General features: G+C 45.3%; 34 protein-coding genes. 15 read left to right on the top strand and 19 right to left on the bottom strand.

The window, feature by feature from the left end; translation table 11 throughout:
• Nucleotides 1-449 precede the first annotated feature (449 nt).
• Complete coding sequence (locus JGK36_RS30330) at nt 450-1,259, bottom strand: calcium-binding protein (RefSeq protein WP_293186582.1); 810 nt, start codon at nt 1,257-1,259, stop codon at nt 450-452.
• A 108-nt stretch (nt 1,260-1,367) separates the two neighbouring features.
• On the opposite strand from JGK36_RS30330, the gene JGK36_RS30325 reads away from it, so the two are divergent.
• The 6 genes from JGK36_RS30325 to JGK36_RS30300 all read left to right on the top strand — a co-directional run bounded on the left by JGK36_RS30325 (nt 1,368) and on the right by JGK36_RS30300 (nt 9,705).
• A complete protein-coding gene (locus tag JGK36_RS30325; RefSeq protein ID WP_293186584.1) occupies nt 1,368-2,348 on the top strand; it encodes an ATP-binding cassette domain-containing protein in 981 nt (326 codons plus the stop codon).
• Between the two features lie 151 nt (nt 2,349-2,499).
• Nucleotides 2,500-3,234: an ABC-2 family transporter protein gene (locus tag JGK36_RS30320; RefSeq protein WP_293201277.1), complete on the top strand. Its 735-nt coding sequence runs from the start codon at nt 2,500-2,502 to the stop codon at nt 3,232-3,234.
• 184 nt (nt 3,235-3,418) lie between these two features.
• On the top strand, nt 3,419-3,784 hold the full coding sequence (locus JGK36_RS30315; protein WP_293186586.1) for a four helix bundle protein: 366 nt from the start codon (nt 3,419-3,421) through the stop codon (nt 3,782-3,784).
• 264 nt (nt 3,785-4,048) lie between these two features.
• On the top strand, nt 4,049-6,613 hold the full coding sequence (gene nirB, locus JGK36_RS30310) for a nitrite reductase large subunit NirB (RefSeq protein WP_293186588.1): 2,565 nt from the start codon (nt 4,049-4,051) through the stop codon (nt 6,611-6,613).
• A 301-nt stretch (nt 6,614-6,914) separates the two neighbouring features.
• Nucleotides 6,915-7,274, top strand: a complete 360-nt coding sequence (gene nirD / locus JGK36_RS30305; protein WP_293143783.1) for a nitrite reductase small subunit NirD — start codon at nt 6,915-6,917, stop codon at nt 7,272-7,274.
• Nucleotides 7,275-7,611: 337 nt separating this feature from the next.
• Nucleotides 7,612-9,705 (top strand): HEAT repeat domain-containing protein, encoded by a 2,094-nt coding sequence (locus tag JGK36_RS30300; RefSeq protein WP_293198962.1) that lies wholly within the window; start codon nt 7,612-7,614, stop codon nt 9,703-9,705.
• Nucleotides 9,706-9,820: 115 nt separating this feature from the next.
• Here JGK36_RS30300 and JGK36_RS30295 read toward each other — a convergent pair whose 3' ends face one another.
• On the bottom strand, nt 9,821-10,420 hold the full coding sequence (locus JGK36_RS30295; protein ID WP_293201275.1) for a hypothetical protein: 600 nt from the start codon (nt 10,418-10,420) through the stop codon (nt 9,821-9,823).
• A gap of 135 nt (nt 10,421-10,555) precedes the next feature.
• Between JGK36_RS30295 and JGK36_RS30290 the strand changes: the two genes are divergently transcribed.
• Entirely contained in the window at nt 10,556-11,005 is a 450-nt protein-coding gene (locus JGK36_RS30290) for a transposase (RefSeq protein ID WP_293186592.1), read from the top strand.
• 205 nt (nt 11,006-11,210) lie between these two features.
• Here JGK36_RS30290 and JGK36_RS30285 read toward each other — a convergent pair whose 3' ends face one another.
• Nucleotides 11,211-12,938, bottom strand: a complete 1,728-nt coding sequence (locus JGK36_RS30285) for a pentapeptide repeat-containing protein (protein WP_293198958.1) — start codon at nt 12,936-12,938, stop codon at nt 11,211-11,213.
• Between the two features lie 308 nt (nt 12,939-13,246).
• Complete coding sequence (locus tag JGK36_RS30280; RefSeq protein ID WP_293186595.1) at nt 13,247-13,663, bottom strand: hypothetical protein; 417 nt, start codon at nt 13,661-13,663, stop codon at nt 13,247-13,249.
• A gap of 186 nt (nt 13,664-13,849) precedes the next feature.
• Between JGK36_RS30280 and JGK36_RS30275 the strand changes: the two genes are divergently transcribed.
• From JGK36_RS30275 to JGK36_RS30265, 3 genes are read left to right on the top strand one after another with little or no spacing between them, the layout of a single operon-like run.
• Complete coding sequence (locus JGK36_RS30275; protein ID WP_293186597.1) at nt 13,850-14,026, top strand: hypothetical protein; 177 nt, start codon at nt 13,850-13,852, stop codon at nt 14,024-14,026.
• A gap of 29 nt (nt 14,027-14,055) precedes the next feature.
• Nucleotides 14,056-15,825 (top strand): S8 family peptidase, encoded by a 1,770-nt coding sequence (locus JGK36_RS30270; protein ID WP_293186599.1) that lies wholly within the window; start codon nt 14,056-14,058, stop codon nt 15,823-15,825.
• Complete coding sequence (locus JGK36_RS30265) at nt 15,822-16,043, top strand: hypothetical protein (RefSeq protein ID WP_293186601.1); 222 nt, start codon at nt 15,822-15,824, stop codon at nt 16,041-16,043. Before JGK36_RS30270 ends, JGK36_RS30265 begins: the two co-directional genes overlap by 4 nt.
• 939 nt (nt 16,044-16,982) lie before the next feature.
• Here JGK36_RS30265 and JGK36_RS30260 read toward each other — a convergent pair.
• A complete protein-coding gene (locus JGK36_RS30260; protein WP_293201273.1) occupies nt 16,983-17,129 on the bottom strand; it encodes a hypothetical protein in 147 nt (48 codons plus the stop codon).
• A 76-nt stretch (nt 17,130-17,205) separates the two neighbouring features.
• Between JGK36_RS30260 and JGK36_RS30255 the strand changes: the two genes are divergently transcribed.
• Complete coding sequence (locus JGK36_RS30255) at nt 17,206-17,454, top strand: hypothetical protein (protein WP_293186603.1); 249 nt, start codon at nt 17,206-17,208, stop codon at nt 17,452-17,454.
• 16 nt (nt 17,455-17,470) lie between these two features.
• Here JGK36_RS30255 and JGK36_RS30250 read toward each other — a convergent pair whose 3' ends face one another.
• Nucleotides 17,471-17,788, bottom strand: a complete 318-nt coding sequence (locus JGK36_RS30250) for a hypothetical protein (RefSeq protein WP_293186604.1) — start codon at nt 17,786-17,788, stop codon at nt 17,471-17,473.
• A gap of 384 nt (nt 17,789-18,172) precedes the next feature.
• Between JGK36_RS30250 and JGK36_RS30245 the strand changes: the two genes are divergently transcribed.
• Complete coding sequence (locus JGK36_RS30245) at nt 18,173-18,871, top strand: methyltransferase domain-containing protein (RefSeq protein WP_293186605.1); 699 nt, start codon at nt 18,173-18,175, stop codon at nt 18,869-18,871.
• A gap of 154 nt (nt 18,872-19,025) precedes the next feature.
• Here the strand turns inward: JGK36_RS30245 and JGK36_RS30240 are convergent, their stop codons facing one another.
• The 7 genes from JGK36_RS30240 to JGK36_RS30210 form a co-directional block, all read right to left on the bottom strand.
• Nucleotides 19,026-19,724, bottom strand: a complete 699-nt coding sequence (locus tag JGK36_RS30240; protein ID WP_293193221.1) for a class I SAM-dependent methyltransferase — start codon at nt 19,722-19,724, stop codon at nt 19,026-19,028.
• A gap of 86 nt (nt 19,725-19,810) precedes the next feature.
• Nucleotides 19,811-22,051 (bottom strand): tetratricopeptide repeat protein, encoded by a 2,241-nt coding sequence (locus JGK36_RS30235; RefSeq protein WP_293198956.1) that lies wholly within the window; start codon nt 22,049-22,051, stop codon nt 19,811-19,813.
• Nucleotides 22,052-22,643: 592 nt separating this feature from the next.
• Nucleotides 22,644-24,644 (bottom strand): tetratricopeptide repeat protein, encoded by a 2,001-nt coding sequence (locus tag JGK36_RS30230; RefSeq protein ID WP_293186610.1) that lies wholly within the window; start codon nt 24,642-24,644, stop codon nt 22,644-22,646.
• A gap of 85 nt (nt 24,645-24,729) precedes the next feature.
• A complete protein-coding gene (locus JGK36_RS30225; RefSeq protein WP_293198954.1) occupies nt 24,730-30,327 on the bottom strand; it encodes a tetratricopeptide repeat protein in 5,598 nt (1,865 codons plus the stop codon).
• Nucleotides 30,328-31,337: 1,010 nt separating this feature from the next.
• Complete coding sequence (locus JGK36_RS30220; RefSeq protein ID WP_293186613.1) at nt 31,338-32,360, bottom strand: calcium-binding protein; 1,023 nt, start codon at nt 32,358-32,360, stop codon at nt 31,338-31,340.
• A 202-nt stretch (nt 32,361-32,562) separates the two neighbouring features.
• Nucleotides 32,563-33,351 carry an SDR family oxidoreductase gene (locus JGK36_RS30215; RefSeq protein ID WP_293186615.1) on the bottom strand — a complete coding sequence of 263 codons (789 nt, stop codon included), beginning with the start codon at nt 33,349-33,351 and terminating at the stop codon, nt 32,563-32,565.
• A gap of 240 nt (nt 33,352-33,591) precedes the next feature.
• Nucleotides 33,592-34,530, bottom strand: coding sequence for a nuclear transport factor 2 family protein (locus tag JGK36_RS30210; RefSeq protein ID WP_293186617.1), 939 nt, complete (start codon nt 34,528-34,530; stop codon nt 33,592-33,594).
• A gap of 213 nt (nt 34,531-34,743) precedes the next feature.
• On the opposite strand from JGK36_RS30210, the gene murG reads away from it, so the two are divergent.
• Nucleotides 34,744-35,808: an undecaprenyldiphospho-muramoylpentapeptide beta-N-acetylglucosaminyltransferase gene (gene murG, locus JGK36_RS30205; RefSeq protein ID WP_293198952.1), complete on the top strand. Its 1,065-nt coding sequence runs from the start codon at nt 34,744-34,746 to the stop codon at nt 35,806-35,808.
• Between the two features lie 38 nt (nt 35,809-35,846).
• Here the strand turns inward: murG and JGK36_RS30200 are convergent, their stop codons facing one another.
• The 6 genes from JGK36_RS30200 to JGK36_RS30175 form a co-directional block, all read right to left on the bottom strand.
• Nucleotides 35,847-36,146 (bottom strand): hypothetical protein, encoded by a 300-nt coding sequence (locus JGK36_RS30200; protein WP_293198950.1) that lies wholly within the window; start codon nt 36,144-36,146, stop codon nt 35,847-35,849.
• A gap of 97 nt (nt 36,147-36,243) precedes the next feature.
• Nucleotides 36,244-36,693: a Panacea domain-containing protein gene (locus JGK36_RS30195; protein ID WP_293186623.1), complete on the bottom strand. Its 450-nt coding sequence runs from the start codon at nt 36,691-36,693 to the stop codon at nt 36,244-36,246.
• A gap of 149 nt (nt 36,694-36,842) precedes the next feature.
• Nucleotides 36,843-37,439, bottom strand: a complete 597-nt coding sequence (ureG, locus tag JGK36_RS30190) for an urease accessory protein UreG (RefSeq protein ID WP_293186625.1) — start codon at nt 37,437-37,439, stop codon at nt 36,843-36,845.
• Between the two features lie 252 nt (nt 37,440-37,691).
• Nucleotides 37,692-38,381, bottom strand: a complete 690-nt coding sequence (locus JGK36_RS30185; RefSeq protein ID WP_293198948.1) for an urease accessory protein UreF — start codon at nt 38,379-38,381, stop codon at nt 37,692-37,694.
• A 185-nt stretch (nt 38,382-38,566) separates the two neighbouring features.
• Nucleotides 38,567-39,004, bottom strand: coding sequence for an urease accessory protein UreE (gene ureE / locus JGK36_RS30180; RefSeq protein ID WP_293193224.1), 438 nt, complete (start codon nt 39,002-39,004; stop codon nt 38,567-38,569).
• Between the two features lie 256 nt (nt 39,005-39,260).
• Entirely contained in the window at nt 39,261-39,752 is a 492-nt protein-coding gene (locus JGK36_RS30175) for a DUF4168 domain-containing protein (protein WP_293186630.1), read from the bottom strand.
• 98 nt (nt 39,753-39,850) lie between these two features.
• Here JGK36_RS30175 and JGK36_RS30170 point away from each other — a divergent pair, with 98 nt between their 5' ends.
• Entirely contained in the window at nt 39,851-40,045 is a 195-nt protein-coding gene (locus JGK36_RS30170; RefSeq protein WP_293186631.1) for a hypothetical protein, read from the top strand.
• A gap of 410 nt (nt 40,046-40,455) precedes the next feature.
• Nucleotides 40,456-40,743 (top strand): hypothetical protein, encoded by a 288-nt coding sequence (locus JGK36_RS30165; RefSeq protein ID WP_293198946.1) that lies wholly within the window; start codon nt 40,456-40,458, stop codon nt 40,741-40,743.
• Nucleotides 40,744-41,186: the final 443 nt, after the last annotated feature.

Below are 41,186 nucleotides of genomic sequence, written 5' to 3'. Positions count from 1 at the left end.
GGTACGTAGTTGCGCTTCAGCGCTCTTTCCGAATATATATAAAAAACGAAAAATTAGGTACGTAGTTGCGCTTCAGCGCTCTTTCCGAATATATATAAAGAGCGCTGAAGCGCAACAACGTACCTTGATCCAATCTTTGTCGAGCAAACAAACTCAACCTCAAATATTGTACCAAGAATTCTTCTATAATTGGTATTATTAGTAGACGAGCAATTGCATTCATTTCCAGCGAGCAGAAAATCATCTGCGGTTTATGTATCAAAGTCAGATTTATTTAATTCAAGTCTAATAAGGTGCATATAGCATTTATCAGAAAGATGAGGTATGACTGTAAATGGAGTTTTTGATGCGACCTCGCTTACTATATCATAAATACTAAGAGGGCCCAAGCCCAACAACGTACCTCATCTTTCTAATAAGGTGCGTATTTCGCACCCTACACCTACAGATTAAAGCAGAGAACTAGCATTAATCAAACGACCGGTTAAATCTGCCGGAGTCACATTCAACACAGTCCCCAACAAAGCATTAGTAAAACCGAATCTAATATTAGTAGCTTCCACACGCCCATTGCGATCGGGATCGAGACTTTGCTGCGAGATGCCGCCCTTGGCTAACAAACTCGTTCCCCCCGAGATACTTCCTGGATCGAGTAACAGTAGTCTCGGATCGTTTAAACTATAACTCACTTGTTCAAAAGTGATATTGCTGCTGGTGAATGCCGTACTAATTCCGATTGAATCGCTAGACTTATCAAAATCGATAATTACGGCGTCAGGAACTTCATTTCCAACTAATCTAAGTCCAGCTTGATCGACTCTCAAAACAAAGACATCGTTGCCCGCACCTCCTTTGTAAACATCCACATCTCTGTCGCCAATTAAAGTATCGTTGCCGTCACCACCGACTAACAAATCAACACCTTGCCCCCCGCGCAGCAAATCATTTCCCACGCCGCCATCAACGAAATCACTATTTTTATCTCCCGTCAAGAAATCGTTTCCAGCTTCTCCCAAAACATCGTCATCAGCTTTGCCGCCGTAAATAGAATCATCGCCGGCACCGCCAAACAGACTGTCTTTACCATCGTTGCCGAAAATCCTTTCTGCATCTGACGCGCCCCTGACAGTATCATTGCCGCCCAGCATCCAAACTCCCCCAGGAAAACTGGCAAGTTGTCCCGGTGCAAGTGTAATATTTTCAGCAGTATTGTCTCCTACCAAGCGAGGGATGCCAGAATTATCGGGGGTGAGTACCATAGTTGTAAATTTTGTGCGATGTGATAATGGATATCTTGTAATATTCTACAGCTTGGCACAACCCGATCGCGCGATCGCACATTAAAATAAAAGTTAAAACTAGAGCCCATGCCAATTATCTTAGTTAAAGACTTAAGCAAAGTTTATCCCGTAGCGATTAAGGAACCGGGACTGAAAGGAACCATGCAGCACTTTTTTAAGCGCACTTACCGCAATATCAAAGCAGTTGAGGGCGTTTCTTTCAGTATCGAACCTGGTGAAGTGGTGGGGTTTCTCGGCGCTAACGGTGCGGGCAAAACTACGACGCTGAAAATGTTGACTGGTTTGATTTACCCGTCTGATGGTACTGTCACTGTGTGCGATCGTACTCCTTTCCGCCGCGAAGCAGCTTTTCTGCAAAGAATCACCTTAGTCATGGGGCAGAAACAGCAGTTAATTTGGGATTTACCCGTACTCGACTCTCTGCGAATCAATGCCGCAGTCTACGGCATTCCCGATCGAGATTACCGGCAGCGAATTGGAGAATTGACAGAAATGCTGTCACTAGAAGGCAAATTAAATCAGGCGGTACGCAAGCTGTCTTTAGGCGAACGAATGAAAGCTGAATTGATGGCCGCGCTGCTACACCAACCGGAGGTATTATTTTTAGATGAACCGACTTTAGGTTTGGATATCAACGCACAGTTTAGTGTCAGGCAATTTCTGCGAGAATATAACGAGCGCTATCAAGCAACTGTGCTTTTGACAAGTCACTATATGGCTGACATTACGGCTTTATGCAAGCGTGTTTTGTTAATCCATGAAGGGCAATTAGTTTATGATGGCAGTTTGGACGGATTGCTCGACAGGTTTGCACCTTACCGAGAAGTCCAGGTAAAATTAGCCGAACCGCTAGCAAAAGATAGCGCTTTTGCTTACGGCGAGGTAGAATCTATTGAAGGTAATTCAGTCCGGTTTTTGGTCAAAAGAGAGGAGCTGACGGCGAGCGTGTCGAAGATTTTAGCCCAGTTGGAAGTGATAGATTTGACTGTCACAGATCCGCCAATTGAAGAGGTAATCGGTCGAGTTTTTCGCACGGGAAAAGTGTAGAGTTCCCCCAGATTACCTAAAAAGCAAGGTGTTTTATTCTCAAGATAAAGATAGGTACGTTGTTGGGCTTCAGCCCTCTTTCTATATACGCCGAAAGAGGGCTAAAGCCCAACAACGTACCTTTACCTATAATTTTTTTAGTGAGATTGATATGAAAAGAATCATCAGAATTGCTAAAACTTTGCTACTGACTTACTACGCTTATATGCTCGAATACCGGGCAGAATTGTTTTTGTGGGCCCTGTCGGGAGCTTTGCCGTTTATCTTGATGGGCGTGTGGATGCAAGCATCAGAAAGTGGTCAGTTTGGGCTAAAGGCGATCGACTTTGCCCGTTACTTTTTGGCAGCTTTCATTGTCCGACAAACTAATGTTGTTTGGGTGATTTGGGAGTTTGAAAAAGAAGTAGTCCAAGGCAAGTTATCTAATAGATTGTTGCAGCCTCTAGATCCAGTATGGCATCACTTCGCATCTCATGTTTCCGAAAGGTTTGCGAGGCTACCTTTTGTATTCGGATTAGTGCTGCTGTTTTTTGCCTTGGTTGTCGTCTTGGCTTTTTGCTTGCGGTTCCTGATCCAGTATACCTTTGCGCTGTTTGCTTTTTGGATAGAGCGCGCAAGTGCGATCGAGCAATTTTGGTTCTTGATTTACCTGTTTTTATCGGGAATTATCGCACCGTTAGAAGTGTTTCCCCCAGCAGTGCGCGCAGTGGTTTTGTGGACTCCGTTTCCTTATTTGATTCATTTTCCTGCTTCAATTTTGATCGGATTGCCCGTTGATGTTGGCCGTGGTTTGTTGGTGATGCTGGGTTGGGGTGTGGTGTTTTTTGTGTGGAATCGCTGGCTGTGGCGGCAGGGTTTAAAACAGTATTCCGGTATGGGAGCTTAAACAGTTGACAGTTGACAGTTGACAGTTGACAGTGAAGAATTGACAGTTGACAGTTGGCAATTGACAGTTGAGAGGGGACTATTGACAGTTGACACTTGACAGTTCATAGTGGATATTTAGCGAACAATCTCGGGCACTATCAACTATCAACTATCAACTGTCAACTATCAACTATCAACTGTCAATGACTGATAACTCACCACTCAAAAATAAATCTTTTGCGTTTGCCGTCCGAACGGTAAACCTATATAAATACTTGTTTTTCAATAAAAAAGAATATGTATTGTCAAAACAACTACTACGATCTGGAACAGCTATCGGTGCATTAGTTAGAGAAGCAGAACAAGCAGAAAGCAAAGCCGATTTTATTCATAAACTAGCGATAGCCCTCAAAGAAGCCCACGAAACTGAATACTGGATATTGCTACTTCGAGAAACCGATTATCTCACCCCAAAAGAAAGCGAATCAATCTTAAACGACCTAAAAGAACTCCTAAAACTACTAACCAGCATCATCAAAACAACCAAACAAAAACTCAATGACAGTTGACAGTGAGCAGAGGGACTGTTGACAGTGAACAGATGGACAGTGGATATTTACCGAACAATCTCCTGCCCTGTGAATTATCAATTATCAACTGTCAATTATCAACTGTCAATTATCAACTGTCACCACACCTCATGCAAAAATGCAATCGCCACCATACGACAATTGCATAAAAGTTAACTTTTTGTATCCATACATACAAAAGTTTACAAAAAATTCTTATATTAATAAAACCAACGACGGATAAACGAGATAAAAGAGATTCTAATGACAGCCAAAAAAAATCTGATTGTAATTGGCAATGGTATGGTAGGTCACAAGTTCCTAGAGTTAATGGTGAGCTCGGATGCTGCCAAATGCTGGAATTTAATTACTTTCTGTGAAGAGCAGCGCGTTGCTTACGATCGCGTAAACCTCAGCGGATTTTTCTCTGGGAAAACGGCGGGAGATTTATCTCTAGTTGCACCGGGATTTTATCAAGAAAATGGTATTCAAATTCACATCGGCGACAAAGCAGTCGCCATCAATCGCGAACAAAAAACTGTCTCTTCAGCCAACGGTTTAGAAGTTCCCTACGACAAAATTGTTCTCGCCACCGGTTCCTATCCATTTGTACCGCCTATCAAAGGCAAAGACGCGGCTGGTACTTTTGTTTACCGGACAATTGACGACTTGGAGGCGATGTCAGATTATGCTAAAAATTGCAAAATAGGTGTAGTAATTGGCGGCGGTTTGTTAGGCTTGGAGTGCGCTAATGCTCTCCAAAATATGGGTTTGAAAACTCATGTGGTTGAGTTTGCATCGCGGCTGATGCCAGTGCAAGTTGATGAGGTTGGTGGTGCGATTCTCCGTAACAAAATTGAGGAGTTGGGGGTTTCGGTTCACACTAGCAAATCTACCACCGAAATTGTCAGCGAAGATGGCAAAGTTACTAAAATGCTGTTTGCTGATGGTTCGGAATTGGCAACGGATATGATTGTGTTTTCTGCTGGTATTCGCCCCCGAGATGAAATTGCCCGAGGTTGCGAGATTGCAGTGGGAGAACGCGGCGGTATTATAATTAATGATAGCTGCCAAACTTCGGATTCTGATATTTATGCGATCGGCGAATGTGCACTTTATCAAAATCGCATCTACGGTTTAGTTGCCCCTGGTTATACAATGGCTGGCGTAGCAGCAGATATTTTGAGCAGCGCTGCGGATGACGGGCAAGATGCCCGTCCCACTAGCACTTTCACTGGTGCGGATATGTCCACAAAACTGAAACTTTTGGGTGTGGATGTGGCGAGTTTTGGTGATGCTTTTGCGAATTCTGCCGGTGCTAAAGAGATTGTTGTTGCTGACAATTTCCAAGGCACTTACAAGAAATTAGTTTTAAATCAAGATGGTAGCCGAATTTTAGGCGGTATTCTCGTCGGAGATGCTTCTGCTTACGGCACTTTGCTGCAATTCATGCAAAATGATATTGCTTTGCCGCCACATCCAGAAGATTTGTTGATGCCACCGCGCGAAGGCGGAGCACCTGCTGGTTTTGGTGTGGAGAGTCTGCCGGATTCTGCTCAAATTTGTTCTTGCAATAATGTCAGTAAAGGGCAGATTTGTGAGGCGATTCGCGATCGCAATTTAACTGATGTCGGCAGTGTCAAGAAATGCACTCAAGCTGGTACGGGCTGCGGCGGTTGCGTGCCTTTGGTGACGGACATCTTTAAGTCGGAGATGAAGAAAGCCGGGTTTGCGGTCAAAAATCATCTCTGCGAACATTTTGAGTATTCCCGTCAAGAATTGTACCATTTGGTGCGCTCTCAAGAGCTGAAAAGCTTTGATGAGACGATCGCCAAACACGGCAAAGGGCACGGCTGCGAAATTTGCAAGCCTGCTGTGGCTTCGATGCTGGCTTCTACTTGGAACGACCATATTCTAGAGAAGTCTCACGTCGGTTTGCAAGATACCAACGATTACTATTTGGCAAACATTCAGCGCGACGGTACTTATTCGGTGATACCGCGCATCCCGGGTGGAGAAATTACGCCGGAGAGGTTGATTGCTTTGGGAGAAGTTGCCAGGGATTTTGGGCTTTATACTAAGATTACTGGCGGACAGCGGATCGATTTGCTTGGTGCTCGGGTGGATCAGTTGCCGCATATTTGGCACCGCTTGATTGATGCGGGATTTGAGTCTGGACACGCTTACGGTAAGGCTTTGCGGACTGTCAAATCTTGTGTTGGTAGCACTTGGTGCCGCTTTGGGGTGCAGGATTCGACGAGTTTGGCGATCGAGGTTGAGTTGCGCTATCGCGGTTTGCGATCGCCCCACAAGCTCAAGTCTGCTGTCTCTGGCTGCACTCGCGAATGCGCGGAAGCTCAAAGCAAGGATTTTGGGATTATTGCTACTGAGAATGGTTGGAATTTGTACGTGTGCGGTAACGGCGGGATTAAGCCGCAGCACGCGGTTTTGCTGGCGGCGGATATCGATAAGGAAACTTTGATTAAGTATATCGATCGCTTTTTGGTCTTGTACATTCGCACGGCGGATCGTTTGGAACGTACCGCTACTTGGTTGAACAAGCTTGAGGGCGGTATTGAATACTTGAAGCAGGTGGTAATTGAGGATTCTCTGGGCATTTGTGCTGAGTTAGAGGCGCAGATGGAGCATTTGGTGAATACTTATCAATGCGAGTGGAAAACGACGATTGAAGACCCGCAAAAGGTGCAGCGATTCCAGCATTTTGTGAATTCCGATTTGCCAGATCCGAGTATTGTTCGTGTCGAGGAACGGGGACAAAATCGCCCTGCTTACGAGGATGAAAAGGCTCTAGCTGGAGTTTCGGAATAATTCCAAGCGTGTCAACTTGAACTTAAACCTATTGTCAGCTTGATTGTTTTAGGCAAAGCCCCGGATCCCCCCTAACCCCCCTTAAAAAGGGGGGGACAGGAGTATTATCAAAATTCTCCTAACCCCATTAAAAAAAGGGAGGAACAGGAGTATTATCTTGCGTCCCCCTTAAAAAGGGGGATGCGAGGGGGATCGATGCTCCCAGACAAACGAGAGCGCTCGTAGGTTTTAGCCAATTGTTGATAGGATGAAAGCCGTAGACTGGGAATGAGATTAGTCGTATTAAATTAACAGGAAAAAAATGGTTCAATCATTACAGGTTTCCGATACAGTAACAACTTGGGTAGATGTGTGCTCCCTGGATGCGATCGCCCCAAATACAGGAGTTTGTGCTTTGGTGGCTGGGGAACAAGTGGCTGTTTTCCGAGTGGGAAACGGGGATGAACTGTATGCTTTGAGCAATTACGACCCGTTTAGCAAGGCTTTTGTGTTGTCCCGAGGACTTGTGGGCGATCGCAGCGGCACTCTAAAAGTTGCTTCTCCGATTTACAAGCAGAATTTTAGCTTGGCTACTGGCCAGTGTTTGGACGATGAAACGGTAACAATTCCGACTTTTCGGGTTCGGGTTGCAGGCGATCGCGTCCAAGTAGCAGCTAGCTAGATTCAACGCCCCAATTGTTCGAGATCCATCCGCCAACACCCAACATTCCGATTGGGTGGTGGCGGATTTTGCATTGGGGCGCGATCGAGCCACTGGTTTTGCTATAAAATAGAGTCGATCGGCTGCATACTACAATCTGGATCGGACAGCGGTAGAAATCGCATCTACAGTCAAACTTTCGTCCGCCTGCACGGTGTAAAGAAGATAGCGTAATTTCAACCACTCGGTTTTCAATCCGCTATACAAGCGGGTTTTGTATCTATAGAAGCCGTTTCAACCGCGAGCGTCTTATTTCAGATTTTCAATCCAAACAAACTTTAGGGGGTAGGATATCACTATGTTATTAAAAAAACTTGTTGTCGAAAATAATCCCCAGACAGTGGCAGAGTTAATCGACGCACAACTCAAAACAGGTCAACTGACTGGGGCCGAACTCCAAACACAAGTTTTCGGCCAGCACTGGCGAGATGAATCTTTGCACGAATTCCTCCGAGAAATTGCAGCCAAGCTCGACAAAGAAACAGCGAGCGAAGTTATAGAATATTTGATAACTCAAAATGGTCAACAAGAAAAATTTATTAATTTATTTTTAGCAGCAGAATGCCTATCAAGAGTTAAAAATGGCATCAATGAAACAACAGAAAAAAAACTGTTAAACGCTTTAAAAAAGTTATCGCAATACGGTACGGTTTTTCTGATTCTTTATCAAAGCGCTGAAGAATTGCAGGAAACTTATCAAATTCGCTATCGATCGATCGCCGCGATCGCCCAAACTTGGAAAAACGACCCGCAAACCCTGCCTTGGCTCAAAATACTAGCACACTCCAGCGACAGCGGCGAAGTCCGCGCCACAGCAGTCAAAGCCATAGCCTGCGGTTGGCCTGACGAACCAGAAATTTACCTGATGCTCAAAAACCTCGCTAAATCCGATCGAAGCTGGGCAGTGCGATCGGCTGCAATCGAAGAAATGGCTTCTGGTTGGCCCTCTAACAGCGATACCTTGCCGCTGCTGGCGGTTCTGGCTCAGTCCGATCGCAGTCCCGCAGTCCGCACCTGCGCCCTGGAACAGTTGGCCTCTCGTTGGCCCGATCGCACAGATACCTTGCTGCTGCTGAGAACGGCCGCCGAATCCGACGAAAATTTGGGAGTGCGAGTCGTAGCGTGGCAAGAAATAGCCAGAGGTTGGCACAGCGTTTTAGGCACGGTGTCCCAGCTTCAAAACCTTGCCCAGACAGGAAGTTCTACCCTGCGAACAGTAGCGGTGCGGGAATTGGCAGCGGGTTGGCCCGCCGATGACGAGGTTTGCTTGCTGCTGAAAACCCTAGCCACCTCCGACAGCAACGAAGAAGTGCGAACAGCGGCGATCGAAGAATTGGCCTCGCGCTGGCCGGGCGAACCAGATATTTACCCGCTGCTGAAAAGTCTCGCCCAGTCCGACGCGAGTTCCACCGTCCGGCAGGCGGCAGTCCAAGGAATTGCCTCTGGCTGGCCATCTAAGCCCGAAACTCTGGCTTTTTTGCAAAATATAGCTACGAGCGATCTCGACGCCGAACTGCGCGAAATAGCCTTGCAACAAATTGCCTCCTGTTGGCCCGACAGCCCAGAGACACTGCCCCTGCTGCAAAAAATTGCGAACTCAGATGATTATTGGACTGTGCGGCAAGTGGTAGTAGTAGCCGCAGCCACCTTACCGTCAGCCAGTCTCGAAGTCTTTGAATGGTTGAAAATTCTGGCTGAATCAGACAGACACATCAACGTCCGAGAAACTGCGGTGGAACAGATAGCAAGAGGCTGGGGACACCGGGGCGAGACGCTGCCTTTTCTCAAACAACTGGCGGAGTCGGAGCCCAATTCTCACTTGCTGAGCGTGCTGGTGCGAGAAATAGCGCGGGGATGGCCGCAAGAGCCGGAAACCTTGTCTTGGTTGAAAATTCAGCTTGAGGCTGGGGATGAGGAGGTGCGTGAGGTGGCGGTGCAGGAACTCGCTCGCAATTGGCCCGATGGTGCTGAAACTTTGCGGATGTTGGAGGCTAAAGCAGAGGGCGATGAGAGTTCGGCTGTTAGGAAAATTGCTTTGCAAAAGTTAGCCCGGGGGCGGACAAATGAGTCTCAAACTTTTGAGTGGCTGAAAATTAGGGCCGAGCAGGATGATGATTCGCAGGTGCGGGCGATCGCTCTGGTAGAGTTAATTCGGGGATGGAAGGACGAACCGGGAATGTTTGAGTTTTTGCGCCACAGAGCTCTTACCGATGCCTACGATAGAACAGGTTCTTTTGCTTACAATCCCCGGTTTACAGCACTCGAAGCAATTATCGAACATTATCCCGAAAATGAGGAAACTTTGCGATTGGTGCGATCGCTCGCAGTTTCCGACGTAGACGAGCAAGTGCGGGCTTTAGCGGGCCGCCAACTGGCGAGTCAAGATTGGTAATTGGTTGGCTGGTGGAGGAATAGTGCGATCGGGCTATTTATAACGGTGCTCAGAAAGATGAGGTATGTTGTTGGGCTTGGGCCCTTCTTAGTTTAGTGGTTATATGAGCTGTCAGTTATACCTCATCTTTTTGAGAAAGGCTATATATTGATTTTGCCGCACGATTGATGTTGATTCTTGTACCGAATTGATGTTGATTTTTCCACGCGAGCGATGGGTATTTTTCCACGCGAGCGATGGGTATTTTTCCACGCGAGCGATGGCGAGCGATGGGTATTTTTCCACGCGAGCGATGGGTATTTTTCCACGCGAGCGATGGGTATTTTTCCACGCGAGCGATGGGTATTTTTCCACGCGAGCGGGGACGCTCGCACTGTGGGATTTCCGACAATTTTTGTTGATTTTTGCTCGGGATTGGGCTATTCTTTCCCGCGAGCGGGGACGCTCGCACTGTGCAATTTCCGGCGATTTTTGCCAATTTTGATCCGCGAGCGATGGGTATTTTTTCACGCGAGCGGGGACGCTCGCACTGTGCAATTTCCGGCGATTTTTGCCAATTTTGATCCGCGAGCGATGGGTATTTTTCCACGCGAGCGGGGACGCTCGCACTGTAGGATTTCCGGCGATTTTTGCCAATTTTGATCCGCGAGCGATGGGTATTTTTCCACGCGAGCGGGGACGCTCGCACTGTAGGATTTCCAGCGATTTTTGCCAATTTTGATCCGCGAGCGATGGGTATTTTTCCACGCGAGCGGGGACGCTCGCACTGTAGGATTTCCGGCGATTTTTGCCAATTTTTCCACGCCGTCCCTGGCACTCAATCCAATTTGCAATTAAATGAGGTAAATCAATGTCATTGAAACAAGATTTTATTCAATTACCACTCCCCAAGAATATCCATTTTATAACATTCGTTACCTGGGAAAGACTAGAACTAACTCCACCGGCTCGACAAGTTGTTCTAGATTCTACCTTGCACTTTCACAACCAAAGATATCAACTATTCGCTGCCGTTATTATGCCAGATCACGTACATCTTTTGCTTCAGCCTTTTCCGAAGTCTGATTCTCAAGACTGGTCAATTGGAAGCTTGCTTCATAGTCTTAAAGGTTTCAGTTCAACCGAGATTCCTAAAGTAATGAAGCATATCGGTAAAGTTTGGCAAGATGGGCGACACGCGGAAATTATTAACAGCCACCAACATTTTATCAATACCTGGGAATATATTAAACAAAATCCTGTCAAAGCTAACTTATCAGATACACCTGAAAAATATCCTTTTTTCTGGGAAAACAGCTAATCTGACGACAAAAAGTGCTGTCCCCGCTCGCGGCCCGGGGTGAAACACGCGATCGCAAAAAAACAGTGCGAGCGTCCCCGCTCGCGGGCTTTCGAGAAACTCGCGGGCTTTTGTGTACGCAGAAACAGTGCGAGCGTCCCCGCTCGCGTGTACAATACGCGAGCTCCGGAAAGCACTCTAAATGCAAAACTGAGATGCTCCCTATTCATTCCCACAAAAGGGCGATCGCAAATCGCACCGCTTCCCCCATCATCGAACAGCGAATACTCGCCGACGCCGTTTTCTCCCACCTCAACAACTGTTCCCGAAAACCCGCGTCTTGCTTGGCCCGCTCCACGATCGCCTGACTGATTACTTTCTTCTGAATCTGAATAGTCGGAACACCTTCCTGCTTCAAATAATCCAACAACCGCTGTACGCTTTCAGAGAATTTATCCGGCGTCTGAGACATCAAAATAAACGAAATTTGGCGCACCATTCGCTCGTAGATTTCCTGTCTTCTGAGCAACACCTCTTTTGGGAGCGGCCTTGGTGGCTGCGGTGTTGCTGACTCCTCCTGCGAACCGTTATCCGCAACAGCCAATCCCAGCAAAATCAAAATTTCAGCGCCCTTAGCTAAAACCTTTTCCAACATATCTGGATAAAGCGCCAATATGCGATCGCCCAAAATCTTACCATTCACCAAACGGTTCGCGCTCAGCCGCAGTAAATTTTGCTCTCGGGCAGACTCAAAAAATTGAATGTTCAACTGAAGTTCGCAACTCTCTAACTCCACCCGACGCACCGTAAACACCAAAGCCTCCCAATTAGGAAACTCACCAAAACACACCTCCACAATCGAACTTTCCTCGTGATACTGCTGTCCCAATTCCCCAGACTCAAAATCGCGATCGACCGGAAAGCGATTTGCCACAACTTTCGCAGTATAATCAAAGTCAGTAAAAACATAACGACAGTTAACTTTAGACAGCTCGACATCTTGAACCTGCCAATTTTGAATGCAGCACCCCGTAAGCTGCGCCCCCTCCAAATCCGTCCGAATTAAATGGCACTCAATCAAACAAGCTTCTCTTAAATCCGCTTCAGCCAACATCGAATCCACCAAATAAGCGCCGCTTAAATCAGCTTTCCGCAAATCAGCACTGCGTAAATTAGCCTCGCTCAAATCCGCCCGCAGCAAATACACTTCTTGCAAGTTAGCTCGCAGCAAAAGCGCCTGCTTAAAACTCGCTTTCAATAAATAAGCACCCGCCAGATTCGCTCGACTCAAATCAGCCCGATCCAGCACCGCCTCAGTCAAATCCGCCCCCGCCAGCACAGCTCGGTGCAAGTCAGCGCCCGTCAGATTTGCCGATCGCAAAATCGCACCATTCAAGTCAGCTTCAATCAAATTTGCACCGCTCAAAATTGCCGATCGCAAATTCGCTTCCACCAAATGCGCTTCCCGCAAATTAGCACCCGTCAAATTCGCACCAACAAGACTCGCGCGGTTGAGATTCGCCTCCATCAATTCCGCCCCCATCAACTGCGCGCCGTCGAGTTTAGCTTTTTCTAAATTAATTTGGTCAGATTTAACTCCTTGAAGATTAGCACCGCCCAAATCCGCCTCGCACAGCGCCGCCCAATTAAGATCTGCTGCTTCCAAACAACCAAGACGCAAATCTGCTTTCGCAAGATTTGCTCCGCTCAAATTTGCCCCAGTCAGATTCGCCCCAGCCATCCCCGCACTGCGGAGATCCGCGCGGCGCAAACAAGCCCCAATTAACTTAGCATTGCTCAAAAAAGACCAGCTCAAATTAGCACCCGTCAAGTTAGCACCAGTTAAGTCTATTTCTCGAAGGTTGACACCGCTTAAACTAGCACCGCTGAGGTCAATATGAGCAAAGTTCCGCTCTCCCTCTTGGTAGCGCTGTAAAAATTCCTGTATTTGCATTCGCAGGGGAAGGGGAAGGTAAAAAACAATTTATAGTCGGGTAAAATAACAGTTATCTCGTTTGTAGTGAGGACTTCAGTCCTCGGATTTTATGCGGACTGAAGTCCTCACTACAGGGAGCCTCTGAGTTTTGCATTTGTAGTGCGAGCGTCCCCGCTCGCGTGCTTTATAAAGCACGCGAGCGGGGACAGCACTGAAAGAAAAAATGCTTTTTGCAAAAATGAGATGCTCCCTCACTACAAACCTATTTGATTGCGAGCTATCTACCGGACATCAGAGGATTCAGAAATGGCATTGACTCTATAATCTTAGAGAAATCTCTGCAATTCCTGTTGCAAATACTTTGCCCATTTAGTTGCTAGAGGAACTTCTGTAAAAGGAACCTGCACCGCCGCAGTATCTTTTAACAGAAATTCTATGGCGATCGCTTTTCCAGAATTCGGCGGCGATTCTAAATCTACCACAGCACCGTTAACTAACAACCGCAGCGACTGCACATTTTTCAACGAAAAACTTTGCAAATTCACAGGGCCGCTGCGAGTAGGTTTCCCCCAAGTCAAACAGTCTTCTTGCTGACCGAGTACAGCATAAATATCGTATTTTGCCTTAGCGAATTGTTCCGCCCAGACGCGATACGCTTCTAACTTTTGATACTCGTTCCATCCAGCCCAAGCCAGAGCAATAAAAAGTGCCAGCAGCGGCAGCCACATTAAACCTCTTTCCATGCAATATCCTTTTCATTCAGTTGACAGTTGACAGTTGACAGTTGACAGATGAGGGCGACCTCTACCTAAAAGGAAGAGGATTGGAGTAATGAATAGTTTTCTTTTAATTTATCCGGATCGGGGAGAGGCTTTAAACCAATTATTTCTGGTAAAAAATACTCCCGGTTTTGTTTGCCATCTCCTCTCATGATACAATTGATTGAACTCCTCAAACTTGCTCGGCAATTTAAACTAGAAATTATACCAATTTGCGATCGCACGGGCAGCCCCCACCACCACATACCAAAGGCCCGCCCGCGAGTCATCCAGCAGCCGCCACCCGTAAAACTGGCGATCGCACTGAAAATTGGGTTATTGTGGTGAACAAGCCTTCCCTAAACGGACGATCGGCCATGAAAAAGTTTTTCCTTTTGTGCTTATTTTTAATCGGGCTCGGCTGGGCGATTTCAAATTTCCCAGGACTGGCTACTCAAGGCACTTACGACTCGATTGTGCTGGATTTCCGCGAAGATATCGGTGCTGCCCAGATTGCCAAAGAAGTAAATGCGATCGCCCAACAGTACCAAATATCACCCCAACTCAACAGCGAATTCTCAACATCAGATAATGTGTATGTTGTCAAGGGCGATCGCACTTTGCTAAACGCCCTGAGAAAATCAAATTTGGCTAAAGATACCGAATACATTGAACCGAACTACGTATACAGCGCTTTCGAGATTCCCAACGACCCCATGTATACCAAGCAGTGGAATCTTCGCAGCATCAACGTAGAATCTGCCTGGAACGAAACCAAAGGCAGCGGTACAACAGTAGCGATAATTGACACCGGCATTACCCCCGTTGCCGACTTAAAAGAAACCAAATTTGTACCGGGCTACGACTTTGTAAACGATCGCGCCGAAGCCTACGATGACCACGGCCACGGTACTCACGTCGCAGGTACTGTCGCCCAATCAACTAACAACAACTACGGCGTCGCAGGCATCGCCTACGAAGCAGCTTTAATGCCGCTCAAAGTATTAGGCGGCAGCGGTGGCGGTACAGTTTCCGACATTGCCGAAGCAATTAAATTTGCAGCAGACAATGGCGCAGATGTCATCAACATGAGTTTAGGTGGCGGTGGCGAAAGTCAGTTAATGGAAGAGGCGATCGACTACGCCCACTCTAAAGGCGTTGTCATCATCGCAGCCGCAGGCAACTCCGGCGAAAGTTCCGCTTCCTATCCCGCCCGCTATCCCCACGTCATCGGCGTTTCGGCCCTCGGCCCCAACGAAGAAAAAGCCGATTATTCCAATTTCGGCGCCGGGGTTGACATTTCTGCCCCCGGTGGTTCTGAACTGGGCAAAATTCTCCAAAGTACGATCGACCCAGAAACAGGAAACGAAGTCTTTGAAGCCTACCAAGGCACCAGCATGGCTTCTCCCCACGTCGCCGGCGTAGCAGCCCTAATCAAAGCCTCCGGCATCACAGAACCAGACCAAATTCGCAGCATACTCTTGCAATCCTCGCGAAATGTCACAGAAGACCCCTTAAACCATTTTGGTTCGGGACATCTAGACGCAGGCGCAGCAGTTCAGCTAGCCCAGCGCGGACAAATCAACTTCCGCGACTTCTTCCGCTGGCTGCGCGACAACGGCTATCTCAGCCCCCGCTTCTGGATTGACGGCGGTGCAGTCGCCCTGTTGCCGAAAATTGCCATGGTGCTCGGTTCTTACCTGCTGGCTTTCATTTTGCGGAATTATTTCCCCTTCCAGTGGACTTGGGGCTTTTCCGGCGGCTTGATTGCTGGAAGTTCTGGCTTCTGTTTCCTCCGCAACTTGTTCGTATTTGACTTGCCGCAGTGGCCGATGAGAATCATGGGTAGTTCTATCCCCGAACTCGGCGGTGCAATTAACGGCAGCAGTATGCTGAATCCCTTATTTGCTAGCGTTTTAATTCCCGGGATTTTGATTGTTTTGCTGTTGGGACACAGAGAGTGGAAGTGGATCGCGATCGCAACTTCGATCGGCTTTGCTAGCTGTTTAGCAGTGAATGCTGTTCTCTCTCCCGCAGTTTGGGGATTGGGAACTGGTTTAGTAGCACAAACATTCTTGATTGTCAATGCTTTGTTGTGTTTTGGATTGGCACGTTTGGCTATTAAAACAGAGGCGCAGTCAGCATGAGTATTACAGTCAAAGGCGAAATTGAACGCAAAGGATTAGGCCCGGGCACTTGGGCTTTAATCGGCGAAGATGGGGAAACTTACGAACTTAAGGATGCTCCTTCTGAGTTGAAAAAAGCTGGTCTTAAAGTCAGCGTCAAAGGTGAAATCCGCAAGGATGTAATGACTTTTGCGATGATCGGCCCGGTGCTTGAGGTGCAGTCTTTCGATCTGTTGTAGGTCGATCGACTCGATCCAGCTTTCGATCAAAAAAAACCCCGGCCAAAATTGGCTGGGGTTTATTAATCAGGGTGCATCTACATAATTTAATCTCCGCTCCGACAGCACCACATTCAGGAAAATTTAGAAAATTTATTTCAGCAACTCGGTTTCTTCTCACATCTTGCACCATTCTCAAGAACGGGCAAGATGCCCGTTCCACAAAAGATGAATTTTCTTGTGGAACAGGCATCTTGCCTGTTCATAAAAAGGTAATTGAGAATGGTGCAAGATCTCAGTTTCTTTCAACATTTGTCGTAACCCAAGAGCAAAACTCCTAGAAACCGGGTTTCTGAGCTTATACTTCAGCCCTCAAACAGTCGCTACCTCTGGTTATATCTAATTTTTGCCAAAAAAAACCCGGCCAAAATTGGTCGGGAGTTAATTAATCAGGGTGCATCTACCAACTAAGCTTCCTCAGAATTCCAGCGCAATCCGGAAACTTACCTCAAATTTTTTCAGCATCAGCCTTAACACAAAAAAAACCCGGCCAAAATTGGCGCGGGAGTTAATTAATCAGGGTGCATCTACTAATTTAGTCTCCGGCGCGACAGTACCTCGTTCCGGACAGTTTGGGAAATTAGTCAGAGTTGATGGCTTGATATCGTTTCCGGTTGTATCGGAATTATTTAACCGCAGAGAGCGCAGAGGACACAGAGAGAGAAGATGGAGATGAATACAGGGCTATGCAATCGGATTTGATCTGAGGTGCGATCGACAAAAAAAACTCCCGGGCCAAAATTGGTTGGGAGTTAATTAATCAGGGTGCATCTACTAATTTAGTCTCCGGTAGCACCGTACCTCTTTCGGGATAGTTTCGGAAATTTGCCAGAATTTGCTCATAAAGTGCGATCGCCAAAAAAAAACCCCCAAACCAAAATTGGCGTGGGAGTTAATTAATCAGGGTGCATCTACTAATTTAGTCTCCGGTAGTACCGTTGCATCTACTAATTTAGTCTCCGGTAGTACCGTACCTCTTTCGGGATAGTTTCGGAAATTTGCCAGAATTTGCTCATAAAGTGCGATCGACAAAAAAAACCCGGCCAAAATTGGTCGGGAGTTAATTATCAGGGTGCATCTACTAATCTACTCTCCGGTAACACCACACCTTTTTCCGGAGAATTTGGGAAATTTGCGAGAATTTACGGCTGTGCGTGCGATCGCTCAAAAAAAACCCGGCCAAAATTGGTCGGGAGTTAATTATCAGGGTGCATCTACTAATCTACTTTCCTGGGAATTCAGTAGCAATCCGGACAGTTGTATCAAAATTTTCAACAGATCGCTTGATGATACCCAAAATCTGAATTTCGCAGTCGGGAGGGGCGATCGTATTTCGGATGGAGCGATCGAGCTAGCGTCAGCCCCAGAATAGAGTTTGGGGCTGGGTATTACCGCCGTTTGTTTTGATTTGTCGGCGGTTTGACAGGCTCTTGTCTGTTTAAGTAGTATAAAAGTGCGATCGTTCCCCCTATCAAGATACCTACTACTACCAAACCAACAGCTATAACTTTTGCTCCTCCAGAAAAAAACACGTAAATAAACCCCAGATAAGGAACCCCTAACAAAATAGCAGTAGCTATCGTTTTTAAAGAAGTTAATTTAATCTCTATTTCCAGATGCTTGTAAGGTTTTCCTTGAAATTTGTAGTAGGTTCTAGATGAACCTAAACGCTGTGGACGAGTTATCAATGGTTTTGGACTAGGCATACCGTACTATTGGGGATATGTTCGTTAATAGTTATTTGTTCTGAAGTTTCCTATTTAATCCGGATTGAATCAGGGAAGGATGTAGATTGGAAGTTTGCGGTATATAAAAAAAGGCAAATTGCACTGCTACATCGGGTGCATCTCAATGCAAGCGAAGATATCCGTAGGGGCGAAGCATGACCGCAGTCAATATGAGATGATAACTAATAACTTATATGCGGTCATGCTTCGCCCTCTTCCAAAACCAGATGCACTGCCACATCTCGCATAACGCATCTATTCTCTTCGCAGAACCACATCTATTTTCCTGAAACCCTTACCAAAATCATGTATTAATTAATTATCTCTAGTTGCAATACATTTGATTTTGATTGGAAGAGAATTATGAGTGAGTTCGATATTACAAGTTTTGATTTTGCAGACTTTGGCTGTTCTAACGGTAGCTCAATTCAATTTGGAATCAACATACTCAAAGGGCGTAAGGGATTTGGCATCGATCTCGATCCGAAGAAGGTAGCATCAGCCAAAGCTGCTGGATATGATGCCATCAAAGGAGATTTTTGCAATCTCGATCTCCCTGATGGTTGCGTGGATTTTACAATTCTCAACCATACTTTGGAGCATTTACCTAAATTAGATTATGCCAAAGAAGCCATAAAAAATGCTATCCGAATTTCTAGAAAATTCGTTTTTATTAAAGGGCCTTTTTTTGATGCCGATGACTACTTAAAATCTTTAGGACTAAAATTTTATTGGTCTGACTGGACAGGTCATACTTTACATCTCCAAGCCCAACAGGTAAAGAACATTCTTGAAGAACTCAATGTTCCCAACTATGAAATTTATGGGAGAGTCTTGGTCAACTCTTCTCAAGATACAACTATTCACCCGTTATCGTCACTCAAAAACCAACAGCATTGGGAACAAGAAAAACATGAAGTAAAACCAATAGTGGAATTCAACCAACCAGTTTATCGAGAAGTTGTTGGCATTATTTGGTTGTCTAATAATGTAAGTGTATCCGATGTTCGCAATCTCCCATACAAACATTTGATTTATCAAAAAGGTCTCACTTTTTCTTGAGCGACTGAGCAAAGGTACGTAGTTGCGCTTCAGCGCTCTTTCCTGATATTAGCTAAGAGCGCTGAAGCGCAACTACGTACCTAATTTGTCAAATGCTGTAAACTATCAACAGTCAACAGTCAACCGTCAACTGTCAACTGTCAAAAGATATAATTCAGACTTTTGACAAAATCCACATTCCATGACAATTTCCATCAGCGCCAGGGATACTGTTACGAATATCTGTTTTAGCTAGCTGAGTTAAATGTGGCAATAAAGCCCGGATTTCTTCATCAGACAAGTGTTCAAGTTTTTGGCGCAGTTTAATACCAGCATCGTTCCAGTAACACCCACGTAAAATTGTAATATCTGGGAAAATTTCCTGGATGCTATCAGCATTGTAGCCGACGCGATAATGCTGGTGATTTTTCCAGACACTTTCTCTCATTTTTTTATTGAGGTTAGTTTCATGACTGGCAAATGGAACAAGTGCAAATACATACTTCCGTGATGCTGCACGCATATTAATCGCTGCTTTTTTGTCAGCCTCGATATGTTCTAGGACTTCAATCGAGGCTACTAGATCGTAGGATTCTGATGAGGGAGTCAAAGTATCGTAAGTGTCACATTTGACATTTTCAATCACCCATTCGGTGGCCATCCGCATCCCTAATCGCTGTTGAATATTGGCTTTAGTATCAATATCCGTGAGGTAAAACTCAATTGCAGGAAATTCTAGAGCGAGAGCTACCTCCGTTAATCCAGCTCCACAGCCAACGCTGAGAAAGGATTTGATTTCTGCCGTTTTTAAGGCTTCGATTAATCCTTCACGCATCTGAAGATAGCGTAGGTAAGCCCATCGCTTTCTGGTCATTAGTTGGAGCTGAACTTTATTGAGATATCGTCTTTGAAGAACAGGGTCTAACATAATACTTACTTGAAACTCCTAAAAATATCTATCTATGAAGCAAGTTGAAGTAGCTCATTGCAGAAAAGATTGTAAATGCTAAAAGCAGCACGTTTTGGTGAATATCTAGCCGCTGTTTCAATAGCATTTAACTTGAGTTGCAATAAGACATTGCGATCGGCTTGAATGAGCTTACCAATTCCCTTGACACAATCCTCAATCGATGTGGTGTCAACGACTACGGAGTTAAAGTCAGCGATCGCAAATTCATCTGTTCCTCCTTTATCGGGGACAACTGGAATGCAGCCAGAAGCCATTGCTTCTATAGCTGTACGGCCAAAAGCCTGGAAATCAGAAAGATCTAGAAATATATCTGAGTTTCGCAGCAGGGCCGCGACTTCGGAGCGACTCAGATGAGGAAAAATCGTAGTATTTTCTGGAATCGGTATCCCAGCAGATTCAATCAGACTCCGGTCAGAGCCAAAGATAGTAAAATGTACTTGATTTGGAAACAAATCTGATAAAATTTTAGCGACAGCTAATGTACGACGGGGAGCGCGTCTGGCCGTGGTGAATCTTACCATCATAGAAATCTCTATACGAGAGTTTTCACTCTTCAGATCGGGGGAGTAAACTTGATGGTCGATGCTGGCTTCTACTTTGTGGACTTTAACAGCATGATTGCGATTAACAATCTCGCACAACCACTGAGTTTTAGCAAACTGGATAGCATGGGGAATCAGTCCATAGGATTGTCGCGCTTCTTCCCATTCTGGAGTATCTATGTAAGAAAATAATGGTTCGTAATCTTGTATGTAGTAAGCTGGCAATATCTGGGGATTTTCTCTAACTAACGCTTCCAGGATTTTTACTGAACTGTAAGTAGTAGCACAGACTACAGAGAAATCTTGAGCTAATTTTTTGAACTCAGTTAAAGTTTGATAAGAAGCTGCAATTTCACCAATTTCGGGAATTTCTTTGTAACCATTTAAAAAGTCAGTAAAGTTAGACTGATTGACGGCTATTTTGATAGGAATCCCAGAGCGATAAAGTGCTAAGGATTCTTGCACTACTGAATGAGCGCCTCCTCCACCGCCTTTGACGGGGAGAATAAACAAAATTTTGGGAAATTCATGATTGACATTTAACTTGACAGCAGATCGCTCGTAGGAAACTGTTTTGTCTTGTGGATCGGGCTGACCGTTTTGGGCTAAGGCTTGCCTTAATTTGTAATAGGCTGGCGAAAAGTTTGGGTCAAGCTCGAATGCTTGACTGTAACAGCTAATTGCCTCTTCCCACTGCTGTCTTTGGCTGAGAAGTTCTCCTAAATTGTAGTAAAATTTGGCCGAAGAATCGGGTTTCAGTTCAATAGCTTTACGGTAACTGGCGATCGCCTCATCTATCTGTCCAAGTTGTTGCAAAGCTTCGCCCAAACGATAGCAAGCAGTGGGGAGGTTGGGTTTGAGTTCGATCGCCTGACGGTAAGAGGCGATCGCTTCAGACCACTGCTTCATTTGACCTAGAGCATTTCCTAGGTTGTGGTAAGCTTTAGAAAACTTCGGTTGCAGCTCTATAGCTTTACGGTAACAAGGGATAGCCTCGGAATGTCTCCCTTGTTGCTGCAAAAGCTCTCCTAAGCTGAATTGCAACTCAGGAATATTTGGGTTAAGTTCGATCGCCTGACGGTAAGAGGCGATCGCTTCAGACCATTGCTTCAGTTGGCCCAGAGCATTTCCTAAGTTATGGTAAGCTTTAAAAAACTTCGGTTGCAGCTCAATAGCTTGACGGTAACAGGCGATCGCTTCCTGATATTTCCCTTGTTGCCGCCAAAATTCCCCTAAACTGTGGTGAAAGTCAGGGTTATTTGGGTTGAGTTCAATAGCTTGATGGTAAGCAGCAATCGCTTCTTCCATTTCTCCAAGTTGTTGCAAAGCTTCCCCTAAACGGTAGTAAGCAGTGGGGAGGTTGGGTTTGAGTTCGATCGCCTGACGGTAAGAGGCGATTGCTTCAGCCCATTGCTTCATTTGGCTCAGGGCATTTCCTAGGTTGTGGTAAGCTTTAGAAAACTTCGGTTGTAGCTCAATTGCCTGACGGTAGCTGGCGATCGCTTCAGAATGTCGCCCCAGCCGTTGCAAAACCTCTCCTAAACTGCGGTGAAACTCAGAGTTATTTGGGTTGGCTTGAATCGCTTGAGCGTAGATAGCGATCGCTTCTTCTAATTTCCCTTCCCGTTCAAGTTTTTGGCCAGTTTGGAAATGATTTTCTGCTTTTTCTAGATCGACTTTTTCTGACATATAAACCCTATTTTCAGTTGATAGTTGATAGTTGATAGTTGACAGTTGACAGTTGACAGTTGTTATGTGTTATTTTTTAATATTTCCCAATAATCAGTAACTAATGACTAATGACTGCTGACTAATGACAGGTGCATCTGGTTTTTGAAGAGGGCGAAGCATGACCGCATATAAATTATTAGTTATAACCTCCTATTTTCTGCGGTCATGCTTCGCCCCTACGGATATATTCGCTTGCATTGAGATGCACCCCTAATGACTGCTAACTAATGACTAATATCATTTCCGGCTGCATCGGAATAGAGAGCATCCCGTTTTTGTAGGGGCGAAGCATTCGCGCTAAAAATCTCTCATATAGTCGATAGGATACAGGCGCGAATGCTTCGCCCTTGCGGATATGTTTGCACAATCGGGATGCTCCCTCGGAATAATATATTTGGATGATAAGCTATCGCACATTTAAATTGTATATTCAGGGCGGGCGGGACACCCCACAAGAGTCTGATTTTTTTTGATATCCAATTTAAATGCAGAACAGTTTATCAGTGCGATCTATGCCGCGATCTATGCCGCGAGCGAGACGCTCGCACTCTCATAATACCGATGCTGCCGGATTTGATATGATATGTTCGCGGAGCTTGAGGCGTAAACGATCGAGAGTTTGATTGTTCTTGATTTCCTCAGTCAAAGCTTTGACATTAATATCGGGATGCTTCTGTTTAAACGCTGTAGAACCTTGTTTAGAAAGCTCTTGACGGCGTTCGTGTCCAAAACTTTTAGACTTAGAGTGATAGACATAGGCATTGTCAGCGATCGCTAGTTTAAACCCAGCTTTCTTAGCTCGAATTGAAAAATCATTCTCTTCCCCATACCCGTAGGGAAAACTCTCTTCATCCAGCCACCCAATTGCCTCAAGCACTGCTCTCTTAATCATGTAGCAGAAGCCATTAACAAAATTCACATTAGGAAATGCCTTTTCCGAAACATTTTCTACTAATTCACTAAAAGTCTCCAGTGAAAATCCATCAGGAACGCTGTTAATCATCCAGCCCCCCTTATTGTCAAATATTTCAGGAATCGATTGCCAAGATGCACAATTTGACAGAGGCCCGACTATGCCAATATCTTTTCGTGAATTAGCACAGTCAACTAATTTTTCTATCCAGCCAGGAGTGACAATTGTGTCGCTATTCAACAAAATTATATAGTCACCCGTACTGGCCCGCATACCGATATTAGCTGCTTTGGTATAACCGCGAGCCGTCTCATTTCTCAAAACAATTGCTTGCGAAACATCTTTAACCCACGCCTGAATAAAATCTCTAGTTTCTGGTTGAGAGCCATCATCTACAATGAGCAAGCGATAGTCAACCTTGGTGTGTCGGACAATAGAGGTTAAACACTCTTTCACATCCTCTAAAGCATTATGAACGCAGACAACAATATCAACTTGATATCGTATAGATTTTGAGATCGGCGAGAATTGAACTGGTAACAGCATTTTTGAGGAGTTGACATAATTTGCCCTCTGCTTGCTATAAAAGTCGATCGTCTCGGCTTGCGACTCTATTGCCGCATCCTCAAATCCATCCTTGATATTTATCAAGGCTTTGGATAACTGCAAAGAAAGTTCAAAGTCACCAGGCTTGAACTGTAGCCCCATCTGATAAAATACGATCGCTCCATCTCTATTGTCCTGTCTTGCGAGAGCATTACCCAAACCTAAATAGAGTTTCGGGTCTTTTGGATTAACTTCCAAAGCCTTGTGATAGACTTTGATATTATCTGGATTTTCCTCAATAGCTTGACTGTAACAACTAATAGCTTCTTTGGCTGACAGCGGACTGTGATTTTTCAGCGCATCTGCTAACTTTTCTTGCACGCAAGGCAGATCCGATTTTAAATTAATTGCACACCGATAAGTGGCGATCGCCTCTTCCCACCTCTCCAACTGCACTAAAGCATCCGCCAAGTTATAGTGAGACCAATGGAAGCCTGGATTTAGCCCGATCGCACTTTTATACGCTTGGGCTGCCTCTTCCCACATCTCCTGCTTAATCAGCACATCCCCTAAATTATTGTGCGACCAAGAAAAATCGGGGTTAAAGGCGATCGCCCGACGATACGCAGCAACAGCCTCATCTAATCTTCCTTGTACTTGCAAAACATCCCCCAAATTGTGGTGGACTTCCCACAGAGAAGGCTGAATTTCGATAGCTTTTTGATAAATTATGACAGCTTCATCTAACTCGCTCTTTTTAACAAGAGCATCTCCCAAACTCTGGTAAATTTCCGCTGAATCAGATGTCAAATCTAAGGCTTGACGGTAGGACGAAATAGCCTTATCCCACTCTCCTTTTTTGGCAAAAACTTTTCCTAAACTGTAGTGAGGTTTAGCATGGCTAAAGCTAGCATTGACTATGCTATAGGAATCGCGCACTTTCTTCCTATCTTGTTCGTCACCTTCTAAGTAGATTCTTTTTAAAACCAAAGATTGCGGATTCAACAAATTGTCAATTGGTTGGCGCGCGAGGAATGAATCGGAATTGTTATTAAGAGGAAATTCTATGATATTATTGGTTTCGCTGTTCATATCCTATACCTGCTAAAAATTGATACAGTCAAATCCTTGTGATTTATTATTCTGTTTCCTGAATCAGTATCCGGAAAATAGATAACTAATTATTTGCCAGTTCTATCGCGCGGTTGTAAGCGTGAATCGCTCCATCAATTTCGCCTTTTTCTTGCAAAGCATCACCTAATTTTTGGTGAAGTTCCCAGATATCAGGTTTCAATTCAATGGTTTTTTCATAACACCCGATCGCCTCATCCAACTGACCGCGACTATCTAAAACTTCCCCCAAACTTTGATATGCTTGAGCAAAGTGGGGATTTAATTCGATCGCCGTCCGATAACAGGCGATCGCGTCTTCCCGCCGATCGAGACTAGCCCAAACTTTCCCCAAACTGTAATGAGACCCCTCATAATATGGGTTCAGTTCGATCGCTTGCTGGTAAACTGCGATCGCATCTTCCCACTCACCCCGAACGCTCAAAACTTCCCCTAAATTGTGATAAGCATCCGCATAACTCGGCTGCAACTGAATTGCCCGCCGGTAACAGGAAATTGCCTTCTCCAACTGACCGAACTGTAGCAAAGTATTGCCCAGAGTAAAGTGTTCCTCAGCAGTTGCCCACTTGATATCTAAAGTGAGAGCTTCATACCAGTATTCTGCCCCTACTTGGGGAAAGCCAGACTGCACAAAAACTTGAGCTAAATTCCGGTAAGCCACTACGAGATCTGGTTTAATTTCAATTGCTTTTTTATAACAAACAATTGACTTTTGCCACAGTTTTTGACGAGCGTAGATGCTGCCTAAATTTGCATGAATTTCAGCAAAATTGGGTTCAATTTCCAAGGCTTCAGTGTACCAATACCTAGCAGCATCAACTTTTCCCATTGCTTGAGTAGCATTCCCCGCAATCTTGTAAGCAATTGCCGCCTCAGGTGTGATTTCAATGGCTCGCTTGCACTCAGTTATCGCCTCATCAAATTTACCCTGGGCGTAATAAGATTCTGCCTGTTTGATGTATGCTTCTGCACTGAGAGAATTGGCAACTGCCACAGGTTTGTCTGAGTCGATCGCCTTTGCAGACAATCTGAGAGTTTCCGCAGACTTTGCAGGATTATTTATCTGTACCGAAGAAACAATGGTATCCCCAGTTTCCGCCGCAGTTTGGCGACTGTTTTGATAGGCGCTTACCCCTGTCGTGGCGGGAACAGAATCCACTGCTTTACTAGATAGTGAATAGTTGCCGTTAAGTGCCACCGCTTTTTGCAAGCAGACAGCAGCTTCATCCAACCTGCCTTCTTTTGTCAGCGCTTTTGCCAGATTTTGGTAAACACCATTCAAGTTCGGATTTAACTCGATCGCGCGCTGGTAACAGGCGATCGCCTGAGAGATTTTGCCTTGCCGAAACAAAATATTTCCCAGTTTAAAGTGGTGATTGGGCGATACCTTTTCCGGTTCCAGAGAAAACGCTTCGTACCAGCACTCATTCGCCTCTTCCAGCTTGCCATCCTGCGTCCACACCCTAGCCAAATTCCGGTAAGCTGCTGCTAAATTCGGCTGGAGGGCGATCGCCTTTTGGTAACAAGCAATTGCCTGCTGTCGCTGTTGTTTCATGGCATACAAACTGCCGAGATTTACGTGGGCTTGCACGTCGCTAGAATTAATTTTGACAACTGTTTGATAGCACTCGATCGCCCCTACTAAATTCCCCCGCCCTTGCAAAATACTGCCCCACAGTTTGTAAGCAGCCACCGCATCGGGTTGAATCTCAATGGCTTGCTTGCACTCAGCAATAGCCAGATCGAATTGTTTTTGAGCGCAATAGGATTCTGCCCGCTGAATGCAGTTATCAGCCGTATCCTGTTTCCGAAAATCTGTCGCAAAACCGCTGTCAACAACAGTCACCTGGGGCGAAACATCAGCCGAGTTGGGAACAGCGGGTGCAGAATTTGCCGAATTGGCGATCGTATTTAACAGTTCCGGTACAGCAGGAATTGTTTGCTGTTGCTGCAACTGTACGCGAGGCTTTTCAGCAGAACTTGTCGAATCTAGTTGCAATAAATTAGCTGGAATATTTGCCTGCAAAGTAGATGTTTGGAGATTCTGAGGTAACTCAGCTTTTGGGTTGGCACCCACCACTACTGTATTCAACAAATCCCCAGAAAGATTAGCCTGATTTTCACTATTTTTTCGATAGTTGGCAACTTCTTCCTGCAACTTTCTTTGAGCTTTGAGAGCATTGCCTAACTGTTGGTAAGCCTGGTTAAAATTGGGGTTTAGCTCGATCGCGTGGCAGTAACAGCGTATTGCCTGCGTTACCTGATTCTGCCTCAAAAAGTTATCGCCCAATTGGATGTGTTCTTCAGGCGTGGCTTTGGCAGGTTCCAGAGAATACGCTTTAAACCAGCACCCGTCAGCCTCCGATAGCTGCCCCATTTGCGCCCACACCCGAGCTAAATTGCGGTAAGTTGATGCTAAATTCGGCTGAAGGGCGATCGCCTTTTGGTAAAATGCGATCGCCGATTGCCACTGCTGTTCCTGAGCATAAATCGTCCCCAAATTAGTATAAGCTTCAGCAAAATCAGGATCGAGTTCAATAGCCTTAGCGTAACAGTTTTTCGCTTCCTCTACCTTGCCTTGAGCTTGCCTAGCATTCCCCCAAATTTTATAAACCCTCGCATCGGGTTTAACTTGGATAACTCGCTGGCAAGCTGTCGCAGCCTGCTCAAATTTCCTGAGAGCATAAAACGATTCTGCACCTTGAATGTAGACTTCAATATCGTCAGGATTGAAACCTAAAATTTCTGGGATGTCATTCTGATGGGTTGGCATATTTGTCATCGGTAGGGATGTTGACTTTTGGTGACAAGCTAAAGCCATTTCCCAATTTTTTTCTGCGCCATACAGAGCGGCAAGGTCAGTATAAACTTCCGCAAAATTGGGCTTAAATTCCAGAGCTTTTGTGTACCAATGCTTTGCCTTAGCTGAATTTCCTTGTGCCGCACTAATTTTGCCCAAAGTCTTGTAAGCTGGCGCAAAATTAGGTTGTTGTTTCAGGGCTTGCTCGCAAGCAGCTAGAGCATCAGCTAACTTGCCTTGTTTTAAATAAAACTCTGCCCGCTTTTGGAAATAATCGCCTGATTCTTGGTTCATGATTTTGATGGTTCTTTTAGGGTTTTCTCGCGATATTAAATTTAGTGGTTTTTTTGAGGGAATGACATTGACATTGCCCAGCATTATTTTGAGATCCTTCAAATTCACCAAAATATCTTCAGTTAATGGATTTTGATACATTAACTGTCGGATTGGATAGCACTCAAAGTTCTCTCCTGTTACGTAATAATGTTCGAGATTTAGCTGCTGACCGATCGCCCAATAGTAATGCCTGATATAATTCCCAGAGGTCAGCTCAATTACCTTTGTTCCGGGAGAACAGAAGATAATATTTGTTAAACCGCTGCCGTGCGGCGCGACAATTACTTTGGCACGAGCAAATAAAGTTATCTGTTCGTTCAAAGTCATAGATTCTAGTAGCACTGGAACAAAGCCAAATCCGCTTAAAAAATCGATGACTTGTTCTTCATTGATAACTCGTCGGTAGCTACATTTGTTGCGGCTGATATAAATGCGTTCTGGCTGAGTATTTTTGCTCTCCCCAGCGCAACTTTCTGGGAGTTTAGGAGATTGTTCTCCTGCAAAAACTCGCCTCAAAAACTCCAGCCCCTGGGGTGACAGCCAGCCCAAATATCCTGAAAAAGAGGGAACAATTAAATGTTTGGCTTGAATGTAAGGATGGCGATCGCTCTCAATAATCTTATATTCAGGAATTCCCAATGCTTTCAGGGTTTCTCGCTGAAAAGGCTGCTGGCAGCTATTCACCAAAAACCAATCTATCTCCTCCAGATTTACCCCCCAACGGTGCAGAATTTCGATGCGGGGCAAGATATCTACCATCCAGTGAAAATAGACATTTCCCGAAAGTCCGGCCAATACCGCCACCGTACCGTCTATCTTTTCTAAAGGCGGCAATTCTTCCGGTTTTAACTTCAAAAACCTGTGCTGAGTAGAATGTTGATTGTCGCATCCGGGTAACTCGCCCGGATATTCGCGGGAAAGTTCGGGTAACAGCCGATCTTGTTCATCTATAATCGCAATAGCATTGCAAATCATCCAAGAATTTTTCTGCGGTACAATCCAAGCCCGCCCGTTGGGGAGGGAAGTTACAAAGGTTTCCGGCGAATCAAACGCTGTTTTTGCCTGGCCGTCGCAAGAATATACGCCATCACCTAAATGCACGGGTTCAAACTGTTTGAAAATCCGCCTGAGACACCGCTGACAATCTAAACCATGACATTCGGATTTCTGCTGTTGGTTCCAGTTAACAATGGAGGGTAAGGAGCTCTCAAATTGGGAGTTTTCAATATCTCCCAAAATGGTAAGTCTGGGGTGTCCGAAGGATTGAGGTGCGACAGGGATTTTTGCAGGGGAATCATCTGGGCGATCGACATTTAGATCTCGATCCCCCCTAGCCCCCCTTCTTAAGGGGGGAACCGGAAGCGCTTTCAAAGTCCCCCTTTTTAAGGGGGATTTAGGGGGATCTAGACTGGGGGAAAGGCGAGTCAGTTGCTGCAACTTCTGCTGTTGTTTCAATACAGCCTGCAACGGCTCGCAAATATCAGATCGATCGCCCGCAATTGCCAGCACTAGACGGTAAATTACAATCGCTGCCGAAAATCGTTGCTGCTGACTCAAGCAATCAGCCAGTCGCAAGTAAATATCCGCATTCTGAGGTTGAATTTGTAAAGCTTTTTGGTAATATTGTTCCGCTTGTTCGTGCCCGCCGTACTCAGCCAAGGCATTTCCCAGATGAAAGTAAGTTTCTGCTAAATTGAGGAGCAATGATGACAAATTCAGCGGATTTTGAGCAAGACTAGAAATGGCAGAATTAGAGCCGTTTTTTTCTTGAAGTTGCCTGAGAAATCGGACACAGGCTATTTGAGAGCGATCGAGTTCATTGAGATCTGCTACCTCCGTCAACCGCATCTCTACGTGGTGGCAAAAACCCTCAACAAACTCGCTTTGGAGAGCGATCGCATTTTGAAAACATAGCATTGCCTCAGCTAATTTGCCTTGTGCGATCAGGGAAATAGCCCGATCGCCATACACCGCAACTCGATCGGGATTTTGGCTGATTACCCGATCGAAACATTCTCCGGCAAAAGTATGCAGCCCCAACTGTTGGAAGGCTTTTCCCAAATTGTAACGGGCAATAACTAACTCTGGCTGCAACTCGATCGCGCGGCGGTAAAGGGCGATCGCTTCCTGGGGTTTCCGCACTTCCAACAGCACAATACCTAAATTATGGTACAGAGCAGCATCATCGGGCGCAACAGCTATTCCCGTTTGAAAAACTGCCATTGCTTCATCAAATTTGCCTTCCTGCGCCAGAATGCAGCCCCAATTGCTGTATGCTTTGACAGCCCAGGGTAAAACTGCTCGATCGGAGCTTTGTTTCCAGCAGGATATCGCTTGCTGGTAACTGTCAATTGCTGCTGCTATTTTTCCTTGCTGTTGGAAAGCAGTGCCAGTCTTGTAAAGAGTTCTGACATCTAAATTGGTATTTTGTGCGATCGCTTCGGTGGCGATCGCAGTTAAATTACTGATTTTAAAATGTAAATTGTGGCCGCTAGTCATAACTGACATCACACTGATTAGGACTTACCAGAAAGAATTGGTTTAAAGCCGGAACCCCGATCGGGAGAAATTCAAATCAGACTATTCATTACTCCAATCCTCGGACTGACCGGAAGAGGCCGCTGTCAACTGTCAACTGTCAACTGTCAACTGTCAACTGAATGAAGCACGGATCGTCTTACTATGTTCTATTTGGGATTTTCGATGGGGGAGCGTTGATTGATATCGGTTTGGATACTCCCTAACCTACAGTTGTATGATTTTGAGACAATGGTATCTGAAACCAGGTATTTTCACTCAACTACTTCGTTGCCTACCTCGAATCAGTAAAGTATTCAGTTTTTTGGGCAGCAGTACGTAAGTTGTGACAGATCTGAGTAACAGTAACAAGGCTTGTTGTTAATCAGAATTTACGCTCTATTTTTCAGGCGATACACCGTACCTTCTCTATATATAATCCACATCAAAAAGATTGGCAAGAGTTAGTGCTATATATAATGAATTTTCTTGTTTGTTATCAGTTTAAAAAAAATCATAGCAAAAAATAAATACTTGCTTTCCCACAGGAGCGTCAGAGTTGAATCAAAAAAAATAGACTCTTGTTCTCCCACTAGATTTATATGTACAGGTAATTTAAAAATATAATAAAATCCCAACTCTCAATTCTCAAGTCTAATAAAATCTCAAATATCAAATCTAAGTAATTATCAGAAGCATCTGGTTTTTGAAGAGGGCGAAGCATGACCGCATATAAGTTATTAGTTATAATCCCATATTGACTACGGTCATGCTTCGCCCCTACAAACATATTTCCCAAAGTGAGATGCACCCAATCCCCCAATCTAAGATCTCAAATCTCAAATCTATAGCGGTTCTAAAAAAAGTGAGGTATCTTAATGCCCAATGCCCAATGCCCAATGCCCAATGCCCAATGCCCAATGCCCTATCCGCATGAGTATCTAATCTTTTTGATAAAAGTTATATGTCAATGGTAGATATACCCTACATAGGGTTGAAATTTAGATAATTTCAAAGTTGTTTGACCCAAGATTCAGGTTAGAACCGACTTGGGCAACAATCGAAACTTGTCCGTTTTGATTGCGGTAGTACAGCAAACCGTCAGCCGGGTTGTAGACGACATTAGCCGCGCCCGGAGTCCCAGGAGTGTTGGGATTGAAATTGGGGTCTGTAATAAATTGGTTGCCAACTAGATTGCCCGGTATCAAAGCATTAAATACAGCTCCATCGAGTTGAATTTTATCTTCTGTAGGATTGAAATCTGTCAGCGTATCCATATTATCGGCACCGACAAACTCGAAGCGGAATGTATCTGCTCCTGCACCACCTGTGAGGGTATCATTTCCTCTGTTGCCAGAAATAATATCGTTGCCGGCACCGCCTTCTACGATGTCATTGCCTTTGCCGCCAAACAAAATATCGTTTCCTTCGCCGCCCCTAACGGTGTCATTTCCTAAATTGCCATTTACAAAGTCATCTCCAGGGCCTCCCTCAACCACATCATCGCCTTTACCGCCGAACAAAGTATCATTTCCTTCACCACCGATAAGGTAGTCATTGCCCTCACCGCCGAAAAGGTTGTCGTTCCCGTCACCGCCGAAAATGTTGTCGTTGCCGAGGTCGCCAAACAGGAAGTCATCGCCACTGCCACCGTCTATCAAATCATCACCTTTACCTCCAAAAACAGTATCATTGCCTTCTCCACTGCGGATGGTATCGGCTCCTTGATTGCCAAAAAGAACGTCTTCGCCAGCACCGCCCTCGATTAAATCATCGCCTTTACCGGCGAAGACAGTATCATTGCCGTCGCCACCTCTTACGGTGTCATTGCCGTCTAGAGCAAATATGATGTCATTGCCACCTAGAGCTGCTACTTCATCGTTACCAGAACCTAGAATGATTTGATCCGAACCGCTACTACCGTTAATCCTGTTTGGTATATCGGGCGAGCCTTGAATAATTAAACCGCCAATAGCGTTAGGTTGAACGCTTAGGGGTTGAGTTGGATTTGTTATTTGGGACATTGCCAGTGATCTCGCATAGGGGGGATATCTATCGGGAGTCTTCATATCTCTTGTGAATTTTACTGGCTAAAATCCTGATGTCCGGAATGGTTGTATATGAAATCACTCAAAAAAATCCAATGATTTATTGGATTTTTTTCTCTTGAAAAATACAGATGAAACCGGGAACTATTTAACTATCCATACGTCTTTCATTAAAAACTCAAAACTCTTTTCTATGAACTAGAGTTGCACTAGCTTGGTCTGTCGGAACTAGCAAGACTTCGCTAATATTGACGTGGGGCGATCGCGTCGTGCAGAAATACACGACATCCGCTACATCCTCAGCAGTCAAGGGTGTCAGTCCTTGATAGACATTTTTTGCCTTGTCTGAATCGCCGTGAAACCGGACATTGCTAAATTCTGTTTCCACCAAACCAGGTTCTATTTCCGTCACCCGCACTGGTGTTCCCAAAAGGTCTTGTTTCAATCCTTCAGAAATAGCTCTCACCGCTGCTTTGGAAGCGCAATAAACATTACCTTTCGGGTAAGCTTGACGGCCTGCTATTGAGCCGATATTGACTACGTGGCCGCGGCCTCGGCTGACCATTCCAGGCACGATGTAGCGAGTCATGTACAGCAAGCCTTTCACATTGGTATCAATCATTTCTTCCCAATCTTGAAAGTTGCCTTCGTGCAGTTTGTCTAAACCGCGGCTCAATCCCGCATTGTTAATCAGAATATCGATGTTTTTCCAGGCGTCGGGCAGTGCAGCGATCGCCGATTCGACTTGCGGGCGATCGCGCACGTCCAATTCTAGCAAGTAAATCTCGTTCGCTGAGGAGACTAATTTTGTGTCTGCAAGTTCTTTGGCAAGGCGATCGAGCTTTTCCCGGCGGCGGGCTGCTAAAATTAGTTTGGCTCCACCTGTGGCGAATATCTTGCCACAGGCTGCTCCGATACCGCTACTGGCACCGGTAATGAAAACAATTTGATTTTGGATAGAAATCATTTTTTGTCAGTTGACAGTTGACAGTTGACAGTTGACAGTTGACTGTTAGCAGTTGTCAGTTGATAGTTGACAGTTGTCAGTTGTCAGTTGACAGTTGACAGTTGTCAGTTGTCAGTTGATAGTTGACTGTTAGCAGTTGTTATTGGTTATTTGCGATCGATAAGCTTCCAGGTTCTGATTCCAATGCCCGATGCCCGATGCCCGATGCCCGATGCCCAATTCCCCATAACACCTATTTTATTATTTAACAACCCGCAATCGCACGCTAACCATTGCAATTCCGCCTTGTCGCATCAAAACTGCTGAAATCCAGCGATTTTCAGGAGTAGCCGGAGCTTTACCTACTTTAAAAATCCCGCCGGAATTCAGCAAATCCAGATCGACTTCTGCGGACTTGAAAAAAGTTTTTTCGTTAACGGGCTCCTCCAAAATAGTTCCGATTAAAATGTCATTGCCGATCGGCTCTAGTACAATGGCATCAAAATTGTACTCTTCGCCCACCTTGACTTGCTCCGGCACATTTACTTGAAGTTTGGGAGGATTTTTACCAGAAGTAATCTGATTTTGTTCTGCTAAAATTTCTTGCTTAACTATTTTTTCACCCTCAAAGCGCTGCTGAGAACGGATGGTAGCTTTGAGGTTTAATTCTCTGCCATCCTGTTTCTGGGTGCCTGCAATTGTAGTTACGGTATCAGCGATAATTGCGTTACCTTCGGTTTTCCAAGACTTCAGTTCGGTGCGATAATTCAAATTCGGATATCGCTGCCAGAGTTGGGTGAGGGCTTTTTCCATGCTTTGGCTGTTTAAGCCGTCAGAATGAGTGAAATTCTGGCTGTAAAATGCCATGACTGCTTTGACATCGCGCCGGTTGGCGGCTGCGTCTATTTCTGTTAGCAGTTTGGTGAGTGGGGCTGGAGCATTGGCAGGGGTTTGGGCGATCGCCTGGGGAGTTGCCGCGATCGCGCTTACCGCACTCGGGTGCAATACGCCAGCACCTACAACTGCTAAACATAACAACATTTGAGCGATCGACTGGCCGCCGAAGCAGCCAAACACGATCGCGCGTTGGCGCAGCCCGCCCCTACGGGGGCTACGCCAACGAAGAGGATCGGCTTTTTCGTGCCGACTGCTGGCAAAATACTGAGATACACTTGGCACTAAATTCAAAAAATTACGCATTAGATGATACTTTGGTTATTTGTCAGGGGTCGCGGCGCGGGCAACGGTTCGCCTGCAACGAAAAACTGACAACGGAAGGAGAGATACGGCACAATCTCATTTTAGATTGCTGATTGAAAATTAGCTGAAACTGCCGGAATAATAAGCATAATAATCTAAAACCTCTAATCTAAAATCGATCGACCTGTGGAACTTGTAAAAGAAACAAATACCTTGACAAAAACCCCCCTGCGGTTGTTGGTTGCAGCTAGCGGCACGGGAGGACATCTATTTCCGGCGATCGCCACAGCTCGTCAGTTGAGCGACTGTCAGATCGAATGGCTGGGAGTGCCAGACCGCATGGAGACGCAATTAGTTCCCTCCCTTTACCCCCTCCATACGATCGCCGTTGAAGGCTTTCAGCAGCGATTTGGACTCGGTACACTGCGAATTTTGGGCGGACTCCTCGGCTCGATCCTTCAGGTACGGAAGTTGCTCAAAGCGGGAAATTTTCAGGGAGTATTTACTACCGGCGGTTACATCGCAGCACCGGCTATTTTGGCGGCTCGCTCTTTGGGTTTGCCGGTGATTCTCCACGAATCTAATGCAATTCCTGGGAAGGTGACGCGGTGGTTTAGTCCTTTTTGTACTGCTGTGGCGATCGGATTTGAAGCAGCGGCAAAGCATTTACCCCGCGCGAAAACGGTGGTTGCGGGTACGCCAGTGCGATCGCAATTCTTGACTCGCGAACCTCTAAAGTTACCAATTCCTGACAGCGTACCTGTAATTTTAGTAATGGGTGGCTCCCAAGGAGCTGTCGCCGTCAATAAATTAGTGCGCGAATGTGCTCCGGCTTGGTTTGAGGCGGGTGCGTGGGTAGTTCACCTCACCGGAAATAATGACCCGGATGCTGAAAGCTTGAAGCACGAACAGTATCTGTCGATGCCATTTTATGATAATGTAGCGGGTTTGTTACAGCGAGCAAATATAGCAATTAGTCGATCGGGCGCCAGTGCTCTAACAGAATTAGCAGTTACAGGAATGCCTTCTATTTTAATTCCTTTCCCCCACGCCGCAGACGATCACCAAAGATTTAACGCCGAAGTATTTGCCGCAGCAGGCGCCGCCGTGGTATTCCGTCAAAGCGAACTGACAGCAGAGGTATTGCAAAGCAAAGTCTTATATTTGTTAAAAGATTCCGAATATTTGGCAAAAATGTCTCAAGGTGCTCTTCAATTAGCGGTGACAGACAGTACGGAACGTTTGGCAAATTTAGTCAGAGAATTGTTGGTGCGGTAGCGAAAATAGGACACCGCCACTAATTTAACGAGTTCTTTTTAATGAGGGTAAAGCGTAAAATCCCTGTCTAACCAAATAACATAAAACACAGCCCCATCCCGATAACCAACCATCGGAGCCATCCCACAAAACCGAAAAGCAATAAAATTTACATCCTCCTTAAGATGGCTGGGAATAGGTGCTCTAATGGAACTTCGGGCTATCTTCTCGTAGCCCAATCCGTGACGGGGACAAGCATTAATCTCACTCCAGGTAAGCTGATTTAATTTGTAGAGCGTATCTGCAAAAGCAGCCTTTTCATCTTTTGTGCATTGAGAAAGAGAGTAATCTTTATTCATGTATCGCAAAGAAAATAGAGGTGACTCCTGCTCTGGCGGTAAATTAACAATTTCTCTAGATGAAATCCTTTTCCCTTTTTCTTGGCGTTGATTTGCCTTAAGATGCTTCTTCACAATTGAGTTGAGTCTTGAAGTATTTTTTCAGGGATTGATGAGTAATTTTTCCGCTATTTTGAGCAGCAAGTTTCCAGGGATATTCTTCGTGTGTCATGTTGCTTAACTTCCATGCAGCAAACTGCCCAAACACAGAGTAAACTTCATCAAGCAGGCTCTTAGTTTCTTCGTCGTAAATCGAAAAGTTTATATATTCTGGACATGGAATTGCACCAGTACCATACTTTTTATAGTGACGGTACAAATCAGGAACAACGGGCCCGTGAGTCCATGCTTCTATGGCTTCAGGAAATAGCGGTTCATCGTACAAAGCTAAATGAAAGCCTTGAGCATAGTAAACCAATTTCTGAAGCTTGAGATTAGATATCAGATCGCCAGCATCTTCACTTGCCTGAGCCAAAAAGTATTTGGCTGCATCATAACAACTCAGCATAACTTACTTGCTAGTCATTAAAGGGCTAAACTAGAACGAGATTTTTTTGACACTCCCGCGACTCAACCAGACTATATTTGTCTGGAGACGTTTTCACGGGGAATTGCGAGCCGTGGGAGTTTACTTACATTATACTATATTTTCTCAATCTATGCCATATTCAATTTAACAAAATTAACTACCGATTCTAAGCCTTCTTTTGTCTTCAGGTTAGTAAACACAAAAGGCTTCTCCCCGCGCATCTTTTTAGCATCCCGTTCCATCACGCCCAAATCTGCTCCCACAAAAGGCGCGAGATCTGTTTTATTAATTACCAATAAATCCGACTTAGTAATTCCCGGCCCGCCCTTGCGCGGAATTTTATCCCCCGCAGCCACATCAATCACGTAAATTGTCAAATCCACCAACTCCGGGCTAAAAGTTGCCGCCAAATTGTCGCCGCCGCTTTCGACAAACACTAAATCTAAATTAGTAAATTTGTATTCTAACTCTTCTATAGCTACCAAATTGATCGAAGCATCTTCGCGGATAGCAGTGTGGGGACAGCCTCCAGTTTCTACTCCCAAAATGCGATCGCTCTCCAAAGCTTGACTCCGAACCAAAAACTGTGCATCCTCCTGAGTATAGATATCATTAGTCACCACAGCAATCTGGTACTGTTGGCGCAGCGTCTTACACAAAGCATCCAGTAAAGCAGTTTTTCCCGAACCAACCGGGCCAGCAATTCCTACACGAAAAGCACTCATAGCGATTTTAGATTTTAGATTTTAGCAATCTTGGACGGCTTTTTAGGTACGTTGTTGCGCTTAAGCGCTCTTTCATCAGATATAAGAGAAGAGCGCTGAAGCGCAACTACGTACCTTGGATGAAAGCACTCTTTCATCAGATATAAGAGAAGAGCGCTGAAGCGCAACTACGTACCTTGGATGAAAGCGCTCTTTCATCAGATATAAGAGAAGAGCGCTGAAGCGCAACTACATACCTTGTAATTTGAAATTTCAACTGCGAAACAAGCGAGTGTACTGAGTTTCATGCGCCATGCTAGCCAGTCCCAATCCCCAACTGCAACTACCGAGGTCATCATCTTCTAATTGTAAAACTTCTCGCGCCGTTAAACTAATTTGACACTGCAAATCTAATAGTAACTGTTGGCCCGCAGTTTGACCGAGAGGAATCAGTTTCACGCCCGCACTCGCCAAATTTGCAGCCCAACTGTACAAATATCCTACCACGGCTGCTTCCTCTTCAATCTGCCAGCAAGCCGCCGCAATCCCAAAGCCGATCGCAAAATTGCACTGATTGCCACCAACTTCCACCAAATCTTTTACAATAGTTGTCAAAGCAGAAGGTACGGGCAATCGCAAATCCAGCAACAACCGCGTCAAAGTCCGCCCCATCTGCCAACTTTGCAAGCGCAACTCTTCAGTTTCCTTAGCAGCAGTCGCCCAAGCATTCCAATAACTCAAAGCCCTCAAATCCCCAATCTTCGCCGCCCTCAAAGCCCGTACCGCCACAGCCGCTTCTACTCGCACCGCCCCAAATTCCAGCGAATTTTCCAACCAATTCCTCAAACTGCTCTCGCTGTCGATCGCACCAGCTTCTACCAGACTCTCGATTCCCTCAGAATAACTATAAGCTCCCACAGGTGCAAAAGCTAACTGCAACAAACATAAAAGTTGATTGTTCACTGTTATATTTGTTATTTGTTATTTGTTATTTGTTATTTGTTATTTGTTATTTGTTATTTGTTATTTGTTATTTGTTATTTGTTATTTGTTATTTGTTATTTGTTGCTTGAAATGCCCCATGCCCCATGCCCCATGCCCCATGCCCCATGCCCCATTCCCCATTCCCCATTCCCCATTCCCCATTCCTAATGACTGTGCGCGTAAGCGCCGATTTCCGGCTGAAACGGCACAATTTCCTCTATTACTTCCAAACCCATTTTTTCCAGCATTCCCTGCAAAACAGAATCACGAGAAAGCCTTAAATAATTATCAGCAACTTCTAAAGCTACGTGGCGGTTTCCCAAATGATAAGCCGCCCGCATCAGCAGCAGCCCTGTCGAGGCCCTTGTGGTAAGTACCGGTTCGGGTTTTGCACTTACCAGTACCAAACAGCTACCGTCTTCGGACTGCAATAAATCTCGATCGCGCAACACCGTACCTCTAGGCAAAGCCAAGTGTAGCACTTCTCCAGCCTCCGTCTCGAATCGGTGGCGGCTGCGAGTGCGATCGTCCGCTGTCATCGGCAAACTAAAGCTGACAACAGCATCGGGATTTGCAGGTAAACGTTTTGTGAAAGTTAGCATTTCTCTATTCTATTCCTCAAAGGAATTGACTTCACATCTAGTTTTTGAGGAATATCTTTTTTATTTCCAATTGCGATCGCAAGTAGTCGCCCAAAATATCTCTTTCTAAACCGCTCCCATTCTTGCATACCAAATATTGGTTATTTTGTCAAGCACTTCTTTACAGACGATCGCCATTTTCTCAAAAATGATTGCATACCGTGCAGTAACTCAAACTATAGAACGGGAGAGGAAGAAAGACTAAAACCATCTATATTTATTGATTTCCCGCTTGTTGCAACCGCAGCAATTCGGCTTGAATTCGTTGTTTGACAGCCGGATCGCGTTGCTGGAGCAAAGTGAGCTGATTGAAGCGACTAACTGTCAAGCCATTGGTTTCGATAATTTTTTTAGCTTGTTGGCAATAATTCACTGCCACGCCGCGCATACCTCCAGATAGGCTGTTAATTCCCTGAGTTTCGTTGCAGACTATTCTGGGAACCGAGCCACCAGCCATTCCTTTAATTTCCTTCATAGCTTCCTCCCGTCTGGGTTCGATTCCCAAGACAGAGCGAGCGTAGCTAGTAATTTCGGCGTTGCTAATTTCTTGAGCTTGGGCCGCCGCTCCGAAAACAAGGCTTGGAGATTTTGCGTACAAGTCAGGGGCCCATCCGCTAGCCAAAGCTGCTGCGGAAATGATGCCTGCGAACAGCGATTGCCGCAGCATCCGGTTTAGGCGAAATTTAGAGGTGTTGAGTGAGGTGTTCATGGTCGTCGGTTATTGCTTGCGTGGAGATAAAAATGACACAGCGCACTGAGGCTCAATCTATGAGAATAATGTGGTGGCCAAAAAGTTCCTGTCCTTGAGTGACAATTTTTAATTCCAGCACTCTAGATTTGTTGGTTGCTAGGGCGATTCACGATCGGGATAGCTACGCTTCACGACTTTTTAGCAATTTCCATCCTTTGACCGATTGTAACATCTTTAATAAGTTAACCGATCGCCAAATTCACAGGGTATTTTTCATTACAGAGCGTTCCCCAATTGCCTCTACCAAATAATACTCACCGCTCAAATCTTAAATAATTCTAAAAGTCCTTGACAAACTCCTCACATTAATCAGTCAAATTCAGGTGCGATCGGCTTTCATTCAGTTGACAGTTGACAGTTGACCTGTGACAGCGACCTCTACCTCGAAGGAAGAGGATTGGAGTAATGAATAGTCTGATTTTAATTCCTCCCTACAAGGGTTCCGGCTTTAAACCAATTCTTTCTGGTAAGTCAGACAATTTGAGATTTGAGATTTGAGATTTGAGATTCGGGAATGACTGATCGGGGTTTGGCTCACTGGCCTACAATTGCATTCTTTTGAGGGTGTTAAATTTAGGATCGATCGCACTCATCAATTCTTTCAAGCATAGGACTAACGCCAAGGGACTAAAGAAACCAGTTTTTTCGCTATCTTAAGGATTTGAACCAAATATTTGGGCTGAAAACCCGGTTTCTGGCAAGGGCGAATGCGATCGCCAACTCAATGATTTATGTAATGTTAAGCAGAGGCGGATTTGTCGATCGAGAAAATCCCCTCTTGGGAGAGGCGCACTCAGTGAACCGGAACCCGAACCAACGTCGATTTTACCGAAAAGCGAGCGGAAAGCCCCCGACTTTAGGCGTGGGGATGAACGCGGTGGTGACTTTAGCCACCTTGAAGAAGTTGGTCGCTAAAAAGTTTTATCTAAAATATTTTATGATAAAGTAGAATCATGATAATTCGAGAAGCCAAGCTACTGAAAGGCACCAAGAAGTATGTCAATCTACAGATTAATCTGGGAGCTTAAACAGGAGCGTTGACCGAAAAGCCGGTCGTTAGGTCTAAAATTTTGGGTTCGATCCTCAGAAGTGTCGTTCGCAACTATCCGTTTTTGCGCGGACTAAATGATCCCGAATTTCAAATCTCAAACTTGTTCTGAGCGAAGCCGAAGAATCTCAAGTCTAAAATAGTATTAGCCCCCAGAGCAGTGGAGTTGTGCTTGCCTATCTGGGGGCCATACCGATGTGCGCGGTGCTACTATTTACTGCTACACAAAACTTAGCTAAACTTTTTCAAGTCTCACTATTCAATCAAGATTGCTCTTGAAGGGTCTGCTTCCTGCTTCACCCAAGGGAGTCGGCTCGCAACTTGTCCACAGGCGTAAATTCGGA

Origin of the sequence: Microcoleus sp. PH2017_35_SFW_U_B, assembly GCF_020737865.1 — a bacterium.
Taxonomy (GTDB): domain Bacteria; phylum Cyanobacteriota; class Cyanobacteriia; order Cyanobacteriales; family Microcoleaceae; genus Microcoleus.
The sequence above is the reverse complement of the archived record's forward strand: the minus strand, read 5'-3'. Positions and strand labels throughout refer to the sequence as shown.

Excerpts from the sequence above, each read along its gene's own strand:
- nirD (WP_293143783.1), top strand. The coding sequence starts at position 6,915 with ATGGTTCAATCATTACAGGTTTCCGATACAGTAACAACTTGGGTAGAT.
- JGK36_RS30210 (WP_293186617.1), bottom strand. The coding sequence starts at position 34,530 with ATGCGTAATTTTTTGAATTTAGTGCCAAGTGTATCTCAGTATTTTGCC.
- JGK36_RS30285 (WP_293198958.1), bottom strand. The coding sequence starts at position 12,938 with ATGCAAATACAGGAATTTTTACAGCGCTACCAAGAGGGAGAGCGGAAC.
- JGK36_RS30220 (WP_293186613.1), bottom strand. The coding sequence starts at position 32,360 with ATGTCCCAAATAACAAATCCAACTCAACCCCTAAGCGTTCAACCTAAC.
- JGK36_RS30270 (WP_293186599.1), top strand. The coding sequence starts at position 14,056 with ATGAAAAAGTTTTTCCTTTTGTGCTTATTTTTAATCGGGCTCGGCTGG.
- JGK36_RS30230 (WP_293186610.1), bottom strand. The coding sequence starts at position 24,644 with ATGAACAGCGAAACCAATAATATCATAGAATTTCCTCTTAATAACAAT.
- ureE (WP_293193224.1), bottom strand. The coding sequence starts at position 39,004 with ATGCTAACTTTCACAAAACGTTTACCTGCAAATCCCGATGCTGTTGTC.
- JGK36_RS30265 (WP_293186601.1), top strand. The coding sequence starts at position 15,822 with ATGAGTATTACAGTCAAAGGCGAAATTGAACGCAAAGGATTAGGCCCG.
- JGK36_RS30200 (WP_293198950.1), bottom strand. The coding sequence starts at position 36,146 with ATGAATAAAGATTACTCTCTTTCTCAATGCACAAAAGATGAAAAGGCT.
- JGK36_RS30320 (WP_293201277.1), top strand. The coding sequence starts at position 2,500 with ATGAAAAGAATCATCAGAATTGCTAAAACTTTGCTACTGACTTACTAC.
- JGK36_RS30215 (WP_293186615.1), bottom strand. The coding sequence starts at position 33,351 with ATGATTTCTATCCAAAATCAAATTGTTTTCATTACCGGTGCCAGTAGC.
- JGK36_RS30175 (WP_293186630.1), bottom strand. The coding sequence starts at position 39,752 with ATGAACACCTCACTCAACACCTCTAAATTTCGCCTAAACCGGATGCTG.
- JGK36_RS30250 (WP_293186604.1), bottom strand. The coding sequence starts at position 17,788 with ATGCCTAGTCCAAAACCATTGATAACTCGTCCACAGCGTTTAGGTTCA.
- JGK36_RS30280 (WP_293186595.1), bottom strand. The coding sequence starts at position 13,663 with ATGGAAAGAGGTTTAATGTGGCTGCCGCTGCTGGCACTTTTTATTGCT.
- JGK36_RS30240 (WP_293193221.1), bottom strand. The coding sequence starts at position 19,724 with ATGACCAGAAAGCGATGGGCTTACCTACGCTATCTTCAGATGCGTGAA.
- JGK36_RS30245 (WP_293186605.1), top strand. The coding sequence starts at position 18,173 with ATGAGTGAGTTCGATATTACAAGTTTTGATTTTGCAGACTTTGGCTGT.
- JGK36_RS30290 (WP_293186592.1), top strand. The coding sequence starts at position 10,556 with ATGTCATTGAAACAAGATTTTATTCAATTACCACTCCCCAAGAATATC.
- JGK36_RS30300 (WP_293198962.1), top strand. The coding sequence starts at position 7,612 with ATGTTATTAAAAAAACTTGTTGTCGAAAATAATCCCCAGACAGTGGCA.
- JGK36_RS30195 (WP_293186623.1), bottom strand. The coding sequence starts at position 36,693 with ATGCTGAGTTGTTATGATGCAGCCAAATACTTTTTGGCTCAGGCAAGT.
- JGK36_RS30225 (WP_293198954.1), bottom strand. The coding sequence starts at position 30,327 with ATGTCAGTTATGACTAGCGGCCACAATTTACATTTTAAAATCAGTAAT.
- ureG (WP_293186625.1), bottom strand. The coding sequence starts at position 37,439 with ATGAGTGCTTTTCGTGTAGGAATTGCTGGCCCGGTTGGTTCGGGAAAA.
- JGK36_RS30330 (WP_293186582.1), bottom strand. The coding sequence starts at position 1,259 with ATGGTACTCACCCCCGATAATTCTGGCATCCCTCGCTTGGTAGGAGAC.
- nirB (WP_293186588.1), top strand. The coding sequence starts at position 4,049 with ATGACAGCCAAAAAAAATCTGATTGTAATTGGCAATGGTATGGTAGGT.
- JGK36_RS30325 (WP_293186584.1), top strand. The coding sequence starts at position 1,368 with ATGCCAATTATCTTAGTTAAAGACTTAAGCAAAGTTTATCCCGTAGCG.
- JGK36_RS30275 (WP_293186597.1), top strand. The coding sequence starts at position 13,850 with ATGATACAATTGATTGAACTCCTCAAACTTGCTCGGCAATTTAAACTA.
- JGK36_RS30315 (WP_293186586.1), top strand. The coding sequence starts at position 3,419 with ATGACTGATAACTCACCACTCAAAAATAAATCTTTTGCGTTTGCCGTC.
- JGK36_RS30235 (WP_293198956.1), bottom strand. The coding sequence starts at position 22,051 with ATGTCAGAAAAAGTCGATCTAGAAAAAGCAGAAAATCATTTCCAAACT.